Source organism: Granulicatella sp. 572.rep1_STHE (genome assembly GCF_001073445.1).
Classification (GTDB): domain Bacteria; phylum Bacillota; class Bacilli; order Lactobacillales; family Aerococcaceae; genus Granulicatella; species Granulicatella adiacens.
In genome coordinates this window covers 113,563-170,915 of sequence record NZ_JVBO01000019.1, presented here as the reverse complement: position 1 = coordinate 170,915, position 57,353 = coordinate 113,563, and the positions used below count along the sequence as shown (strand labels likewise).

General features: G+C 37.9%; 64 protein-coding genes (2 of these 64 only partly in view). 53 read left to right on the top strand and 11 right to left on the bottom strand.

The genetic code is table 11. From position 1 onward, the window contains the following. The 13 genes from ADH99_RS04830 to ADH99_RS04770 form a co-directional block, all read left to right on the top strand. Window positions 1-1,158, top strand: partial view of a peptidoglycan D,D-transpeptidase FtsI family protein gene (locus tag ADH99_RS04830; RefSeq protein ID WP_244266380.1) — the 3' portion only. 966 nt of this gene lie to the left of the window's left edge; 1,158 of the gene's 2,124 nt are visible here — the last part of the coding sequence; its start codon lies beyond the left edge, outside the window; the stop codon is at window positions 1,156-1,158. A gap of 111 nt (window positions 1,159-1,269) precedes the next feature. Further along, window positions 1,270-1,812, top strand: coding sequence for an NUDIX domain-containing protein (locus ADH99_RS04825; protein WP_049555273.1), 543 nt, complete (start codon window positions 1,270-1,272; stop codon window positions 1,810-1,812). 3 nt (window positions 1,813-1,815) lie between these two features. Beyond that, a complete protein-coding gene (locus tag ADH99_RS04820) occupies window positions 1,816-2,097 on the top strand; it encodes a hypothetical protein (protein ID WP_049555272.1) in 282 nt (93 codons plus the stop codon). A 66-nt stretch (window positions 2,098-2,163) separates the two neighbouring features. Continuing rightward, window positions 2,164-3,753: a hypothetical protein gene (locus ADH99_RS04815; RefSeq protein WP_049555271.1), complete on the top strand. Its 1,590-nt coding sequence runs from the start codon at window positions 2,164-2,166 to the stop codon at window positions 3,751-3,753. Window positions 3,754-3,763: 10 nt separating this feature from the next. After that, a complete protein-coding gene (locus tag ADH99_RS04810) occupies window positions 3,764-4,792 on the top strand; it encodes an acyltransferase family protein (protein WP_049555270.1) in 1,029 nt (342 codons plus the stop codon). Further along, entirely contained in the window at window positions 4,785-5,750 is a 966-nt protein-coding gene (locus ADH99_RS04805) for a glycosyltransferase family 2 protein (protein WP_049555269.1), read from the top strand. The genes ADH99_RS04810 and ADH99_RS04805 overlap by 8 nt, the downstream gene beginning before the upstream one ends. A 309-nt stretch (window positions 5,751-6,059) precedes the next feature. Beyond that, the gene (pheS, locus tag ADH99_RS04800; protein WP_049555268.1) at window positions 6,060-7,115 is read left to right on the top strand and encodes a phenylalanine--tRNA ligase subunit alpha; all 1,056 of its coding nucleotides are present in this window, start codon (window positions 6,060-6,062) and stop codon (window positions 7,113-7,115) included. A gap of 13 nt (window positions 7,116-7,128) precedes the next feature. Next, complete coding sequence (pheT, locus tag ADH99_RS04795; protein WP_049555267.1) at window positions 7,129-9,549, top strand: phenylalanine--tRNA ligase subunit beta; 2,421 nt, start codon at window positions 7,129-7,131, stop codon at window positions 9,547-9,549. Window positions 9,550-10,397: 848 nt separating this feature from the next. Beyond that, window positions 10,398-11,234 (top strand): ABC transporter permease, encoded by an 837-nt coding sequence (locus ADH99_RS04790; RefSeq protein ID WP_049555266.1) that lies wholly within the window; start codon window positions 10,398-10,400, stop codon window positions 11,232-11,234. Beyond that, complete coding sequence (locus ADH99_RS04785) at window positions 11,227-12,006, top strand: ABC transporter permease (RefSeq protein WP_049555265.1); 780 nt, start codon at window positions 11,227-11,229, stop codon at window positions 12,004-12,006. The genes ADH99_RS04790 and ADH99_RS04785 overlap by 8 nt, the downstream gene beginning before the upstream one ends. A 10-nt stretch (window positions 12,007-12,016) precedes the next feature. Beyond that, complete coding sequence (locus ADH99_RS04780; RefSeq protein ID WP_049555264.1) at window positions 12,017-13,039, top strand: ABC transporter ATP-binding protein; 1,023 nt, start codon at window positions 12,017-12,019, stop codon at window positions 13,037-13,039. A 26-nt stretch (window positions 13,040-13,065) separates the two neighbouring features. Further along, window positions 13,066-14,151 carry an ABC transporter substrate-binding protein gene (locus ADH99_RS04775; RefSeq protein WP_049555263.1) on the top strand — a complete coding sequence of 362 codons (1,086 nt, stop codon included), beginning with the start codon at window positions 13,066-13,068 and terminating at the stop codon, window positions 14,149-14,151. Window positions 14,152-14,305: 154 nt separating this feature from the next. Next, the gene (locus tag ADH99_RS04770) at window positions 14,306-15,640 is read left to right on the top strand and encodes an amidohydrolase (RefSeq protein ID WP_148129410.1); all 1,335 of its coding nucleotides are present in this window, start codon (window positions 14,306-14,308) and stop codon (window positions 15,638-15,640) included. 488 nt (window positions 15,641-16,128) lie between these two features. On the opposite strand, the gene ADH99_RS04765 is transcribed toward ADH99_RS04770, so the two are convergent. From ADH99_RS04765 to ADH99_RS04750, 4 genes are all read right to left on the bottom strand, one after another. Further along, window positions 16,129-16,689 (bottom strand): DUF1307 domain-containing protein, encoded by a 561-nt coding sequence (locus ADH99_RS04765; RefSeq protein WP_049555262.1) that lies wholly within the window; start codon window positions 16,687-16,689, stop codon window positions 16,129-16,131. A 26-nt stretch (window positions 16,690-16,715) separates the two neighbouring features. After that, window positions 16,716-17,342: a DUF1307 domain-containing protein gene (locus ADH99_RS04760; protein ID WP_049555261.1), complete on the bottom strand. Its 627-nt coding sequence runs from the start codon at window positions 17,340-17,342 to the stop codon at window positions 16,716-16,718. A gap of 43 nt (window positions 17,343-17,385) precedes the next feature. After that, window positions 17,386-17,952 carry a DUF1307 domain-containing protein gene (locus tag ADH99_RS04755; protein WP_049555260.1) on the bottom strand — a complete coding sequence of 189 codons (567 nt, stop codon included), beginning with the start codon at window positions 17,950-17,952 and terminating at the stop codon, window positions 17,386-17,388. 83 nt (window positions 17,953-18,035) lie between these two features. Continuing rightward, entirely contained in the window at window positions 18,036-18,479 is a 444-nt protein-coding gene (locus ADH99_RS04750) for a DUF1307 domain-containing protein (RefSeq protein ID WP_049555259.1), read from the bottom strand. A gap of 167 nt (window positions 18,480-18,646) precedes the next feature. Here ADH99_RS04750 and ADH99_RS04745 point away from each other — a divergent pair, with 167 nt between their 5' ends. The 3 genes from ADH99_RS04745 (at window position 18,647) to ADH99_RS04735 (ending at window position 23,016) form a co-directional block, all read left to right on the top strand. Further along, entirely contained in the window at window positions 18,647-19,687 is a 1,041-nt protein-coding gene (locus ADH99_RS04745; protein ID WP_049555258.1) for a M42 family metallopeptidase, read from the top strand. A 132-nt stretch (window positions 19,688-19,819) separates the two neighbouring features. Continuing rightward, the gene (locus tag ADH99_RS04740) at window positions 19,820-21,946 is read left to right on the top strand and encodes a pneumococcal-type histidine triad protein (protein WP_049555257.1); all 2,127 of its coding nucleotides are present in this window, start codon (window positions 19,820-19,822) and stop codon (window positions 21,944-21,946) included. Between the two features lie 170 nt (window positions 21,947-22,116). Further along, entirely contained in the window at window positions 22,117-23,016 is a 900-nt protein-coding gene (locus tag ADH99_RS04735; protein WP_049555256.1) for a magnesium transporter CorA family protein, read from the top strand. A gap of 40 nt (window positions 23,017-23,056) precedes the next feature. On the opposite strand, the gene rnhC is transcribed toward ADH99_RS04735, so the two are convergent. Further along, window positions 23,057-23,971 (bottom strand): ribonuclease HIII, encoded by a 915-nt coding sequence (rnhC, locus tag ADH99_RS04730; protein ID WP_049555255.1) that lies wholly within the window; start codon window positions 23,969-23,971, stop codon window positions 23,057-23,059. Window positions 23,972-24,109: 138 nt separating this feature from the next. On the opposite strand from rnhC, the gene ADH99_RS04725 reads away from it, so the two are divergent. The 10 genes from ADH99_RS04725 (at window position 24,110) to cbpB (ending at window position 32,763) form a co-directional block, all read left to right on the top strand. Continuing rightward, the gene (locus tag ADH99_RS04725) at window positions 24,110-24,466 is read left to right on the top strand and encodes a cell division protein ZapA (RefSeq protein ID WP_049555254.1); all 357 of its coding nucleotides are present in this window, start codon (window positions 24,110-24,112) and stop codon (window positions 24,464-24,466) included. A 5-nt stretch (window positions 24,467-24,471) separates the two neighbouring features. Beyond that, window positions 24,472-25,008: a CvpA family protein gene (locus ADH99_RS04720; RefSeq protein ID WP_049555253.1), complete on the top strand. Its 537-nt coding sequence runs from the start codon at window positions 24,472-24,474 to the stop codon at window positions 25,006-25,008. Between the two features lie 54 nt (window positions 25,009-25,062). Then, the gene (locus ADH99_RS04715) at window positions 25,063-27,420 is read left to right on the top strand and encodes an endonuclease MutS2 (RefSeq protein WP_049555252.1); all 2,358 of its coding nucleotides are present in this window, start codon (window positions 25,063-25,065) and stop codon (window positions 27,418-27,420) included. Between the two features lie 76 nt (window positions 27,421-27,496). Further along, window positions 27,497-27,808 carry a thioredoxin gene (gene trxA / locus ADH99_RS04710; RefSeq protein WP_039849092.1) on the top strand — a complete coding sequence of 104 codons (312 nt, stop codon included), beginning with the start codon at window positions 27,497-27,499 and terminating at the stop codon, window positions 27,806-27,808. A 166-nt stretch (window positions 27,809-27,974) separates the two neighbouring features. Continuing rightward, window positions 27,975-28,343: a GntR family transcriptional regulator gene (locus tag ADH99_RS04705; protein ID WP_049555251.1), complete on the top strand. Its 369-nt coding sequence runs from the start codon at window positions 27,975-27,977 to the stop codon at window positions 28,341-28,343. Then, a complete protein-coding gene (locus tag ADH99_RS04700) occupies window positions 28,340-29,191 on the top strand; it encodes an ABC transporter ATP-binding protein (RefSeq protein ID WP_049555250.1) in 852 nt (283 codons plus the stop codon). Before ADH99_RS04705 ends, ADH99_RS04700 begins: the two co-directional genes overlap by 4 nt. A 1-nt stretch (window position 29,192) precedes the next feature. Further along, window positions 29,193-29,921, top strand: a complete 729-nt coding sequence (locus ADH99_RS04695) for a hypothetical protein (protein WP_049555249.1) — start codon at window positions 29,193-29,195, stop codon at window positions 29,919-29,921. 394 nt (window positions 29,922-30,315) lie between these two features. Next, the gene (gene racE / locus ADH99_RS04690; RefSeq protein WP_049555248.1) at window positions 30,316-31,764 is read left to right on the top strand and encodes a glutamate racemase; all 1,449 of its coding nucleotides are present in this window, start codon (window positions 30,316-30,318) and stop codon (window positions 31,762-31,764) included. Then, window positions 31,761-32,309 (top strand): metallophosphoesterase, encoded by a 549-nt coding sequence (locus ADH99_RS04685; RefSeq protein WP_049555247.1) that lies wholly within the window; start codon window positions 31,761-31,763, stop codon window positions 32,307-32,309. Before racE ends, ADH99_RS04685 begins: the two co-directional genes overlap by 4 nt. Further along, window positions 32,299-32,763: a cyclic-di-AMP-binding protein CbpB gene (gene cbpB / locus ADH99_RS04680; protein ID WP_049555246.1), complete on the top strand. Its 465-nt coding sequence runs from the start codon at window positions 32,299-32,301 to the stop codon at window positions 32,761-32,763. The genes ADH99_RS04685 and cbpB overlap by 11 nt, the downstream gene beginning before the upstream one ends. A 30-nt stretch (window positions 32,764-32,793) precedes the next feature. Here cbpB and ADH99_RS04675 read toward each other — a convergent pair whose 3' ends face one another. Beyond that, on the bottom strand, window positions 32,794-33,663 hold the full coding sequence (locus ADH99_RS04675; protein WP_244266379.1) for a mechanosensitive ion channel family protein: 870 nt from the start codon (window positions 33,661-33,663) through the stop codon (window positions 32,794-32,796). A gap of 147 nt (window positions 33,664-33,810) precedes the next feature. Here ADH99_RS04675 and ADH99_RS04670 point away from each other — a divergent pair, with 147 nt between their 5' ends. Continuing rightward, window positions 33,811-34,212 (top strand): DUF948 domain-containing protein, encoded by a 402-nt coding sequence (locus ADH99_RS04670; RefSeq protein WP_049555245.1) that lies wholly within the window; start codon window positions 33,811-33,813, stop codon window positions 34,210-34,212. 22 nt (window positions 34,213-34,234) lie between these two features. Next, a complete protein-coding gene (locus ADH99_RS04665) occupies window positions 34,235-34,666 on the top strand; it encodes a YtxH domain-containing protein (RefSeq protein ID WP_049555244.1) in 432 nt (143 codons plus the stop codon). 49 nt (window positions 34,667-34,715) lie between these two features. Here the strand turns inward: ADH99_RS04665 and ADH99_RS04660 are convergent, their stop codons facing one another. Continuing rightward, window positions 34,716-35,819, bottom strand: coding sequence for an aminopeptidase P family protein (locus tag ADH99_RS04660; RefSeq protein WP_049555243.1), 1,104 nt, complete (start codon window positions 35,817-35,819; stop codon window positions 34,716-34,718). Window positions 35,820-35,976: 157 nt separating this feature from the next. Here ADH99_RS04660 and ccpA point away from each other — a divergent pair, with 157 nt between their 5' ends. Continuing rightward, window positions 35,977-36,978 carry a catabolite control protein A gene (gene ccpA, locus ADH99_RS04655; protein WP_049555242.1) on the top strand — a complete coding sequence of 334 codons (1,002 nt, stop codon included), beginning with the start codon at window positions 35,977-35,979 and terminating at the stop codon, window positions 36,976-36,978. Window positions 36,979-37,036: 58 nt separating this feature from the next. Here ccpA and ADH99_RS04650 read toward each other — a convergent pair whose 3' ends face one another. Continuing rightward, window positions 37,037-39,580: a transglycosylase domain-containing protein gene (locus ADH99_RS04650; protein WP_049555241.1), complete on the bottom strand. Its 2,544-nt coding sequence runs from the start codon at window positions 39,578-39,580 to the stop codon at window positions 37,037-37,039. Between the two features lie 200 nt (window positions 39,581-39,780). Here ADH99_RS04650 and rpsP point away from each other — a divergent pair, with 200 nt between their 5' ends. From rpsP to rplS, 8 genes are all read left to right on the top strand, one after another. Beyond that, window positions 39,781-40,053 (top strand): 30S ribosomal protein S16, encoded by a 273-nt coding sequence (gene rpsP, locus ADH99_RS04645; RefSeq protein ID WP_005606737.1) that lies wholly within the window; start codon window positions 39,781-39,783, stop codon window positions 40,051-40,053. Between the two features lie 39 nt (window positions 40,054-40,092). Beyond that, entirely contained in the window at window positions 40,093-40,332 is a 240-nt protein-coding gene (locus tag ADH99_RS04640) for a KH domain-containing protein (protein ID WP_005606736.1), read from the top strand. A gap of 460 nt (window positions 40,333-40,792) precedes the next feature. Then, complete coding sequence (locus ADH99_RS04635; protein WP_049555240.1) at window positions 40,793-42,085, top strand: DUF1576 domain-containing protein; 1,293 nt, start codon at window positions 40,793-40,795, stop codon at window positions 42,083-42,085. Next, window positions 42,085-42,426 (top strand): hypothetical protein, encoded by a 342-nt coding sequence (locus tag ADH99_RS04630; protein ID WP_005606734.1) that lies wholly within the window; start codon window positions 42,085-42,087, stop codon window positions 42,424-42,426. The genes ADH99_RS04635 and ADH99_RS04630 overlap by 1 nt, the downstream gene beginning before the upstream one ends. A gap of 12 nt (window positions 42,427-42,438) precedes the next feature. Beyond that, window positions 42,439-42,954 (top strand): ribosome maturation factor RimM, encoded by a 516-nt coding sequence (gene rimM / locus ADH99_RS04625; protein ID WP_049555239.1) that lies wholly within the window; start codon window positions 42,439-42,441, stop codon window positions 42,952-42,954. A gap of 1 nt (window position 42,955) precedes the next feature. After that, complete coding sequence (trmD, locus tag ADH99_RS04620; protein WP_049555238.1) at window positions 42,956-43,696, top strand: tRNA (guanosine(37)-N1)-methyltransferase TrmD; 741 nt, start codon at window positions 42,956-42,958, stop codon at window positions 43,694-43,696. Then, entirely contained in the window at window positions 43,697-44,041 is a 345-nt protein-coding gene (locus tag ADH99_RS04615) for an ArsR/SmtB family transcription factor (protein ID WP_053091358.1), read from the top strand. It begins immediately after the preceding gene. A 158-nt stretch (window positions 44,042-44,199) separates the two neighbouring features. Continuing rightward, window positions 44,200-44,547, top strand: a complete 348-nt coding sequence (rplS, locus tag ADH99_RS04610; RefSeq protein ID WP_005606730.1) for a 50S ribosomal protein L19 — start codon at window positions 44,200-44,202, stop codon at window positions 44,545-44,547. 113 nt (window positions 44,548-44,660) lie between these two features. Here rplS and ADH99_RS04605 read toward each other — a convergent pair whose 3' ends face one another. From ADH99_RS04605 to ADH99_RS04595, 3 genes are read right to left on the bottom strand one after another with little or no spacing between them, the layout of a single operon-like run. Further along, entirely contained in the window at window positions 44,661-45,791 is a 1,131-nt protein-coding gene (locus ADH99_RS04605) for a tyrosine-type recombinase/integrase (RefSeq protein WP_049555237.1), read from the bottom strand. A 6-nt stretch (window positions 45,792-45,797) separates the two neighbouring features. Next, the gene (locus ADH99_RS04600; RefSeq protein ID WP_053091357.1) at window positions 45,798-46,331 is read right to left on the bottom strand and encodes a hypothetical protein; all 534 of its coding nucleotides are present in this window, start codon (window positions 46,329-46,331) and stop codon (window positions 45,798-45,800) included. A gap of 10 nt (window positions 46,332-46,341) precedes the next feature. Next, window positions 46,342-47,028: a helix-turn-helix domain-containing protein gene (locus tag ADH99_RS04595; RefSeq protein ID WP_049555236.1), complete on the bottom strand. Its 687-nt coding sequence runs from the start codon at window positions 47,026-47,028 to the stop codon at window positions 46,342-46,344. Window positions 47,029-47,200: 172 nt separating this feature from the next. Between ADH99_RS04595 and ADH99_RS04590 the strand changes: the two genes are divergently transcribed. From ADH99_RS04590 to ADH99_RS04515, 16 genes are all read left to right on the top strand, one after another. After that, the gene (locus ADH99_RS04590; RefSeq protein WP_049555235.1) at window positions 47,201-47,428 is read left to right on the top strand and encodes a helix-turn-helix transcriptional regulator; all 228 of its coding nucleotides are present in this window, start codon (window positions 47,201-47,203) and stop codon (window positions 47,426-47,428) included. Between the two features lie 30 nt (window positions 47,429-47,458). Then, entirely contained in the window at window positions 47,459-47,713 is a 255-nt protein-coding gene (locus ADH99_RS04585; RefSeq protein ID WP_049555234.1) for a hypothetical protein, read from the top strand. Further along, on the top strand, window positions 47,714-47,935 hold the full coding sequence (locus ADH99_RS04580; RefSeq protein WP_049555233.1) for a hypothetical protein: 222 nt from the start codon (window positions 47,714-47,716) through the stop codon (window positions 47,933-47,935). A gap of 108 nt (window positions 47,936-48,043) precedes the next feature. After that, on the top strand, window positions 48,044-48,244 hold the full coding sequence (locus tag ADH99_RS04575) for a hypothetical protein (RefSeq protein ID WP_049555232.1): 201 nt from the start codon (window positions 48,044-48,046) through the stop codon (window positions 48,242-48,244). After that, window positions 48,245-49,537, top strand: coding sequence for an AAA family ATPase (locus tag ADH99_RS04570; protein WP_049555231.1), 1,293 nt, complete (start codon window positions 48,245-48,247; stop codon window positions 49,535-49,537). It begins immediately after the preceding gene. A 21-nt stretch (window positions 49,538-49,558) separates the two neighbouring features. Next, the gene (locus ADH99_RS04565) at window positions 49,559-50,626 is read left to right on the top strand and encodes an ATP-binding protein (RefSeq protein ID WP_049555230.1); all 1,068 of its coding nucleotides are present in this window, start codon (window positions 49,559-49,561) and stop codon (window positions 50,624-50,626) included. Between the two features lie 26 nt (window positions 50,627-50,652). Next, window positions 50,653-51,177: a hypothetical protein gene (locus tag ADH99_RS04560; protein WP_049555229.1), complete on the top strand. Its 525-nt coding sequence runs from the start codon at window positions 50,653-50,655 to the stop codon at window positions 51,175-51,177. A 15-nt stretch (window positions 51,178-51,192) separates the two neighbouring features. Beyond that, window positions 51,193-52,776, top strand: a complete 1,584-nt coding sequence (locus tag ADH99_RS04555; RefSeq protein WP_049555228.1) for a DEAD/DEAH box helicase — start codon at window positions 51,193-51,195, stop codon at window positions 52,774-52,776. A 4-nt stretch (window positions 52,777-52,780) separates the two neighbouring features. Further along, complete coding sequence (locus tag ADH99_RS04550) at window positions 52,781-55,024, top strand: AAA family ATPase (protein ID WP_049555227.1); 2,244 nt, start codon at window positions 52,781-52,783, stop codon at window positions 55,022-55,024. Between the two features lie 354 nt (window positions 55,025-55,378). Further along, window positions 55,379-55,603 carry a hypothetical protein gene (locus tag ADH99_RS04545; protein ID WP_049555226.1) on the top strand — a complete coding sequence of 75 codons (225 nt, stop codon included), beginning with the start codon at window positions 55,379-55,381 and terminating at the stop codon, window positions 55,601-55,603. Further along, the gene (locus ADH99_RS04540; protein WP_049555225.1) at window positions 55,596-55,991 is read left to right on the top strand and encodes a RusA family crossover junction endodeoxyribonuclease; all 396 of its coding nucleotides are present in this window, start codon (window positions 55,596-55,598) and stop codon (window positions 55,989-55,991) included. Before ADH99_RS04545 ends, ADH99_RS04540 begins: the two co-directional genes overlap by 8 nt. Continuing rightward, window positions 55,988-56,248: a hypothetical protein gene (locus ADH99_RS04535; protein ID WP_049555224.1), complete on the top strand. Its 261-nt coding sequence runs from the start codon at window positions 55,988-55,990 to the stop codon at window positions 56,246-56,248. The genes ADH99_RS04540 and ADH99_RS04535 overlap by 4 nt, the downstream gene beginning before the upstream one ends. After that, complete coding sequence (locus ADH99_RS04530; protein WP_049555223.1) at window positions 56,220-56,696, top strand: hypothetical protein; 477 nt, start codon at window positions 56,220-56,222, stop codon at window positions 56,694-56,696. The genes ADH99_RS04535 and ADH99_RS04530 overlap by 29 nt, the downstream gene beginning before the upstream one ends. Beyond that, window positions 56,689-56,985, top strand: coding sequence for a hypothetical protein (locus ADH99_RS04525; protein ID WP_049555222.1), 297 nt, complete (start codon window positions 56,689-56,691; stop codon window positions 56,983-56,985). The genes ADH99_RS04530 and ADH99_RS04525 overlap by 8 nt, the downstream gene beginning before the upstream one ends. Further along, window positions 56,969-57,193, top strand: coding sequence for a hypothetical protein (locus ADH99_RS04520; RefSeq protein ID WP_049555221.1), 225 nt, complete (start codon window positions 56,969-56,971; stop codon window positions 57,191-57,193). The genes ADH99_RS04525 and ADH99_RS04520 overlap by 17 nt, the downstream gene beginning before the upstream one ends. After that, window positions 57,169-57,353, top strand: the 5' portion of a protein-coding gene (locus tag ADH99_RS04515; protein WP_049555220.1) for a hypothetical protein. 136 nt of this gene lie beyond the right edge of the window; 185 of the gene's 321 nt are visible here — the first part of the coding sequence; its start codon is at window positions 57,169-57,171; its stop codon lies beyond the right edge, outside the window. Before ADH99_RS04520 ends, ADH99_RS04515 begins: the two co-directional genes overlap by 25 nt.

Sequence of the window (57,353 nt, the reverse complement as noted above, 5' to 3'; positions counted from 1 at the left end):
CAGAAAAAAATAGAAGAAATTGCCAAAACTTCTGTTGAAGAAATGACGGACCCAGCTGCTGATCGCGTGTATATCGTAGTAATGAATCCTAAAAATGGAGACGTTCTAGGAATTACGGGTAAGAAAAAGAAATTTGATGGGAATTTCCAATCCAATGGAGTGGAAGACGATGCTTTAGGAGCGATTAACAACTCATTTGGAATGGGGTCGGTTGTTAAACCAGCAACGGTCTTATCTGGTTATATGGATGGAGCGTTGACTCTTGAAGACAATAAAATAGTCGATGAACCGATTGAATTTGAAGCTTCTAAACCGAAGAGTTCATGGTTTAACCGCAATGGACAAATTGAATTGACAGATTTAGATGCATTGGAACGCTCTTCAAACGTCTATATGATTAAATTAGCGATGAAAATGGGCGGACAAGCAGAATATGTTAAAGGCGGAAAATTGAATATCAATTTAAGCCTATTTGATAAATTACGTGAGTATTATGCTCAATTTGGTTTGGGTGTAAGAACCGGAATTGATCTTCCAAATGAAGGAAAAGGATATAATGGTGGAACAGCCGATGCCTTTTCTGCACTTGACTTTGCGTTCGGTCAGTTTGACTTATATACACCGCTTCAATTAGCTCAATATATGTCGACCATTGCAAATGGAGGAACACGTATTGCTCCTCGTTTAGTGAAAGAAATTCATGAAACGAGCCCTAAAGGTGGAATTGGAAACTTAGAAGATGTCATTCCAACCAAAATTATGAATACTCTTCAAGTAGAGAAGAAAATTCTGGATCATATTAAAGAAGGACTATACCGTGTTACTCATGGGGAGAATGGAACTTCTTCTTCTACTTTCAAAAATTACTCACCAGAAGTAGCTGGTAAAACAGGGACTGTAGAAGCATTCTATTCTGGGCCAAATCCTGCTTATAAGAATGAGGCTGTAGAAAACTCAACATTCATTTCATACGCTCCGTATGATAATCCTGAAATTGTTGTGTCTGTAGTAGCACCATACTTTAAAGATGGATACCCATCAGATTATGCTGCTAAAATTGCTAAAAAAGTGTATGAAGCTTATTTTGGTAAAAGAAGTAATTCTGAAACCAATGCTGCAACAGTAAATACACAAGTACAACAAAATAACAGACAATAATTCGAAAATGAGTGATAGTTTTATCACTCATTTTTTGTCTTTAAAGTTTAGTAAAATCGATTGTTGAAATGCTTAAAACCAATTATAATAAAGCAAAATGGAGGCGAAATTATGGATTTTACAGAAAAAACAATTCAAAGAGATATTAAATATTCAGGACGTATTTTTACAGTAACACAAGATATCGTAGAGCTACCGAATGGGAAAACTTCTACGCGAGACCTCGTATTTCATACGGGAGCAGTAGCAGTACTCGTGATTCGTGACGGAAAGATGCTACTCGTTCGTCAATATAGAAAACCATTAGAAATGCACTTCTTGGAAATTCCAGCAGGGAAATTAGACTCGAAGGAAGAAGTGCCTCTAGAAGCCGCAAAACGTGAATTAGAAGAAGAAACAAACCTAGTTGCCGAAGAATGGGTGAAGATGATGGAAATGGTCTCTACCCCTGGATTCTGCGATGAGAAAATTACATTATTCCAAGCAAAAAATGTGACGGTCAAAGAAAATGCGAAACCAGCAGACGAAGATGAATTTGTTGAAATCTTATGGATGCCACTCGAAGAAGTGATGCAAAAAATCCAAACGGGTGAAATTGCGGACGCGAAGACGATTATTGCAGCACAATATGCTTGGATGCATAAAGGAGAATAATCAATGCCAAATGAACCTTTATTAACGAGAAAATCGTATAAAGAACAATTAGAAAAACAGAATCGAGAGTTAGAAGAACTAGAAACTAGGCAAGAGCGAAGAGAGAGTCGTGAGTCTTCTTCTGGAATCGAAGAAGACTTTTATTCTGAACGAGAGGCAGATCGCTTACAACCTCACCGCACGCCAAAATCAGGACTTAGAAGATACAATCATTTTCTAAATGTATGGCTGGTTTCTGTTATTGTGATTTTAATCATTGTGATTGCGATTCAAATGTTCTTTTAAACGTGGTGTATAGCTAAAAAAAATGGTATAGTAATGATTGATATTTAAAACAAAGAGGATTCATAAATGAAACTAAATAAAGGAATTAGAATAGCATTGTGGTCTATTCCATTTTTACTATTTTATGCGTATATTTGGCATAAGGGATTTGAGTATCCAGTTGTAGATGACATTATGATTAACCAAACCATTTTGTCTCATGAAAGTATGCTGTTGCCATACATGGGAATAGGACTATCCTCTATTCTCGTAGCTCTTCAAAAGATTTTCCAGAATTGGAATATTTATTTTATTTTTCTGGTTGCGACATACTGTGGAAGCATCAGTGTTTTTAACGACTTTTTCTATAAGAAAAAATTATATGTATTGATTCCGTTAACACTTCTTATGCAATGTGTGCTGATTAAGTATTTTTCGTTTTCTGTAATCTCATACTTAGTTGCAGCAGCAGGAATTTTATTATTATTTAATCAGTCTCTAGTAATGGGAATATTGACTGTAGTAGTAGGAATTTCAATCAGACCTCAAATTGCGTCTAGTTTGATCGTGTTGGTTTTACCCTTCCTTATTTATGAGATTCTAAAGAATAAGAAATGGAAGGAAATGCTTATTCTTATAGGGATTGTATTATCCATTAATATATCCAATAAAGTTTATTCGATGACTCGACCAGATGTTCAGGAGTATCTTAAATGGAATGAACTAAGTACTAATCTTAGAGATTTCCCAGAAATTAGTTATGATAAGCACCGTGAAGAATTTGAAAAAATGGGTATTAGTGAAAATGACTTAAAAGTTTCGACTTATTGGTTGTTCGCCGAAAAAAGAGCTTTGAATAATGAAATGTTGGAAAAAATTCAGTCAGTCCGTTCAATTACAGAGAAATATTCCTTTGATATCCCTCAGTTTATCATTGATTATTTTCAAAATATTATCCTAGTAGCCTATCTCATATTATTTTCTGTTTGGCTACTTCTTTTTAGACCAAAAAATATATGGGCGTGGTTATTACCCATTACTCCGTTTATTTTAATCGGAGCACTCTTTGTTCGGCAGAGGGTGGTAGAAAGGGTTTATTTACCATTGATGGTATCATTTTTAATGTTCTTTTTGATTTATTCACCTGTTTTCTATGAGAAAAGAAAATGGTTTAAAAAGAAAGTTTTATTTTTATGTGTACAAGGGCTTTTACTGGTCACAGGATATAAATGGTTAGAATTTATGAATCAGGAATGGTATTGGTTCCCAACAATTACTGATTCAATGAATACTACATATTATCAAGTGGTGAAAGACCATCCAAATCAACTGATTGTATTTGGAGGATATGGGACACTTGTAAATTCCCAACCTTCACTATCTACCTTCAGAATTCGATCCGGGCAAGTTGTTAATCATACAACGACACTAGGAAATTGGCAGACTTTTTCACCTCATTATCGTCAATTATTAAATAGCTATAAGATTGATGATTCTGAAAATTTATTATCTTCTTCAATTGATAACGATAATGTTATTTTCTTTTGGGCAAAAGATTCTGGGAATATGGATAGTGTCATTAGAATTATGAAGGAACATTACAACAAAAATGTCTACTTTGAAGAGGTTGAGAAAGTAACAGCTGAGATGAGTATTTTTAAACTAAAAGAAAAATAAGGAGAAAAAAATGCAAAAGAGAATTGGTTATATTGATATGGCAAAAGGATTAGCCATTATTTTAGTAATTATTGGACATATAACCTTTACACCGAAAACGGGTAGAACAATCGTTTATCTATTCCACATTCCTTTATTTTTCTTTTTATCGGGCTTTACATTTTCGATAGATAAATATAAAAATTTCTGTACTTTTTTCTGGAATAAGTTTAAAGGGATCGTTGTACCTTTTATTTTAATGAATGTATTTGTATTTTTGGTGCAACTTTTTATTTTATATCCTGACCAAGTGTTAAGTTTTAATGTAATCCGATTTGCTAAACAATTACTTTTCTCGGATAGATTGCATATTTATTTCCAATTATGGTTTTTAAATGTATTATTTTTATCTGAAATAGTTTGTTATTTTATTTTAAAATATGCGCAAGAAGTGAAGTTTCAAATAGCCGTTGCTATTGGTTTAATACTCCTAGTTTTCATAGGTCAGAAAGTTTATGAAGCAAACTGGTATTTAATTTGGAACTGGGATTTAGTTCCAGTGTCTACTATCTTTATTTTATTAGGCGTGATTACCAGAAAACATTTATCATTGATTGAAAAGTACTTAACACTTAAGTTTTTACCGATTGCTTCCATAATCAGTATAACAATAGGCTTATTAAACTATAGACTAAGTGGCTATAAAGTAGATTTATACTACCAACAAATAGGCAATCATTTTTTATTTTACATAGCCGCTATTTCAGCAATTTGGGCTACGATTACTTTTTTTAAAGTTATTCCTGAAGTTGAGTGGTGTAAAGCAATTGGGCGGAAGACGTTGATTTATTATGGGGTCCATTCACCAATTGTTCTTGTGCTTGTTGAAAAACTAGTGGGACAATTGGCTTCAAAATATACAGGTATATTTATAAATGGATATGTTTCAACAGCACTTACAACACTTTTAGCTATTATCGGTTGTGAAATTATTGTGAGAATATTTAGAGGGACCAATTTCCCCTTTGGAATACAAGTTTTAGGAGAAAAAAATGAATAGAAATAACCCAATTTTATATATCGTTATTCCTTGCTATAACGAAGAGAAGGTTCTGCCGTATACGAATCCCATGTTTATTGAAAAAATTGAATCTTTAATCAATACGGGACAAGTACATTCGAGCAGTAAAGTCATGTATGTCAATGATGGGAGTAAAGATCAAACGTGGGAATTAATTCAACAATATGCAAAAGAAAATAGTCATGTTGTCGGAATTGCACAAAGCAGAAATCGAGGGCATCAAAGTAGTGTTTTAGCAGGGATGGAAGAAGCTGCTAAATTTGCAGATATCGTTATTACGATTGACGCAGATGGTCAAGATGATATTAACTGTATGGACAAAATGGTTGAAGAATTTAAAGATGGTTCAGAGATCGTTTACGGTGTTCGTGATAATCGTGATACGGATTCTGCTTTTAAACGTATTACTGCTGAAGGTTTCTATAAAGTAATGCATCTGTTTGGTGCGGACGTCGTCTTCAATCATGCGGACTATCGTCTCGTCTCTAAACGTTTTATTCAAGAATTAAAGAAATTCAAAGAGGTAAACTTATTCCTTCGAGGAATTATGCCACTTGTAGGCTTTAAGTATTCCTATGTGACTTACAAACGTCATGAACGTATTGCTGGAGAAAGTCACTATCCACTATCAAAAATGCTTGGATTAGCAATTGACGGAATTACAAGTTTATCCATTAAACCAATTCGAATCATTACTGCAATCGGCGTTCTAACTTCATTCTTCAGCTTTGCGTTAATTATTTGGGTGCTTTGGGCTAAATTCTCAAATAACTCCGTTGCTGGATGGGCGAGTACTTATGCCATTGTCAGTCTACTTGGCGGGGTACAGTTAATCAGTCTTGGTGTTATCGGTGAATACATCGGTAAGATTTATTTAGAAGCCAAAGAGCGTCCTCGATATATTATTGGGGAACGGACCTATGATGAAAAAGATTAGTTTTTCTTTTCATTTTCACGTCATTATGATAGGATAAAGCATATATAGAAAACACATTGATGGAAAAGGGTTTTTAACAAAGCTTTTCAGGGAGGAAGATCCTGACTGCAAGTCTTCCAAGTCACGTTTCAAACTTTTCACTTCCGGAGTGACCATTGGGATTCACTGATGAATAATGGTTCGGGTCGCCCCCGTTAACAGCGTCCAAGTGTCTTGAGCCTGTCTCAAGGAACAAGGGTGGTACCGCGAAATTTCGTCCCTTATAGTCTATTGGCTATAAGGGATTTTTATTTTATAAGGAGGAATACAATGAATTTAGAAGAAATGAAAGTGCAGTTTGATGCGATTCGTAAAGATGTGCTTGCTTCGTTAGAAGAAGTAACAAACTTAAAAGAGCTCGATCAAATTCGTGTACAACAATTAGGGAAAAAAGGACCAATCACTGAAGTTCTTAAAAACATTAAAAACTTAGCCAACGAAGAGAAACCAAAAGTAGGGGCTCTTGCTAATGAATTACGTTCTGTATTAGAAGAAAAAATCGCTTCTGTTAAAGAAGTGCTTGAAGCAAAAGCGTTAGAAGAAGCGTTACAATCTGAAACGATCGACGTCACAATGCCAGGACGTCCAGTCGAACGTGGAACTGCTCATGTATTAGCGCATGTTCAAGACCAAGTAGAAGATTTCTTCATCGGCCTTGGATACCAAGTCGTAGAAGGCCCAGAAGTGGAATCAGACCACTATAACTTTGAGATGATGAACTTGCCAAAAGATCACCCAGCGCGTGATATGCAAGATACATTCTACATCACTCCTGAGTACTTACTTCGTACACAAACTTCTCCAGTACAAGCTCGTACAATGGAGAAACATGACTTTACAAAAGGCCCATTGAAGATGTTAAGTCCGGGTCGTGTATTCCGTCGTGATAACGATGATGCGACTCACTCACATCAGTTCTATCAAATCGAAGGTCTTGTGATCGATAAACACATTACGATGTCAGACTTAAAAGGGACTCTTGAGGCATTTGCTAAAGAAATGTTCGGGGAAGACCGTGAAGTGCGTCTTCGCCCAAGTTACTTCCCATTCACGGAGCCATCTCTAGAAGTGGATATTAGCTGCTTCAAATGCGGTGGAGAAGGCTGTTCTGTATGTAAAGGAACAGGTTGGATTGAAGTATTAGGTAGTGGTATGGTGCATCCAAACGTCCTTGAAGCTGCTGGTGTGGATTCAAGTGTTTACGGTGGATTTGCCTTCGGATTAGGCCAAGACCGTATCGCAATGTTGAAATATGGGATTGAAGATATTCGTTCATTATATACAAACGATGTACGTTTCTTAAGCCAATTTACGAAAGAATCATAAGAGGAGGAAGAACATGAAATTATCATACGAATGGTTAAATGAATATATTGATTTATCACAAGTCACTCCTCAAGAATTAGGAGAAAAAATGTCTCGTACAGGAATCGAAGTCGATAGCGTAACGGTTCCAGGCGAAGGCTTAAAAGGACTAGTGGTTGGTTTAGCAACAGAAGTGGTTGACCATCCAGATTCAGATCACTTACACGTTGTTACAGTTGAAGTAGGAGCTGACGAGCCTCTTCAAATCGTGTGTGGTGCTCCAAATATCGCGGCAGGTCAAAAGGTGATCGTGGCGACTCACGGTGCACGCATTGCCGGCGGTCATAAAATTAAACGTGGGAAACTACGTGGCGTAGAATCTCAAGGAATGATATGTTCATTGCAAGAAATTGGTGTGCCAAGTAACTTAGTACCAAAAGAATACGAGGATGGAATTTACGTCTTCACAGATGACAGCATCGAAGTGGGAAGCGACGCAGTTTGTGCATTAGCGCTTGACTCAGCAATCGTGGAACTAGACATCACTGCAAACCGTTCTGATGCGTTAAGCATGCGCGGTTCTGTTCACGAAATTGGTGCGATTTACAACTTGAAGAACAATTTAGAACCAGATGCATTCGAAAAAGGAACTTCTTCTGAAATTCCAGGCGTTGTTACAGTTTCTGTAGAAAACGAAGCAGACGCTCCTGCATACCACGCATTCTTAATCGAAGGTGTTAAAGTGGCTCCAAGTCCACAATGGATGCAAAACCGTTTAATCGCAGCAGGTGTTCGTCCAATCAATAATCTAGTGGACGTAACAAACTACATCTTAATGGAATACGGTCAACCGCTCCATGCATTTGACTACGATAAATTACCTGAAAAAGCCATCCATGTCCGTCGCGCAACTGAAGGCGAAACAGTAGTGACTTTAGATGGGGAAGAACGTACATTAGAAAACGAAATCGTGATTACTTCAGGTGGCCGACCAGTCGCATTAGCTGGTGTAATGGGTGGATTAGATACTGAAATCTCAGACGAGACAACAACAGTGTTATTAGAAGCAGCCTTGTTCGATCCTAAAGCAGTTCGCCTAGCTTCACAAAAACATAACTTACGTAGCGAATCAAGTGCTCGTTTTGAAAAAGGCATTAACAAAGCAACCATCGTTCAAGCCGGAAAACGCGCTGCAGCATTGATTGCCGAGCTTGGTGGTGGAACAGTGAAAGAAGAATTTGCTTCTGTACAAAGCTACGATTTAGAATTACCAGTTGTAAGCATCACTCTAGAACGCTTAAACCACGTTTTAGGAACAAGCTTAACACTTGATGAAGTGAAACAAGTATTTGCACAATTAGAATATCCAACAACTGTAGAAGGAACACGTTTCGACGTGAAAATCCCTGCATGGAGATTTGATATTTCAATCGAAGCAGACTTAGTGGAAGAAGTGGGACGTATTTACGGATACGACAAGATTCCTGCAACATTACCAACAACTGAAAGTACAGTGGGGGGCTTAACGGACAAACAACGCTTCATCCGTTACACTCGTCAATTCATGCAAGGAGCTGGACTTTCACAGGCATACACTTATGCGTTAACCACTCCAGAAAAATCAAAATGGTTTACGAAGAAAGACGCAACAAGTGTGCGTTTAAGCTGGCCAATGAGTGAAGACCGTAGCGAATTACGTCAATCACTATTACCAAGTTTATTAGAAGCCGTTCAATACAACGTGGCTCGTTCACAAAACAACGTGAAATTATTTGAAGCAGGCCGTGTGTTCAAACTAGGAGCTGCTGGAAGTGAAGATTTCATCGAAAACGAGGTCATCGCGGGTATTTTAACAGGAGACGTGACAAGTGCAAACTGGAACCATAAAGCAGAGAAAGTGGATTTCTATGTGGTAAAAGGAATTCTAGAAGCGTACTTCGCACAATTAGACTGCTTAGACCGTGTACGTTTCGAGCCTTTAACAGATATTGAAGAATTACACCCAGGACAATCAGCACGTATTCTTTTAGACGGAGAAGTGATTGGTTTAATCGGTAAAGTTCATCCAACGGTTCAAAAAGCATTAGACTTACAAGACACATTCGTCTTCGAGTTAGATGTGGAACCATTACTTGCAGCTAACTTACAAGAAGCAGTGATTCAATCGGTTGCGAAATATCCAAGTATGACACGCGATATCGCGATCTTAGCACCAACTTCATTAACACATGCTGAGTTAGTGGATGTGATCCGTGCAAATGCTGGTGAGTTCTTATCAAAAGTAACGTTATTCGACGTTTATAAAGGGGAACATGTGCCAGAAGGATTCCAATCATTAGCGTATTCATTATTGTTTGTGAACCGCAATGCGACGTTGGAGGAAGACGTTATTAAGTCCGCCATGACTCGCGTAGAAGAAGCATTAGTGGCTTTAGACAACGTATCTATTCGATAAAATAAAGTAAGTACGAAGATTATTTTATGTAGTACTATAAAAACTTAGATTACCTTCGGTTATCTTCATAATAACGACAATAGCTGTACCGGACTGAGCCTTGCGTCTCAGTTCCTACCGAGCCTCAAACGGATGCTAGGAAATAAATTTCTCACATCCGTAATTCGCATCGGTTACTAGTCGCTATTGTTGTTATTATAGAAACCGAGGTAATCTTTGTTTTTATACATAAGATAGCTAATCTTCGTACTTTTTTATTGTGCGAGTTAGTAAAGTAGGAATACTTCTTCTACGCTCGCTAAAAGGAAGGGCAAGGGGTATTGGCTCGAGCCGGCGTCTCTCGCCTTTGAAGCCTCAAAGCCGGGAGTAAGACCAAAGTCAAAAACGGACTCACAGCGTGAGCCCGTTTTGCTTTGTAGTCTTACCCCCGCAAGGCTGATTAGGATTAAGCGAATCACAAGTGATGAAGCTTAATTCAATCAGCTACTGCGTCTAACTCTATAGAGTATTTTCGGTAAGAATAAATTCCTTACTCCTGCTTATTCGTTTCAATGCTAATCCCACTATTCTTTCAATAAACTGATTCTTTTTTGTAATCCTTGAACTTTGATTAGTTAGCTTGTTAAAAGCACTAATGCTTCTTCTGCGCTCGTTGAGATGGAAGGGGAGAAGACGCCATTACCAAATATGGTAATTACCATATTTGGTAATGGCGGGGTGAAAAGGGGTTTAAACACGAATTTAATAGAGCGTATATAAAATTTTGTTTGGATTTTTTGAAAATCGTGTTGAAAATTCTTAAAATTAGCCGTATAATATAAGTCTAAAAACGAACAAGGAGATGTGTTATGAAAAAGAACGTTCGATATACGTTGCTCTTTCCTGGGATTGTTCTATTATGCTTTTTCTTAGTCCTTCCGTTACTAAGTAGTTTGATTCCTACAGTTTTCCCAGAAAGTAGTTTTTCTTTGCAACTGTATATTGATTTTTTCAAAGATTCCTATTTTATGGCGGTGTTAGGACGTACGCTTAGTATTTCCTTGATCGTTACTATTTTTTGTGCTGTTTTGGGCTTGCCGGCAGCATACGTCATTTCTGGAGTATCGAAGAAATGGAGAGGGATTTTAATTGCATTAACGCTATTCCCACTATTAACAAACTCTGTTATTCGAAGCTTTGCATGGATTACGATTCTTGGTAAAAACGGAGTTATTAATAATCTACTTATGATGTTTGGAGTGATTAACGAGCCATTGTCACTCTTATATACAGACTTCTCGATTATTATCGGTTCGGTTTATTTATTCTTACCGACGATGATTATGACACTGGTGGGAGTTCTAGAAAATATTGATGATGACCTATTAGAAGCGGCGGCAACGCTTGGGTTAAGTCCTTTAAAAGGATTCTTCAAGATTATTTTGCCATTGTCGCTACCAGGGATGATTGTCGGAAGTATTCTCGTGTTTACAGGGACACTTACCGCATATACAACTCCACAATTATTAGGTGGAAATAAAAAGATGATGTTAGCGACATTACTTTACCAACGCGCGACAACGCTTGGTGATTGGACAAGTGCGAGTGTGATTGCACTTGTGATGATTGTGATTACATTTGCCGTGATGAAGGCATTGAATCTCTTAGCGAAATCGATGGATAAGCGAGGTGGAGACATTGCGTAAAAATAAATTACTCACAATGATTGCGACTATTGTCTTCTTATTCCTATTCTTACCACTCGTGATTATCGTGATTACTTCATTTGGGACAGAAGCGATTATTACCTTCCCGATTAAAGGATTTACCATCGACTGGTATATTATGGCGCTCACTTCAAAAGCTTTCATGTCGAGCTTACAACTCAGCTTACTAGTGGGCGTTGTAGCCACACTCCTTGCATTAGTGATTGGTGTGCCTGCAGCGTACGTATTATCCAGAGACCACTTTAAAGGGAAGAAATTAATGAAGGATTTCTTCTTATCGCCAACAATGATTCCAGGGATTGTCGTAGGGTATTCCCTCTATCAAATGATTGTTTTGAGTTTTAAATTCCCAATTCTACCGGGATTACTGATTGGGCACTTCCTCATTAGTATCCCATATGTGATTCGTGTCGTTGGCTCTAGTATGGAACAAGTTGATGTGTCGATGGAAGAGGCCGCTTGGACGCTTGGTTGTACGAAGAAGAGAGCTTTTGCAACGGTGCTCTTACCAAATATCACTTCAGGAATTTTCGCGGCGTTCATGCTTTCGTTCGTGAACTCATTTAACAACGTTCCAGTATCGATGTTCTTATCTGGTCCAGGAGTGACCATGCTTCCAACGACTTTATTAAGTTATATGGAATTTAACTACGATCCATCTGTTTCAGCATTATCGGTGATTTTAATGTTTGTAACGATGGGGATTATGATTGCGATTGAAAAAACGTTGGGCTTAGCTTCCATTTCATAAGGAGAAAGATATGTCATTTGTAAAATTAACAGATGTAAATATGATTTACGATAATAAACATCATATTTTAAAAGATTTGAATTTATCGATTGAAAAGGGGGAATTGGTTTCCTTACTCGGTCCGAGTGGTTGTGGGAAAACGACGACGCTTCGTATTGTAGCGGGACTCCTTAGTCAAAATAGCGGAACCTTTGAATTAGAGGGTGAGGATATGACAAAAGTGCCTGTCCACCATCGACAATTCGGGATGGTATTCCAAAGCTACGCATTATTCCCCCATTTAACAGTGGCTGAAAATGTTGCGTTCGGATTGAAAGTGAGAAAAGAAAGTAAAGCAGTGATTGATGAGAAAGTCGCTAAAATGCTTGAAGTGTGCGGCTTGGCTGAACTTGGAAATCGCTATCCAAAACAACTGTCAGGGGGACAAAGACAACGTGTGGCACTAGCCAGAGCACTGGTCATTGAACCAAAACTCTTATTACTAGACGAACCGTTAAGTAACTTGGATGCAAAACTTAGACTTCAAATACGTCTAGAAATCAAACGCATCCAGCAACAATTCAAGATTACGACTTTATTCGTAACGCACGACCAAGAGGAATGTTTCTCAATCTCGGATAAGGTAGCGGTCATGAATAATGGGATTATCGAACAATACGGTACACCTGAAGAAATCTATCAACATCCAACGACGGAGTTCGTCGCTCGTTTTATTGGATTTGAAAACTTCATCAAAGGAATAGTTCAAGAAAATCACACCGTTCAATTATCGAATGGACTCGTTCTAGAAACGAGGGAACATACCAAGGAAGGAGATGTGAAGATAACGATTCGCCCAGACCATATCGAAGTCTTAAACGAGGGCGATGGAGTTCTTCCAGGTGAAATTTTAGTAAGAACCTTCATCGGAAAAGCGTATCAGTATGAAGTGAAAACAGAAGTGGGAGTTCTTCTTGTGAACAATCCATCCGTTTTAGAAGTCGGAACGAAAGTCTCTCTGGCGTTCCCTAAAGATCATGTTATTGTGTTATAAAATAAAAATTTAAGGAGTGTACACACATGAAAAAATCAATTGCAGGACTTGCGGTAGCATCGTTATTAGTATTAGCAGGGTGTGGAAATAGCCAAGCAAATTTACCAAAGAATGAGGCAACAACAACAGGAGGAGAGGCTTCAAAAGGAGCTTCTACAGAATTAGTTGTTTCAACATTTGGATTAAGCCAAGATATTGTAGAGCGTGACATTATCAAACCTTTTGAAGAAGCGAATGGTGTTAAAGTGACTTTAGAAGTCGGTAATGCTTCCGAACGTTTAACAAAAGTTCAAAGTGGTGGAAGTAACATTGACGTTATCGAGTTATCTCAATCAGGTTCTACAAAAGGAACAACAGAAGGATTATTTGAAACGGTGACTGAAAAAGAAATTCCAAATCTTGCTTTATTAACAGATGGGGCTAAAGAAGTGTTCCAAAACGGTGGAGGAATTCCGTTCTCTATTAACAGTATTGCAATTGTTTACGATAAAGAAAAACTTGGTCGTGAAATTAAAGATTGGAGCGACTTATGGTCAGAAGATTTGAAAGGCAAAGTGGCAATCCCTGATATTACAACAACCGGAGGCCCATTATTCTTATCTGTTGCGGCCGATAAAGGCGGAAAAGCCCTTAAAGATGATAAAGGGGAAGCTGCTTTCAAAGCACTTGAAGAATTGAAACCAAATATTGTTAAAACATATTCTAAATCCAGTGACTTAGCAAATATGTTCCAAGCAGGGGAAGTAACAGTTGCAGTTGTTGTAGACTTTGCCATTCCTACTGTGAAAAAAGCAAACTCGAATGTTGTATCTGTCGTTCCTGAATCTGGAACGTATGCAAACTACAATACAGTGAATATCGTAAAAAATGCGAAAAACAAAGAAAATGCGTATAAATATGTAAATTTCCGTATTAGCACTGAAAACCAAACAGTGAAAGCTAAATCATTGAGTGAAGCTCCTGTTAATAAAGATGTAAAATTAGCAGATAACGAAGTAAAAACAATGACTTATGGTGACGTTGCAAAACGTGCGAAAACAGTTGATTTCAAACTTGTAAATGAAAACCTTAAAGCTTGGATTGACCAATGGAATAAAATCCTAAACCAATAGAATATTGAATTTTATTTAAGGACATATCAGAAACGAAATAGATGAAGCCGCTAGACGAATGTTAGACTAGTGGCTTTCTTCTACATCCTAGTTTTGATTGTTCTTATAATGGGATTCAATTAGAATAAAGAAGACAGGAAAGGGAGTGGCAGTTTTGAGAATCGGTTATAAAAACGCATGGATTTTAACGATGGATGATGCCTTTACAGAATATCGAAGTGGGTACTTAGTGATGGAGGGGCACTTAATTGTTGAAGTAGGTGCGATGGATCAATTTGAGGAGAAGAAGGCAGATGATTGGATAGATGCACAGGGTGGAATCCTGCTTCCGGGGTTCGTGAATGCTCATACACATTGCGGGATGATTCCGTTTCGTTCATTAGGAGACGATTGCCCAGACCGCCTCAGACGCTTCCTATTTCCATTAGAGCAAGAAGTGGTTGACGAACCGTTAATTGCAAAAAGCACGGCCTATGCGATTGCGGAGATGCAGCTAGCAGGCGTAACTGCGATGTGTGATATGTATTATTTTGAAGATGCAGTTGCCAAAGTTGCCAAAGACATGAAGATGCGTTCTCTCGTAGGTGAAACGATTATCAATATGAAGACGCCCGATAGCAGGAATACTGATGATGCCCTAGCGTATACTCAAGCATTTGTTGACAAGTGGAAAGGGGACGAACTCGTTCAGCCATTAATTGCCCCCCATGCTCCGAATACAAATACCGAAGAAGTGATGAGAGCGATTCTCGAGTTTGCCAAAGAAAACCAAGTTCCTATTACGCTTCATGTCTCTGAGATGACGTACGAGATGGATTATTTCCGTAAAACTTATAGCCAAACACCAATTGAATTTTTAGAGTCGCTTGGATTTTTCGAAGTGCCGGTTATCTTAGCTCATGGAATTCTGATGACGGAATCAGATGTCGAAATTCTGGCGAACTATCCAACCGTCAGCGTCGTTCATTGCATCGGCGCCAATACGAAGTCTGCAAAAGGAGTCGCACCAATTCGCAGTTTACTAGACCATGGAGTGACGGTTGGACTAGGAACGGACGGCCCAAGTAGCGGTAATACGCTGGATTTATTCACTCAAATGCGAATGGTAGCTAATTTCCATAAAACGCATCTGAAGGATCGTAGCGCGTTCCCTGCAAAAGAAATCGTGGCTTTGGCGACAAGAGGTGGGGCAAAAGCTCTAGGACTCGATGAGGAAGTGGGCACGCTTGAAGCAGGCAAAAAAGCAGATGTGGTGCTTGTTGAAACGTCCTCAGTGAATATGTTTCCTGTGTATGATGCGTATGCAGCCTTGGTGTATTCTGCCAATGCATCCAATGTCCAAGATGTTTGGATAGACGGAAAAAGAGTCGTTTATAACAAGAAGCTAGTGAACGTAAGTCTAGAAGCACTTAAAAGAGAGTTGAGGGTGGAAATGGCAACGTTTGAAGAGCGTGCTGTCGAACTATCGAACCAATTATCATTCAAATAAAGTAAGTATGAAGAATATCTATCTTATGTATAAAAACAAGGATTACCTTGGTTTCTATAATAACAACAATAGCGAGTGTAATCGATGCGAATTAGCTGGAGTTAGGAATTTATTCCATACTCCTGCTTTGAGGCTCGATAGGATTGAGACCTTGGCCCAATCCGATACAGCTATTGTCGTTATTATGAAGATAACCAAAGGTAATCTAAGTTTTTATTGTACTACATAAAATAATCTTCGTACTTTTTTATTGTGATAGTTTATAAAGAGCTAATACTGCTTCTACGTTCGCTGAGAAGGAAGGGAAGAGGATGACATTACCAAATAGGGTGATTTTGTATCATTTTTGATACGTATCATAAATGATACAAAAGAAGATGTAACAAAAATGTGACGTCACATTTTTGTTACATCGTAAATTTTAGACAAGAACACAGCACCAAGGACATTCAAGGAATGTCTTTGGTGCTGTGTTTATTGGGTTGAGGTTATTTTTTTACATATCCATTTTTTTCTAATTTTTTAACAGCTTCACTATAATATAGTGGATCATTTTTTGGTGGATATTTCTTTGGATTACGTTTGTTTAGTTCTACAAAGTCCATTGTATTATAGTCAAACGTGTTTTTACGGGTATATACCCCGTCCTTAAATTCAAGCGTTCCTTCGATTCCCTTAACACCTTTTGTTTCGTCAAAAGCTTTTTGGATGGTTACTTTAAATTGTTCTGGATCTTGACCCATTTCTTTTGGATTATAAACATAAGTACCTTCTTGTTTATAAACAACGTCATCTTTGTAGTAGTACTTCAATGTAACAGTAACACCAGGCTCTTTGTATTCGTAAGTTGCTTCGCCTGTTTGATTGCTTTTAGCAGATTGAGTGGTCGTCGCTTTTGTAGTTGCAGCTTGAGTAGTAGGTGCTTGTGTAGTTGCTTGAGCAACGGTTGTTTGGGCTGAAGTTTCATCAACTTTCTTTTCTCCACTTTGACATGCTGCAAGAGCAACAGCAGTCGATAACAATGCAATAACTTTATAAGTCTTTTTCATGATTTTCTCCTTAAACATCGATTTTATTATTTTTGTTGGAAACCAGCTTCTAAAAGCACTTTTTTCATGGCTTCGAAGCTCGTAGAATATTCATTCAGTTTAAATTTAGGATCAATTTCTTTTAGTTTAGTAACATCAATTTTTGTATAATCCATATCAAAAGATTGAATTAGTTTTTCACCTTCACTTTCAAGCGAAACGATGAATCCTTCTATGTTTTTGAATTGTTCCTTCGCAATTTTATAAGTTGCTTCAACCGTTTCTTTTTGTGCCTTAGCAATGATTTCTTTTGTTTCCTCTGTTATGCCAGGTAATGATGTAAAGTCAAAGATATTCTTAGAAATCTGTCTAGTCACTTGATCGCCTTTATGATAAATGATCATAGTTGTAATGCTTCCTGGAAGAGAGATTTCGAATACAGCTTGTTCTTCCTTGGCGTTGGGATTGTCTGTTTGTGCAACGGTTGTTGGCGCGGTAGTCGTAGGAGAAGCCGTTGTTGTCTGCGTCGTTGTTTGCGCGACAGTGGTTTGAGCTTGCGTCGTTTGGACTACCGTTGTGGGATCCTTTTCTTCGGAATCTTTATTTTGTCCACAAGCAACCAGAAAGAAACCACATGTGGCAAGAAGAGCCAATTGTTTGGTACGTGTATTCATATTAATTTCCTTTCAAAACGATTCCTTCGAGGATCAAGTAAGACTATTGAACTTCTTTGAATCCTTCTTTAACTAGGAAGTTTTTAGTAACTTCATAGCTTACTGTATTATCATCTTTTGGTTTAAAGCTTGGAACGAGTTCTTTTAATTTAGCAAAGTCTGTTTTTGAATAGTCGACTGTAAAGTTTTGAATGACTTTACCATCTTTGACTTCAACTGATGAAGAGATTCCTTCTACGCCTTTATAAGCTGCAAAAGCTGTCTCGAGTTGTGTTTTGATTTGTTCTTCAGTAGCTTTAGTTTCCATTTCTTTTACGTTGTAAACATTCTCAGTCGTTTGTTTTACAAGAACGTCACCTTTAGAGTACATGATTACACGAGAAGTTACGCCCTTATCAGACTGTTCTAACACTGTTTTCTTTTCACCTTCAGTTGCTGCAGTAGTTGTAGCTACCGTAGTTGTTGTTGGAGCGGTTGTTGTAGCAGTAGTAGTTGTTTCTTTTGTGGTAGATGATGTAGTAGTGGTTGTACTATTATCTTTTTGACCACAACCAGCTAATACTAAACCTGTAGTAAATAAAATGGCTAATACTTTCGTTTTTTTGTTCATGATCTTTTCCTCACTTTTCTTGTTTTAATTATAGGAAAACCGGACGAAGAGTATATTCTTCCCCCGGTTTTATGAATATCCTTTTATTTCTTTTCTTTGTATCCAGCTTGTAATAAAGATTCTTTAGAAGCTTTAAAGCTGATTTTATCGCCGTCTCCAGCGAATTCTTGAGGGAATGCTTTTCTTAACTCAGAAACTTTAGCTTTAGTGTAATCCACTGTTAAAGTTTGAATAAGAGTACCATCTTTAGATTCAATACTAGCAGTAACGCCATCAACAGCTGTATATTTATTATTTACTCCTTCGATTTGTTTTTTAGCGTCTTCTTCAGTTACGCCTAATTTCTTTAAATCATAAGTATTTGTAGCAGTTTGTTTTGTTACTAAATCGTTATTATAGTAATAAGTTAAAACTGAAGTTACTCCGTTTTGATTTAATTCAAATGAAGATGATTCTTCTTTACCGCATCCTAGTAATACGAATAGTGCTGCGAAAAACACAGCGATTAATTTCAAGGTTTTTTTCATGAAATTCATCCTTTCAATTTGTAATATACTTGTATTATAAAACTAAAGATTCTATTATGCAAGAAATTTTGTAAAATTCTTGGGATTATCTAAAGAGAAGCATGTTCATTAGTTAGATTTTATAGGGATATGCTATACTTAATCTATCGTGAAATGGAGGAAAGAAAATGAATCAAACAATCGATTTCTTAAAAGAATTAGTAGCCATTCCATCTCCAACAGGGTACACAAAAGATGTTCAAGATTATTTAATTGAAGTGTTAACGGATATGGGATACCAACCAAAACGTACAGCGAAAGGGCTTGTCATTGTAACCGTAGAAGGAGCAAACGATAAAGAGCAGCGCGCAATTACGGCTCATATCGATACGCTTGGAGCGATTGTAAGAGCAGTGAAACCAGACGGACGTTTGAAGTTGGATCGTATTGGTGGTTTTGCTTGGAATATGATTGAAGGAGAAAATTGTACCGTTCATATTGCCTCAAACGGAAATACGGTTTCAGGAACGATTTTATTGCATCAAACGAGTGTTCATGTATATAAAGAAGCCGGAACGGTCGAACGGAGTCAAGATAATATGGAAGTTCGATTAGATGAGAAAGTCACTAATGAAAAAGAGACGCGAGCTTTAGGAATCGAAGTGGGAGATTTTGTTTCTTTTGATCCACGATTTGTTGTCACACCAACCGGATTTGTTAAAAGTCGATTCTTAGATGATAAGGTTAGTGCAGCAATTTTACTTACCTTATTGAAGAAATATAAAAAAGAGGGAATTACCTTACCGGTAACGACTCACTTTATGTTTAGCTGTATTGAAGAAACGGGGACTGGAGCTAACAGTAGTATTCCTTCTGAAGTGGTTGAGTTTCTTGCAGTGGATATGGGAGCGATGGGGGACGACCAACAAACCGATGAATATACGGTTTCGATTTGTGTCAAAGATGGGTCTGGACCTTATAACTATGATTTCCGTCAACAGTTAGTCAGTCTTTGCAAGGAACAAGAGATTCCGTTTAAACTAGATATTTATCCTTATTATGGAAGTGATGCTTCTGCAGCGATGCGAGCTGGGGCAGAAGTAAAACATGCACTGCTAGGAGCAGGAATTGAATCGAGTCACTCTTATGAAAGAACGCATATCGATTCTATTGAAGCCACAGAGTCCTTAGTGGATGCTTACTTATTAAGTGATTTAATCGAAGAATAACCGTAACCCTTCCCATAGATTTGTGGGAAGGTTTTTTTGCTTAAAAATTTGGAATATCTTTATTGACAGCACTCCCCCTCAAATAGTATACTCTAAAACGTAAAACTTACGATTTAAGAAAGTGGGAGATGAATGAATAAAAAAGAGAAGGTATTTCTAGGTGGAGCAGTTGCCTTAGGGCTTGTCTTCGCTTCAGGAATGATTTTAGCCAATCAACAAAGTCAAGTGAATCAAGTAGCAGAAAGTACGGTTGAACAAACGACGATTTCTCCTGAGCAGATGGCGAAGTATGAACAAGCTGCAAAGGAAATTAAAGAGAATAAACCTAAAACAATTGTGGGAGAAGTTTTTGAAAATGGGTATCTAAAGAAACATGGAGACCATTACCATTTTGTGTTTGGGACTCCACCTTCTGATGCGATTTATGAGCAAAAGAAACAAATTAGCCAAAACAACCATTCAGATGATGATTATGTCTTTAATCCAAAAGATATTGTGAGTGAAAATGAATTAGGGTTTGTGGTGAGACACGGTGATCACTATCACTTTATTTATCGTTCACAACTGGCAAATGCTCAAACCGTTACTAGAGAAGATGAAACGGGGAAAAAGAGGACTTGTAAATTACTCCGAATTCCTCATGGGGATCATTTCCATGATGTACTAGACTGTGGGGATGGAAGTACCAATTATACTTTTGACGATGAACCTACGTCTCATCGTGGAGGAGGAACGAGTGGGACAGTTGCTGCTGCCTCTACTCCTTCAAGACAACATCAAAATAGTACGGCTACAACACCTACCGTTCAAACGTCTACAACAGATATGACGACACCAGGAGATAAAGAATTAACTTTGCAATCTCCTGAAATTCAAAAATATTTGGATTATATTACGTATGCATATGGTGTAGAAAGAGATAGTATCAAATTCGAATCAGTTACCAATGATCAAGGTGAATATATTGGAAAAGTATTTGCCTTTCAAAATATGGAGCAAGGGCAAGATAAAAATCATATCCATCCTTGGGTCATTCCATTGAAACGATTTGAAGTACCAAATTCTGATCCATCGATCCCTGCTGAAGTGAGACTTTCACAGGAAATTGATTTGATTGCAAGACGTATGGGGATTTCTCGTACAGCGATCCGCATTGTCAATGGACGTTTTGATATTCCACACGGTGACCATAGTCATTCAATGAATATCGTGAATAAAGATGGGATTGAAGCTTACGAAAAAAATAAATTGCCTGGAATCGTTCCACCATTTGTGGCAGGGGATTTAAATGAAGAAGAAGTGTTTCAAAAAATTGAGGAGGTGAAAACTCGCACCCAAGAGAAATACAAAGATGATCCAGTTGCTTTAAATCGAATTTTAGTGGCTTTAAGTGAATATAAAGAGCAAGTGCAACAAAAAGGGAATTCAACGGAAGGCTTTGTTAAAGGACTAGAAAACTTTGAAAAGAAAGTCGTGAATAAAGAACAAGATGTTGAAAATTCGGTAACACCGCAAGAGCAAAAGATGAATGCAACTCATGAAGAAACAATTCGTAAGATTAGTGAGTTATCATTGAAAGACTACGGAGTTACTGCGGATGAGCTAAGAGATTTAGCTACAAAAGCAAGAGAAAGTGGAAAAGAAGCGCAAGTGAATGCAATTGCTTCATTAATTCAAGCATTACGGGATGCTAACGATCGCATTAGTATTGAAGGGATGCGCTATTTATACTTCCTTACACAACACGTACTAGACCAAGAATTACCATCTGCTTTAAGAGAAGAAGTGGCTAGCCTCATCAAACGATATATGGGATCTCGCTTGAACTTTGGAACGACAGCCGTTGAAGCGCTCATTATTGAATCTTATCGTACTAAATTAGCGATTAAAGAAGCGCACAAGAATTTTAATGGTAAAGTTGAAGGAACAATTGGTAAGAATCTAAAAGAGATTATGACACCGGCTTCTGCTGATGAGTTAAGTATTTTAGAGGAAGCAAAAGACTTCTCTGAAGGCACTTTAGATGAAGCAGATAAAGATAATAGTATTCCAAAGAGCTCTATTTTAGACAAAAAAGTAGAGGAAAAATCTACTGAAGCTACAACAGTGTCATCAAGCACTTCAGAGACAACATCTACTTCTACGCAGGAGAGTACCGAGGAAAAGAGCACTAGTGCTTCTGAAACACAAGCTACAACCTCTCAAGAAGTTACAACAGAAGCTCCTAGTGAGACGACGAGTGAACCAACGCAAAAATAGTGGGAAAAGAATAAGGAAATTGGGAATCAATCTCTTAATTTAAAAGGAAGAAAATATGAATGAAAAGCATGTCAAATGGTCTATTTTGGAACGTTGACATGCTTTCCTTTTAGTCAAAAAAAGAAATTATGTTATACTAATACAGCATTCTATACGAAGGAGGGGTTTAAATGAGCGTAATGCACTTTGGAGATAATACTTGGATTAACATCAATTCAGATTTGATTAGTGAATACTCATCCATTTATGATACGTATGAAATTGATGATGAAATGATTGAATATGCACTGGATAAAAATGAGCGAGCACATATGGAATACAACCGTCGAACGAAAACGCTGGTTGTTATTTATAATGTATTAAACTTGTCTAAAGAAGAGAACCACTATGAAACGATTCCGTTAACATTCATTGTTCGTCAAAATCAAATTGTTACGATTTCAAATAGTCAAAATGAATACATTATCGATGCGATTGTAGAAGAGTTGGAAGAGAATCTTCATTGGAATGTGTTTAATCTTTTACTGCATAGCCTTTTTGTCATTTCGGAGCATTACTTCCCAGTAATTGAAAAATTAAATAAAGAACAGCAAAATATTAGCAAACTCCTTCGAAAGAAAACGACTAAGAATAATTTATTTGCACTTTCTGATTTGGAAATTGGTGGAATGTATTTAGTATCTGCCACTAAGCAAAATGCTGTTGTATTAGAGCAATTGAAAACGCAACAAGCCTTTAAAGAATTCGATGATTTTGAAAGAGAGCAATTGGAAGACAATATTATCGAGGCAAAACAATTAGTTGAGATGACAGATTTACATCTTCAAATTTTAAGACAAATTTCCGGAACGTATAATAATGTTTTGAATAATAATTTGAATGATACGATGAAATTTTTAACAGTTATTTCTATATTGATGACGATTCCAGATATTGTCACGGGATTTTTTGGAATGAACGTTCAAATTCCTTTGACGGAACTACGATATGGATGGGCCATTATTCTCTTCATCATTGCACTCGGTTGGATGGGCGCACTTAAAGTGATTCAAAAACTATTGAAAGATTAAAAAAGAGCAACTTCCCTGGTTTGAGGAAGTTGCTCTTTCATTATTTCATTCGTTTTGCTTTTTCGGTATTGGCGAAGTGGAGTTTTGCGACTTTACGTAAAGTATCCATTCCGTTGTGCTTTAGAATTTTTGCAGCAATTTGGTCCACATTGCTTCCAGCACCACTTGGTAGTTTATACCCGAATTCTGTACTTAATGAGTCTAAACCATCCAGGAAAGCGCATCTAGCAATCATTGACGCCGCCGCTACAGCGATATGATGGCTTTCGCCTTTTGTAATAAAGTACGTTTTATTTTTATCGACTAAAGGCTGTCCTTTTAAATAACGATAATATAATTCTGGTTTACAAAATTGATCAATTAAATACCCTTCAGGTGATTCTGGCATTATTTTTTCACTTAAGAGACGTAAGGCTTGGTTATGAAGAAGAGTCTTCATTTCATTTAAGTTTTTGACTTGTTGAACCTCATTGTATTTTTCAGGCCAAAGCGTCAATAATTTATACGGAATGACTTCTTTAATTTTAGGAACGAGAGCTCGGATTTGTTCATCCGTTAAATCTTTAGAGTCTTTCACTCCCATTTTTTTAAGAAGAGGGATATTTTCTTTTGAAACGTAAGCACTAGCAACCGTTAAAGGACCAAAGTAAGCTCCGTTTCCAACTTCATCGCTTCCCATTACGCTCCAAGAAGAAAAATCCTTTGGAAGAGAAGGCGTGTCTTTTGATTTCTCTTTAGATGTCTTTATTGACGATTCTAGCTGATTCTTTTGAATAAACGTTTCAATGCCTTTCCCTTGGAATAGCACTTTACCAGATTGATAGGCAGTAATCGTTAACCCGTCAATCTTCAACCTTAAAATGGCGTGTGGAGGAGGGGACTCTACATATGAAGGATATTTTGCTTCTAATGCGGAAACCTGTTCGGGTGATAGTGTTAATGTTAATGAATTCATAGTAATCCTCCTTGTTCTTTTTAAGAATACCATGAGAACATTTATTCGTCTACTCCTTCAAAAAGAGGATTATTCGTGTTTTTTTGCTCAGAAAATGGTAAAATAAGGTGATATTATGAGGAATGGAGATGATCTATTGTGAAACAACCGAAATCAAGAGTTAAAGCAGTCATTGCCGGCAAATCCTATACGATTATTGGGAAAAAGTCTCAACAAGAAATGCAAAGTATTGTGAGAGTCTTACAAGAGCAATTAGATCAAATCACCCGAGTATCAGACAAATTATCGAATGAAGAAGTAGCACTCCTTGCAGCGATTAACGCTATTTCAAATCAATTCGAAAAACAAGAAGAAGTCGTCGCATTGAAGAAGCGAGTAGAGCAGTTAGAAAAAGAAGTGCAAAATGCGCATCATAAGCGACCTTCCATTGACTCAAAAAGAAAACAAGAATTAGAAAAACAATTTGAATTACAACAAGATTTGTTGAGAAGGTAGGGTTTATGATTACATTAATCATTTTATTTTATTTAATCGTTGGAATCTATACGGGTGCCCGTAGAGGATTAACATTACAATTAGTTTATATTGCGGGTTACTTTATTACCTTTTTAGTGGCATTATTTACGCATGAAAAACTAGCTAAATTTTTATCGGTATTTATTCCGTATCCGTCCTATGTTCCCGGAAATCAATTAGCGATTTTCTCTCAAGAACAAGCAATGAATTTAGACCACTCATTTTATAGATTGATTTCATTTTTAGTGATTATGATTTTAGGTTGGTTAGTGGTTCGTTTCTTAGGATATATTGCGAGTGAATTAACATTTTTACCATTATTAAAACAATTTAATACAATCAGTGGTGCTGCATTAGGATTCCTTATGAACTATCTATTTATTTATTTTGTTCTTTACGCGATTGCGATGATCCCACTGGCTCCAGCACAAAAAATGATTGAAGGCGGACTGCCAAACTTTATTATTACCAAAACTCCAATTGTGACACAAATTGTTTCAAGTTGGTTATTACCTAAATAAAAACGAGAGCGTGGAACAGATTTGTTCCACGTTTTTTAAGAAAGAAGGACTGTTATGAATTCGAAAATCGAAAAGGTTTTAGAATTTGATAAAATTAGAGCCCAATTAGCTGAATATGCAACCTCTGAAAAAGGAAAACAAATGATTAAAGAACTTCCAATAGAGGTGGAAGAAAAGGCGATTCAACATAAAATTGAAGAAACAGCAGATGGAGTTGAGCTTCTTCGCTTAAAACAAGGGATTCCGATTCCACGGTTGAAAGATATTAGTTTCGCCTTGAAACGATTGGAATTAGAAGCGGGATTAAATGGGCGCGAATTAAGTGATATTTTACGTGTGTTAACGACAACGCATGAAGTAGAACGTTTCTTTGAAAAAGTTGAAGAAGAAGAGATTGCATTAAAACGTATCCCCCGACTAGTTGAAAAATTAGAAAGTATTCCTGATGTGACTAAGGAGCTAGAAGCATCGATTCGAGAAGATGGATATGTATTAGATAGTGCGTCTCCTACTTTGCATGGAATTCGAGTAGGCATTCAGAAAACGGAACAAGAAATTCGTCGCCAAATGGATCAATACCTTACAGGAAAGAATGCCCAGTATTTAAGTGATACGATTATCACCATTCGTAATGACCGTTATGTACTTCCAGTAAAAGCAGAATATAAATCTGTATTTGGAGGTACTGTACATGACCAAAGTGCAACGGGACAGACTCTGTTTATGGAGCCTCAAGCAGTTGTTAATTTGAATAATAAATTACGAGAATATCAAGTCCAAGAAAAGCGTGAAGTCGAACGCATTTTATGGGAACTTTCTCAAAAACTCATGCCATACACGAATTCATTGCATCAAAATCATTATGTATTAGCACGATTAGACGTAGTGAATGCAAAGGCTCTATATGCTAATGAAATAAAGGCAACAGAACCTATTATTGACCGTCAGAATCATGTGGCACTTTGGAAAGCATGGCACCCATTATTAGACCGTGAGAAGGCTGTCGCAAACGATATTATTCTTGGAGAAGAGTATCAAGCGATTGTCATTACAGGGCCGAATACAGGGGGGAAAACAATCCTCTTGAAGACGGTTGGAGTCATTCAATTAATGGCACAGATGGGACTCTATATTCCTGCGGGTGAAAATAGCCGTGTAGGAATCTTTACCGAGATTTTTGCAGATATCGGGGATGAGCAATCGATTGAACAAAACTTATCAACGTTCTCATCTCATATGTCCAATATTGTTTCTATTTTGAAGCAAATCAATAATAAGAGCTTGCTTTTAATCGACGAAATTGGATCAGGGACAGACCCCCAAGAAGGCTCGTCTCTTGCGATTGCGATTCTTGATTATATTGCAAGTAAGCAAAGTTATGTGATTGCTTCGACTCACTATCCAGAGTTGAAAGCATACGGGTATGACCGCCCTAAAACCATTAATGCGAGTATGGAGTTTGATGGAGATACTCTTCAGCCAACGTACCAACTCCTACTTGGAGTACCAGGGCGTAGTAATGCCTTTGATATTTCAAAACGTCTTGGGTTACCATCTATCATTATCGACCAAGCGCGTGGGCTTCTTTCTGAGGAAGACCAAGACTTGAATGCGATGATTAGTGACCTTGAGCAAAAACGTCGCCGTGCGCAGCGTGATGCCGATAAGATGCGTCATCAATTAGAGTTAAGTACACAGTTATTAGAAGATTTGCAAAAGGAAACTGAACTGTTTAAAGCAAATAAAGCAAGACTTCTGGAAGAAGCTAAAGAGCGTGCAAATTCTTTAATTGAACAAAGTAAGGATGATGCGGATAAAATCTTGTCAGAAATCCGTGAATTACAACTGAGAAGTAAACAAAGTACGGTTAAAGAACATGAAATGATTGAGAAAAAGACAGCTTTAACAGACTTGAAACATGAGCAAGCCTTGAAGAAGAATAAGGTGCTTCGCAAAGAAAAAGCGAAGAAGGCGCTGCAAGTCGGACAAAGTGTCGAAGTTCTTTCATTTGGACAACGCGGAACTCTTGTTGAAAAAGTCAGTGACGAGGAATGGGTTGTTCAAATGGGGATTATCAAGATGAAGATTGCTATAGAAGACTTAGCCCCAATTGCCGAAACGCAAGAAGCTAAACAACAAGTGATTGTGAAAAGTGCTAGAAGTAGTCATGTCTCTTCAGAATTAGACTTACGTGGAAAACGATACGAAGAAGCGATGAAAGATCTTGATTTATATATTGATGCGGCTATTTTAGCTAATTATCCACGTGTAACCATTATTCATGGACGCGGAACAGGCGCGATTCAACAAGGTGTTCATAAAACACTTCGAAGCCACCGCTCTGTTGCTAGTTTTGAATTTGCACCAATGAATACAGGTGGAAATGGGGCAACGATTGTTACTTTCAAATAATCTATGAGCAGAAAAGTTGGTCGAGTGAATCGGGATTGCTATACTGGTCTTATAGAAAAAGGAAAGGATGATTTGAATGGTAAAATCATTAACAGATAAAAACTTTGTAGAAGAAACTAAAGACGGAGTAGTTTTAGTAGACTTTTGGGCTACATGGTGTGGACCATGTCGTATGCAAGGTCCAGTTATTGACCAATTAGACGAGGAAATGGGAGACAAAGTTACATTCACTAAAGTGGATGTGGACGAAAACCCTGAAACCGCTCGTGCTTTTGGAATTATGAGCATCCCAACTTTATTAATCAAAAAAGATGGAGAAGTGGTTAATAAAGTAGTTGGCTACCATGCTAAAGAACAATTAGAAGAATTGTTAGCACAATATTTATAAAATCATATTTTTAATGGAGTGATGAAGCAAGGAGAATCCTTGTTTTATCACTCTTTTTTATTTTCAAAATTTTTTTTAAAAAAGTGTTGACAAAATAGTTTTTTAGTTTTATAGTTAATTACACAAGTAACTAACCAACAAACATAAAACTTAAAGGAGGTGCGTTATGAAATTTGATTTTCAAAGTGATATCCCGTTATTTCAACAAGTAGCCAATCAACTAGAAGAAGAAATCTTCCATGAAATCTACAAAGAAGGAGATCAAGTACCGTCGACAACTGAGATTTCCACAGGGTATCAAATCAATCCAGCAACCGTATTGAAAGGAATGAACTTACTCGTGAGCGAACAAGTATTAGAAAAAAGAAGAGGTCTTGGAACGTTTGTAGCAGAAGGGGCAAGAAAAATTATTGTAAGTAAAAAGCAAAATGAATTTGCGAATCAGATGGTCCCAAATTTTTTAAAAGAAGCGCAAGCACTAGGAATTACAAAAGAAGAATTAGTTAAAATTATCGAAGGAGGGTTCCTAAAATGACAATCCAAGTGAAAGGATTAAGAAAGAAGTATTTCAATAAAGAAGCTGTAAAAGGGGTCGATTTTACGATTGAACCTGAGAGTATTATTGGCCTATTAGGTCGAAATGGAGCTGGAAAGAGTACGGTTTTAAATATGATTGCTCGCCGTATCGAAAAGACAAGCGGAGACATCACTCTTGATGGCGTGGATCTTCATAAAACTCCAAGGGCGATGCATCAAGTGTACTTATCGAGTACAGAAAATTGGTTCCCAAAAGAATATAAATTTAAAGATTTATTATCTATTTATAAAAGAACTTATCCGGAATTCGACAGTGAGTTTGCAGAAGATTTAATTAAAGTCTTTGGAGTCAATGTGAAAGAAAGATTTTCAAAAGCCTCTACTGGATATCAAAGCATTATGAAAATTATCCTAGCGCTTTGTAATCCTAGTGAGTACATCTTTATGGATGAACCAGTACTAGGTTTAGATGCGAATCATCGTCATATTTTTAACAAAAAATTACTGGAAGCTTATGCAAGAAATCCACGGACATTTGTCATTGCAACGCATTTAATCGAAGAAGTTGCTTCAATTCTTGAAAAAGTCATCGTTATTAAAGATGGTGTGGTTACAGAGGAAGTGATGGTGGAAGAGGTCCTTGGAAAAGGATATGTTGTTAGCGGTGCTACAAGCCTAGTTCAAGAATTTGTCGCAGATAAGAATGTACAAGAAACCGAACAAATTGGAAATATCACTCGTGCAGTAGTGATTGGGAAAAAAGGGGAGACTCCTCAAGGATTAGATTTTTCACCATTAACATTGCAAGATTACTTTATTTCAATTACTCGAAAGGAGAATGAATAAGATGGACCGTTTATTATCAGTTGTTAGCATGGGACTAGTGAAAAGATGGAAATCGATTTTAATCTTTTTAGGAATTTGGTGGGTTTTCGCAGGCCTATTCATGAAAATTTTTGCAAATGGAGATTTTACTTCATTTGGAGTTTATTTCCCAATTTATTTTGATAATGAAGTCGGACTCATTATTTTAATCATTGGAATTGCTTATATCATTGAACAATTCCGCCTAGAAAGCCAACTAGGATTAACGAGAAATGAACAAATTCAAAGTCTCTTTATTCAAACAATTGTTGATTCACTCATTTTAACGTTTATCTTTAGCATATTGTTACCATTTAGAGAAGGAATCACGGTATTCAATACGATCAAAATTGAATCAAGGTTAAGCACTTTGTATAATCCTGAAAATCTATTTTTAAGTATTGCAGCTTTTTTTGCACAAGTATTATTGATTCATCTGATTGCAAATGTGATTGGGATTGTCATGAATAAAATGCCATTAAAAACAGGACTATTCGCACTTGGGGGAGTTACTTTATTAATGGGTATTATAATCAGTGGAGTGAGTCATCAAGGGAAGGAATTACCAGATTTTGTTAAATTTATCATTCAACTAGGAAAATCTATCAATGAACACCCTGGCTGGGCCATTTCAATAACTTTCTTAGTAGTGATCGTTCTCTTAATATTAGTGACTAGAAAACATCAAAGTAAAGATCCAAACGTAGCATAAAAAACGAGAACTTCTGCACAGCAGGAGTTCTTTTTGTTTAGTGCGGAGGTTTCTCCCCTTTCTTTTTTAGTCACCTGGTCGTATTGCAAAACGTTATGAGCATCATTGTTTGAATGAAAAGGTCGGAGGAGTCAAACGGAGGGCCTATCGGATTCTATAGTGTGAGTAATAGCTCAGTAGGTGAGAGACCACGGCTCGAACCGCTACAGCTATTACAAACACTATGAAGATATCCGATAAAGGCACGCAGTGTAGACCCTTCAAAGCCTTTTCATTCAAACACCGAAGGGTCTTCTCTTTGATTAACTTTTTCATAATACGAACCACTTTTGAATCAGCCAGGTTTGAACTATGGTATACTATAGAAGACAAAAGATAGAGAGGTTGGCAAAATATGAAAAGACCAATTGGATTTATTGATTCAGGAGTGGGAGGCTTAACGGTTCTCAAAGAGGCGTTAAAACAATTACCAAACGAATCAATGATCTTCTTAGGAGATTCCGCTCGTTGCCCATATGGGACAAGACCGAAAGAGGAGATTCGCCAATATACGTTGGAAATGGTGCAATTTTTACTGCAAAAGAATATAAAAATGCTGGTTATTGCCTGTAACACGGCCACAGCAGTCGTTTTAGAGGAATTACAACAAACTTTAGAGATTCCGGTAGTGGGAGTGATTCAACCAGGAAGTTTGGCAGCCATCAAGCAAACATCTAATGACCGAATCGGAGTATTGGGGACGAATGCTACGATTTCAAGTAAAGTGTATCCAAAAACAATGCATGACAAGAATAAGAACATTCAAGTATTTGATATTGCTTGTCCAAACTTTGTTCCCCTTGTCGAAAATAATCAATCGGACACGCCTGAAGCTTGGGAGATTGTAAATGAAACCCTCAAACCATTAGAAGGCACCAATGTAGATACAGTGATTTTGGGTTGTACACATTATCCTCTTTTAAGAAAAACGATTCAAAAAGTCGTAGGAGATCAAGTTTCCTTAATTGATTCAGGTGCAGAAACTGTATCAAGTGTGAGTGCTCTTTTAGATTATTGCAAACTCAGCGAAACTCCTGAAACGAATCCAAATCCTACTTTAGAAATTTATACAACGGGAGATGCAACTCTTTTTGAAGAGATTGCGGAAAATTGGCTCCACAGAAAGGGTTTAGAGGTGAAGACGGTGACTTTAGAGGAAAAATTAACGCCTATCCAACTTGGAAAAGAAATTGTTATTGCAACGAATAATGTTGGAAAAGCAAAAGAATTTGCCAAAATTTTTGAACCAAAAGGCTATAAGGTTAAAACCTTAAAAGATTTCCCAGAATTAGATGAAGTTGAGGAAACTGGAACGACTTTTGAGGAAAATGCGAGACTGAAAGCAGAGACGATTGCGAATGCTTTACAAACAATTGTTTTGGCTGATGATTCAGGACTTTGTGTAGATGCTCTAGAAGGACTTCCTGGAGTTTATTCAGCAAGATTTGCAGGAGAAGAAAAGAATGATGCGGCTAATAATGCCAAACTGTTATCTGAACTAGGTGGGCTTAAAGGAAAGGAAAGGGCAGCTCATTTCACATGTTGTTTAGTTTTAGCGGCGCCGTTTAAAGAATCCCTTGTGGTACAGGCAGAATGTCACGGAGAAATTGCCACATTACCATCAGGAGACAGTGGATTTGGTTATGATCCATTATTTTTAGTGCCAGAGTATCAACAAACATTTGCGGAACTCGGAATGGATATCAAAAATAAAATTAGCCACCGTGCAAAAGCGATTGAATTACTGGTTGAAAAATGGGAACATTGGACAAACTCTTTAGGAGCTGTGGAGGAAACAGAATGAAAATAGTCATTGTCAGTGATAATCATGGTCAAGAGTTGACGCTTCGGAAAATTTTTGATCATTTTTCTGGAGAAAAAGTAACTTTTGTTCATACAGGGGATTCTGAGTTTCCCTATAAGGATGAATTATTATCTCATTGTGTAAGAGTCACAGGGAATTGTGATTATGATATGGAGTATCCTGAGTTTGAGGTTTTTGAAGTAGAAGGGATTACGTTCTTTGTCACTCATGGGCATCATCAATATGTAAATGCTGGGAGAGAGTATTTAGCAAACATGGCTAAAGAAAAAGGAGCTAGTATTGCTTTGTACGGGCACACTCATAAGCTAAATGCAGAGACTGTTGATGGAGTTTTATGTATTAATTCAGGATCGACAAATTTTCCAAGAGGGACTTATTCAGGAACTGCGAGTTATGCTGTATTAGAGATTTTATCAAAAGAACAAATTCGTTTAACGTATTATACGACGAAGCATGAAGTATTAGATGATTTAGTTTTAAACTATACTTGGAGCCCTGAAGGAGGTTATACACTTGATTCATAAGAGAATACAAGAATTATTATTGGAAAATCGAGAGCAGCTCTTTATTGATGCTGAGAATGTAGCGATTCTACAAGAAGACCATACATTAGAGCATGCCATGTTAGTTCTTACGAATGTACGATATTCTTTAATCCCCGTTTTGAATAAAGAAAATCAAATTGTAGGCTTAGTGTCTTTAGCGATGATTTTGCAAAAGATTACTGGAGTCGAACAAATTCATATGAATCAACTCAGTAAGTATAAAGTTCGTGATGTCATGAAGACGGAGTTTCCAACGATTTTCGTTGATACAGATATGGAAGATGTATTGAGGGATTTGGTGGATCAAAGTTTTATTTGTATTACGAATGAAAACCAAGAATTTTTAGGGATCGTAACCAGAAAAGAAGTGTTGAAACGCATTAATTTCATGGTTCATGAATTAACTAGAGAATTTGATTTAGTTGAAAAATAAAAAGAGAAGGCGAAAATTTTTCGCCTTCTTTTATTTTGTCAGATAGGGAATCGTTGGAGTCGAAAGGTCGATTCCTTTTTTTAATAATGCTTCTTGATATAAGGTTAAGTATTTTTGATAAGTGGCATGTTGCAATCCATTCTTCGTCATGATAGAAATCGTGAAGACAAATTGTCCAGTTGGTTTGGTTTGAGGGCCCACAATATTTGGTGCAGAAGCTAGAGCCTCATCCGATTTAGCATATCGAGTATTCACGGCTTCAATGGTTTCATAGACCGTTTTTAAATCAACATTACTATTGAGTGGAAGTTCGATTAAAGCTCTCATATTTCCTCGAGATTGGTTGCTAACGACGGTAATGTTGCGATTGGGAATGTAATGCAGGGTTCCATCATATCCTCGAACTTGGGTTGTACGAACGCCAACGCTTGCAATCGTCCCAGAAATAGAATTAATTAAAACCGCATCTCCTACTTCAAATTGACGTTCCATTAAGATAAATAATCCATTGATGACATCTGATAAGAAACCTTGTGCTCCTAGACCTAAAGCAATCCCAGCGATTCCGGCACCTGCTAGTAAACTAGAAATTGGGACTCCGATAATCGAAAGAATCCAATAAATCAAAATGAAATATAAGAAATAATCCAACATATTCTCTAATAATTTAAGAATGGTTTTCTTGCGACTTTCCGATTGAGTAGAGACTCTCATAGAAGAGAGAATGGTTTTCTTAAAGAGAAAATGGGCTAGTTTTTTTCCTAAATAAAATAGTAAAAATAAAATGACTAGTGAGAGTAGTTTAGTAAAAAGATTAGATAAAATAGATTCCCATTCAATCCCATTCCAATAATTGATAAAGAAATTAGAGATGGAATCGAACCATAAAAATACACGCATAATAAGTCTTCCTTTAAATTTGAATACAATTAGTGTAGCATACAAAAAAAACGAATGAAAGAGATTCATTTTACAAAGAATTTGATGGTAATTTTAAAGGGATAGTGTTATGATTGAATCATACTAGAAGATTGGAGGAATGGCTCAATGACAGGTATTGAGATTGCTGCATTAATAGCTGCATGTGCTTTATTAGCCTTAGTAGTTTTTGTGATTGTCAAAGTATCACCGATTTTATCAAAATTAAATAAAACCGTTGAGAACATGAATCATTCATTAGAGATTATTACTAAAGATGTAGACAGCCTCTCAATTGAAGTAGAGGGGTTATTAAATAAAGCCAATGTATTGGTGGACGATATCAATGGCAAATTAAAAGCCACTGATCCATTATTTACTGCAGCTGGAGATTTAGGTGTGACAATTTCAGATGTGAATGCATCTTCACGAAATCTAGCAACAAAAGCAGTAAAACTTTCTAAAACGAGTCGTGTAGCTACGGCAGTTAACTTCGGAAGAGCATTTTTTTCCAAAAAGAAAAAAATATAATTAATGAAATGGAGTGTTGAACATGAGTAAAAAATGCGGATTTTTATTAGGAGCATTAATCGGGGGAACAGCAGCAGCAGTAACTGCATTGCTATTTGCACCAAAATCAGGAAAAGAATTACGTGAAGATTTAGCAAAAGAAGCTGATCGTTATAAAGAACAATTGTCAGAATATGGTGAAATTGCCTTAGCAAAAGGAGCAGAATTCACTGAAGTTGCCAAAGCTTCAACTCAAGATATTCGTATTAACTTACAAGAACAAGCTTCTCATCTAAAAGAACAAGTTTCTAAACATACTGAAAACTTAAAAGACCAATTCAACGAAACAGTTGATAAAGTAAAAGAAAACTTCTCTAAACAAAAAGAAGAGTCAGCTGAAGTGGTTGCTGAATTAGCAGAAGATGTAAAAGAAAAAGCTCAAGATGTGAAAGAAGAAGCTAAAAAAGAAGCATAATAATGCATCCTTAAAAAGGCTGGGAAATTCCCCAGCCTTTTTTGTTTGTCTAAAAATCATATTTTACTTTAGTGAAGAGTTTTGAACCATTTTCGGTAACAGCTAAACAGTCTTCGATACGAACACCGAAGTCACCTGAAATATAAACACCCGGTTCTACAGAGAAACACATACCTTCAACGAGTTCCATATCATTTCCTTCCATGATTGAAGGAAATTCATGTACGCTTTGGCCAATCCCGTGTCCAAGGCGATGGATGAAATATTCACCGTATCCTGCTTCTGTAATAATATCGCGAGCAATTTTATCGATTTGGCTTGCTTTCATCCCTGGTTTTATAGCTGCAATGGCTGTGTCATGCGCTTTTTGTACAATATCATAGATTTCTTGATGACGTGGATCCTTGTCCTGGCTATTTCCAAAGAAGACGGTACGTGTAATGTCACTTGCGTACCCATCTACCATTGTACCAAGGTCAAATAGAACCCATTCATTTTCTTTAAGGGTGCGGTCTCCAGGTTCACCGTGAGGATCTGCCGCGTGATCTCCAAAGAGCACCATGGTATCAAAGCTCATCTGAGAGACGCCGAGTTTTTTCATTTCAAATTCGATGATGGCTACCACTTCACGTTCGCTGATGCCTACCTTTAAGGCGTTCTTCCCGATTTCAATCGCTTTGTCAGCAAAGGTTCCAGAGTAGACCAATTTTTCAACGGCTTCTTGATCCTTTACAAGACGAAGGTGTTGAACGATTGGCGTTAAATCTACAGAAAAATGAACATCCTTAAAATGCTTTTGAACTTGTTCTGCGGCATAAAGAGAGAAGTCCACTTTTTCTACAGCGAAATTTGGCTCTGCAGGGAAGTGTTCTTTAATCGCATCTGATAGGAGCTTCCATCCATCTTCATGATCGTGATAGCTTTTCACGATAAAATCTGGTTCCGCTTTTTGAGCCACTTGATGCTCCAATGCGGGGACAAATAATAGTGGGGTAGCGCTTGGTGAGTATACAAGAGCCACAATCCGCTCATGAGGATCTGTTGAAAAATTCGTTAAAAGACGAATGGTTTCAGGATTTTGGATTAGAGCAATCGGATTGTTTTGTTTTGATAATTCAGTTTCTAGTTGTTTGAAAGTAGGGTTTAAATTCATATAAATCATCTCCTTAAAACTATTGTAGCATACTTATTATATCAAGAATGTAAATAGTTTCAAAAAGTTTTTGAAAATTTTCGTTAAACGCTTGCATTAATTTTATGAAAGTGCTACCCTAATGATAGATGAAAAGATGCACAAAGGAGATTTGTAGATGGAAAAGCAAACAATTACGATTTATGATGTTGCGCGTGAAGCGAACGTATCCATGGCTACAGTATCGCGTGTTGTTAATGGAAATCCAAACGTTAAACCAGCAACTCGTAAGAGAGTTTTAGATGTAATTGACGAATTGGATTATCGTCCAAATGCCGTTGCGCGTGGGTTAGCGAGTAAAAAAACAACGACTGTGGGAGTTATTATTCCTGATGTTACAAACCTTTATTTTGCTAGTTTAGCTCGTGGGATTGATGACATTGCTACAATGTATAAATATAACATCATTTTAGCAAACTCAGACCAAAATAATCATAAAGAAATTCAAGTGTTAAATACTTTGTTCTCTAAACAAGTAGATGGAATTTTATACATGGGAAACCATCTAACACCTGAATTACGTGCTGAAATTGTTCGTTCAAAAACACCGATTGTGTTAGCGGGAACAATGGATGCAGAACATGAAATTGCTTCAGTAAATATCGATTTCAATGAAGCGACAAGAGAAGTAGTGGAAACTTTAATTGAAAATGGACATAAGAAAATTGCTTTTGTCACTGCTGCAATGAAAAATGTAGCTTCAGTTGATTTCCGTTTAGAAGGATATAAAGCTGCTTTAGAAAAAGCAGGACTTAAATTTGACGAAAAATTAGTTTACGAAGTTCCTCTAACCTATCATGCAGGGGAGTCTGTAGCTGAACGCATCCACAAAGCAGGTGCGACTGCTGCGGTGGTAACTGATGATGAAACTTCAGTAGGATTATTAAACGGATTAATCGATTTAGGCGTTAAAGTTCCTGAAAAATTTGAATTGGTTTCAAGCAACAATTCTAAATTAACGAAAATGACTCGTCCAATTCTTTCAACGATTGCACCTCCTTTATATGATATTGGTGCCGTTGCAATGCGTCTTTTAACAAAGATTATGAATAAAGAAGAAATCGTAGAGTCTGAAATCACTTTACCATACAAGATTGAATGGAGAAATACTACTAAATAAGTAGTCTAAATTTAAAAATTCCACAATAAAAAGGCTGGACATTGTCCAGCCTTTTTTATTAGTTTGATCGAGTCGTTTGACTTTGAGTAGAAGGAGATTGAGTAGTTTCCTCTTTCTTTTCATTCTTCTTCTCATCTTTTTTCTCGTCTTTTTTCTCGTTTTTCTTTTCGTCCTTCTTGGTATCTTTCTTCTCCTCTTTTTTAGGAGTGGCTTTATTCCAGAAGTTATTCATTTCTTCAGGAGTAGCTCCAATAGCGAAGTTGTAGAAAGGATTCATCGGTGGGAAATCTTTCTTGAACCAGTCGGTCGTCATTCCACCACTGATCGAGTAGGTTCCGCCGTTTTCAGCTTTGAATGTTCCGGCTTTCGTACCTGTTGTGGATACAACAGAATCACGATAAACAGAATCTGGTTGTTTAAAGGTTGTTTCTTTACCGATTAATTCAGGATTTGCTTCATAAGCGGCCTTCATTAAGTAAGTCCATTGACGTTGACTTCTAGTAGTTGGTTCTCCGTATCCATCACCAGCAGTAATAGCATAACGGGCATTATAGAAGTTATCGTATCCAATCCAAGAACCTAACGTTACGGTTGGGGTATATGCGACAAACCAGTTATCAATTTCATTTTCAGAAGTACCAGTCTTACCAGCCAAGTCTGAACTGAAGCCCATATTTCCCTTCATATTGTAGAATTGAGTCGAATTTGCGATGTCTTGAAGCATATTCGTTGTTAAATAAGCCGTTGCGTCAGAGAAAACACGTTCTTTTTTGTCTTCATGTTGGTAGACAACATTTCCTCTGGAATCTTCAATTTTCTCGATTAAGTATGCATCGTGGTGTTCACCACCATTTGCTAAAGTAGAGAAGGCACTTGTTTGTTCTAAAACAGTCGGACCAGTTCTGGTTCCCCCAATGGAGAGGGCGATATTTTGATACTCATCTTCAGTAATCCCTTTGATGCCCATCTTCTTCAAGTATTCACCTGCGTTAATGCCTTTTTGAAGCATTGTTTGGTAAATCTTAATAACAGGATTGTTAAACGAACGGAATAGTGCATAACGGACCGTTAAGAATTGGTTCGTTATTGTGTTTCCGTAGTTTGTCGGTTGCCAGTAAGTTCCGTTTCCTTGAGGAATACTTACTTTAGTATCTGGAACAATACTTGCTGGATAAATCAGATTATTTTCAATAGCAGGAGCATAAACCAAGATTGGTTTAATAGTTGAACCTGGTGAACGGTGCGTAGTAAACGCGTGGTCTACTTGGTTTGATTCGAAATCTCGACCAGCAACAAATCCAAGAATACGACCTGTTTTATTTTCAATCATAACCGCTCCATTTTGAGCAGGTTCTGTTTGTGTTTTTGTTTCTCCAGTATTTTGATCAACATATTGTGTATTATACGTTGGTCCAATTTGGTTTCCATAACTTGCAATAGCTTTTTGCATTGCGTCATAGACTTTTTGATCGATTGTTGATGTAATCTTATATCCTGAAGAACTTAGCTCACGACTTGCTTCATCGTAATATTTGCTGTAAAGCTCTGAGTCATTACGAACTTCATCATAAGTTAGTTTATTCTTTTGAGCTGCTTTAGTGATTAAAACTTTAATCGCTTCACGGTTTACAGCTTGGTATAGATAAGATTGTCTATCTGAAGAAATTTCTTTTGGCGGAAGGAAGTCTTTTGTAATGTCATACGCTAGAGCTTCTTCGTATTGTTCTTTAGTAATTTTGTTTTCACGATACATACTAAAGAGAACAAATTTCATCCGTTCAATACCCGCAGAAGTATCTTCTTTTAAGGTAGCTTGGTTTGTGTATGGGGTGTACACAATTGGATTTTGTGGCATCCCAACAAGATAAGCAGCTTGTGGTAAGGTTAAATCTTTTGCAGCCACACCGAAAACACCTTGAGCGGCTTCTTCGATTCCGGCGATATTTAATCCATTATGATTTCGACCAAATGAAGAAACATTTAAGTAGGCTTCTAAAATTTGATCTTTTGTAAAGTGTTTTTCAAGACGTAATGCGTATAGAATTTCGTTGGCTTTCCGCTTGAAAGTAACTTCACTCGTCAAGATTTGTTGCTTAATTAATTGTTGCGTAAGAGTGGAACCACCCGTTGCGCCTGATCCAGAAGAAACAGCTTCTTGGAGAATAGCACGAAGTAAAGCTTTTGGTACGATTCCATTGTGTTCGTAGAATGAACTATCTTCGGTTGAGATAATTCCATCAATCACGTATTGAGAGATTTCTGATAGAGGTTTTACAATTCGTAGTTCATCAGAATTCACATCTGAAATTTTTGTACCGTCACTATAATGGAAACTAGAGATTAAATTAAGATTTCCAATTGCGTCACTCATTTGTTCTTGGGTAAGGGGCTCTTCATTGGAAGTTAAACTTGCAAAATATCCTAATCCAATTCCACCACCAAATATTCCTAATAGCATTAAGAATAAAATCGCAATTACAAAAATATTTTTTAGAACTGAATAAGCGATGTTAAAAATAAATCGAATATTTTTCAATATAGGTTTATTCCAAAAAGTTAGTAGAGCCTCGCGCCAATCTGGAGTTTGGTTCTGAACTGACATAATTTCAACTCTTTTCGTTTATACATATTTTTATCCAGTATATCAAAAATATGCATAAAATTCTATTTATTACTTGTTTTAATAGGGTTTAGAGCATTTTTAGAACAATTTTTCAATGGTGTAAAGATAAAATACTTTACAAGCATTCTTCTTTCTGATACACTATGTAACTGTGAGATTAATACATGGAGGTGTAAATAATGGCAGTTAAAATTCGTTTAAAACGTATGGGTTCTAAGAAAAATCCTTTCTACCGTGTAGTTGTAGCTGATTCACGTTCACCACGTGATGGTCGTTTCATCGAAACAGTTGGAACATACAACCCAGTAGCAAACCCAGCAGAAGTTTCAATCAATGAAGAATTAGCATTAAAATGGTTAGCTAACGGTGCTCAACCTTCTGATACAGTTCGCAACTTGTTATCACAACAAGGTATCATGAAGAAATTCCACGAATCAAAGTTTTCTAAGTAATTTCCATAAAGTCGACAATTCGATGGAGAGGTGAAAAGAATGCCTGATATTAGTGAATTAGTATTATCAATGGTTAAACCATTAGTAGAATTCCCTGAAGATGTTCGTATTGACATCTCTGAATCAGATGAATTCATGGAATATACTTTACACGTAAATCCTGAAGATATCGGTCGCGTGATCGGTAAACAAGGACGAGTGGCTCGTGCGATTCGTACGATTACATATAGTGTTCGTACTCGTGGACCAAAACGTGTTCGTTTAAGTATTGAAGCCTAAATAAAACGATGAAGCCTTGGAGAAATCCAGGGCTTTTTTGTGCTATAAGTGAATAAGAATGGTGATGACGGAGAATGCTTACGGATTTCTTTATACTAGCTGTACTGGGGCACCGGCTTGAGCCTGTAGTCTCAAGCACTTTCAAGATTCAAATGGACTCTAAAAAATGAATTTTTAAGAGTCCATAATTCACTTTGAATGCTATCCCCCAGTACTGCTAGTATAAAATCCGTAGCATTCTCCGTCATCGTTTAGTAATTATAAAAAAGTATGGATTTCTGCAAAACTTCAACGAGAGGGAGAAACGGAAACAACAAGTGATACATTATAAGGTATCACTCATTATAATGTATACATTATAATGAGTGTTCTTTTGTTGTTGTTGGCACTTGGTTTTTTGATTGTTTTCCGTGAGTTTGTTATGATAAATAAGTAATATTATAGTTGAAGGGAAGACCGTATGAAGAAAAAGCCGATATTAAAAAAACAGATGAATCGACAATATTATTATTTATTCGGCCTGTCCGTAATGCTAATGATACTAGCATTTGTCATCGAATCACCACAGTCGTTAGTGAGTGGGATGATGACGATATTAGTATCGCCAAGTCAGTTGTTTACCGATTATATGGAAATTGCGTCTGTTGGAAGTACCTTGTTAAATGTCGCGATTATGCTCGGTATCAGTATTTATAGTTATAAAAAACTGGAAATTCCTCTAAACGGAACAGTGATTGGAAGTTTGGGCATGCTTGCTGGATTCTCATTTTTCGGGAAGAATCTCTTCAATAGTATCCCATTTATGATAGGGGTATGGATTTATACGAAGGTAACGAAGCAAAATTATCGAAATTATGTCATTGTTGGATTGTTTGGATCTGCTTTGGGCCCATTGATCTCTTTCTTAGCATTTAGCGGAGTTCTACCACAAGGATGGAGCGTTCTAATCGCCTATGCTTTAGGAATATTTATTGGCTTCATCTTACCTCAACTATCAACACAGTTTCTAGGGTTCCATCAAGGGTTCAGCTTGTATAATGTCGGGTTTACAGCTGGAATTATTGGAATGGTTGTTCTAGGATTTATGAATGCATTTGGAATTGAAGTAGAGACTAGAACACTAACAAGTACACAAAGTCCATTGATTTTGTATCAACTGCTCATCGGATTTTGTGTGATTTTGATAGTGCCAAGTTTCTATTTACATTTCAAAAAGAAAGAAAAATATCATTTTAAGTTACTCTTAAAGCTTTCAGGACGTTTGCCAAGTGATTTTGTTGAAATGACGAATCTGGCAACAGTGACACTGAACATGAGTATTATAGGATTTATATTATTAGGATATGTCCTTATGAATGGTGGCCAATTAAATGGTCCGATTGTCGGAAGTATAATTGGTGTAATGAGCTTTGGAGCTTTTGGGAACCAAGTGAAAAATACGGTTCCAGTATTAGTGGGGATTATGATTGGTTCTTACTTGACGGGAGTAGAACCTACAAGTACGAGCGCACTTATTGCAGCGATTTTTGGAACGACACTTGCTCCGGTTAGTGGTTATTATGGGCCGCTTGCGGGGATGATAGCAGGATTTGTTCATATTACACTAGTAAGCCATGTGGTTGTAATGCATGGTGGGCTAAATCTGTATAATAATGGGTTTGCAGGAGGATTCGTCGCAGCGGTTCTCGTACCAATTTTTGAAATTTTTGAAGGCATTCGTCAAGAGATGAAAGAAAGAAAGGCAGAGGGATAATGGCAACAGAAAAGGATTTTGTAAAACGTATCGTAAAGGAAATGGTGGATTATTTCCTGTATCATGAATTGTATGATGTGACTGCACATGTATCTTATGTGCCGCATGAGAAAGCAACGATTACGTGTACTGCTCCGTATACAAAATTACCTAAAGATTTAGATTTATTAGAAGCAGGGCTGTCAGTAGAAAAGCACTTAGAATTAGATTCGATGTATAGTTCATTGATGGGAACGCATAATCGTGATAAAAATTATTGCATGCTTGGACAATGTATTGACGATTATGATGTGGAAGTCTCAGATACCACATTAAAAATAATTGTTGAGCGACTCTTTTAAGGAGGAAATAGAATGACAACTTTTTATAAAGTAGGGAAAATTGTAAATACTCAAGGTCTTCGCGGAGAAGTACGAGTGATTTCGACGACCGATTTTGCTGAAGAACGTTATAAAAAAGGAACAGAATTAGCGATTTTTAAAGATGGGGAATTTCTTACATTTGTGACAGTGGCTAGTCATCGTCGTCATAAAAACTTTGATTTATTAACATTCGAAGGAATGAACCGTATCGAAGATGTTGAAAAATACAAAGAATGTCTCCTTAAGGTAGCCCAGGAGCAATTAACGGAGCTGGAAGAGGACGAGTTTTATTATCATGAAATTATCGGACTCGAAATCGTAACGGATGAAGGGGAAGTGCTTGGAAAAGTGACTGAAATTCTTTCTCCAGGGTCAAATGATGTCTGGGTTGTAAAACAAAAAGGAAAGAAAGAACTCTTAATTCCATTTATTGAACCAGTCGTTTATAAAGTTGATAAAGAAGAAAAGAAAGCTTATATCCATTTATTGGAAGGGTTGATCGATTAAGATGAAGATTGATGTATTAACATTATTCCCTGAAATGGTACAAGGACCGATGACGCAATCGATTATCGGGAAGGCCATTGAAGCCGGGAAAATCGAGTTTGAAACAACGAATTTCCGTCAGTTTTCAAATAATAAACATAATCATGTCGATGATTATCCATTCGGTGGAGGAGCTGGGATGCTTCTGAAAGTGGAGCCGATTGATTTAGCGCTCGCTTCCATTCGTGAGCGTTCTCCTGAGACGACTCCACGTGTGATTTTAATGGATCCATCTGGAAAGACATTTACGCAAAAGGATGCCGAAGAGTTGTCGAAGGAAGAGCATTTGGTATTTATTTGTGGCCACTATGAAGGATATGATGAACGGATTCGTACGCTAGTGACGGATGAATATTCAATAGGAGACTTCGTGTTAACAGGTGGGGAATTAGCCGCAACCGTGATGATTGATGCAACGGTGCGACTTTTGCCAGATGTATTAGGAAATGATGCTTCCGCAGTAGGAGATTCTCATTCCACAGGATTGTTGGAACATCCGCAATATACGCGCCCAAGAGTTTATAAAGAGATGGAAGTTCCTGAAGTATTGTTTAGTGGGAATCATGCAAAAATTGCGGAGTGGCAAATGAAAGAATCCCTTCGTAAAACTTATTTAAGAAGACCGGATTTACTGGAAAAATATGAACTTTCAAAAGAAGAAGAAAAGTTACTGGAGCAAATTAAGGAAGAAGAGGGATGTTAAATGAGAGAACATTTAAGTCCAGAAGAAATAAAAGTTTTTCAAAAGGTGATCGAAAACGATTCGGGTAGAGCAGAAATGGTGCAACTCTTTAAACTTCTAGGAGATAATACTCGGTTGAATATCATTACGCTTTTAACTCGAAAAGAACCTTTATGTGTGGAAGACTTGATGAAATGTACGGGGATGGAGCAATCTGCCATTTCTCATCAGTTAAAAAAACTAAGAGCCCACCATATCGTGAAGGCAGAAAAAGTTGGAAAACATGTTTGGTACTCCTTAGAAGATCATCATGTATTACAACTTTATAATTTAGCGGATGAACACTGCTGCGAAGAGCATTCGTAAGTCTTATTTTTACTAAGAAATTCTCTGTAATTTGCTTGCAATTGAAATGCAAGTATGCTAATATATTTCGAGTGAGTGAGACTTCACTCAGAGATAACGATATTCCGCTGATTGGACAAGCGGCCAAGTCATGAATGTTTGTTGGAAGGAGAAAAAACATGAGCAAATTAATCGAAGAATTAACTCAAGAACAATTACGTTCTGATATTCCTGCATTCCGCCCTGGTGACACTGTACGTGTTCACGCTAAGGTTGTTGAAGGAACTCGCGAACGTATCCAAATCTTCGAAGGCGTTGTTATCAAACGTCGTGGTGCTGGCATCAGCGAAACTTACACAGTCCGTAAAGTTTCTAACGGTGTTGGTGTGGAACGTACATTCCCATTACACACTCCACGTGTAGCACAAATCGAAGTAGTTCGTTACGGTAAAGTTCGTCGTGCTAAATTATACTACCTACGTAACCTACGTGGTAAAGCAGCACGTATCCAAGAACGTCGTCGTTAATAGAAACACGAAAAGCCTTGATTTATCAAGGCTTTTTCTTTTTGTCTATTTTTTCTGTGGTTTGATATTTTTGGGGGAAAATTGCTTTTGGGGGCAAAATGGGGGCAAGCTTTTCACATGAATTGAATTGCATTATATACTTCGTCTTTCATCTTCTTGGTGATATGCAAGTAGATGGATTCAGTCACTTGACTGTTCTCATGCCCAACTCGAGCTTGAATTGAATATAGTGGCAATCCCATCTCCGCAAGCTTCGAGATGTGTGTATGCCTGAATATATGTGTAGATATATTCTTATTGATTCCCATTCGTTCTCTATGTGTCCGTAAGAACGCATTTAAAGCTGTAATTGATAGTGGGGTGTGTTTGGATGTAGTGAAGATGAATCCTTGATTCGAGCCCTCTAATTCTTCAATTTGAGCAAGAATCTCGATGCATCTATTTGGGAGCGAGACCGAACGGATCGATGCGGTCGTTTTTGGGGAAGTACTCGCATATACATCCTTGATTTTCAATTTGTGGTATTCTAGCGTTGAAGATACGTGTGCGACTGGAGGCTCTGATTTTAAATCTATTTTATCCCAAGTGAGGGCAAGAGCTTCACCAGCTCGCATCCCTGTCATGTACATCCATTCGAAAAACATCGAATATCTTAGATTGAGCTTTCGAGTATATTCAATCAAACGATTGTATTCGTCATCCTCCAAGAACTTGTTGGGATTCTTCTTAGATTCTGTTCGAACTTTATATTCGATGATGCAAGATTCGATTGGGTTCGTCTCGATGTATCCATTTTTGACAGCATATTGGAACAACTTATTCAAACGTGACTTATAAGTCGATGTTGTTTGATTTGCTAGATTCTTTTGATATAGAAGAAAATCAAAGAATCGATTCAAGTCTTGAGTTGTGATTGTAGTGATAATTCTCTTTGAATCAATGAATTCTTCAAATTCTTCGTATTGTGTCTCTACGGACAAGAACGTGGTTCGCTTCACGTTTTTCTTATATATTTTCTTGTATTCCTCTATGACCGAATGAATCGTTCGACTATCCATCACCACATTCCCAAGTTCTTTTTGAATGGCATTCGCAAGTATCTCTTGAGCTCTCTTCCTAGTCTCACGAGTTTTATTACTGAACGTGACTGATTTGCGACGCCATTTATCGAATCTTGGGTCATAGAATTTCTCACAATAGCGATACTTGATGCCATCCTTCCCATGTCGTTCTTCTATATACATATTCAATCACCCTTTATGATGCGTAATTAAATCTAATGTACTTAAAATTAGTTGAGCGTTCTCTATAACTTTCTTATATTCTTTCGAATTACTTTTCGTTGGTTTTTCAATTAAGTAAATAAAGCAGCAAGGGAAATCAAAGCTATTTAACGTTATTCTAATAGCTAGATAATTCACTTTTTTTGATTGTTTTTTCTTTCCAGTAACACCACCAACAACAGCTCCAGTCATTCCCCATAATCCACCTGCCAATGCGGTCATGACAGCACCACCAACAACAGCTTTACCAACACCTCCAGTTACCACGACATCATCGTTTTGAATCAATTCATAACTAACCAAGTCATCGAATGAAAACCAATCAGTATTTTTCTTTTCTCCCTTTTTGAAAAATGGATAAAAAATATTAGTAATTGAAATTAAAAGAAGCTTAGATAAACAACCTCTTTTCTCTGAGTTAGGTACTACAACTTTGTCCATTTTAAATTTCTTGTTTTCTTCATCGATTGTAATGTTTTCAATTTTTCTGAATTTTTGCATAATATCCCTCCTATAATAAGACCTTACCAATTACTGAAACTTTTTCAGCATCCACAACTATATCCTCATACTCTTGATTTTCAGATTTGAGAATAATATTCTTTCCATCACGATAGAGATACTTACATGTAACTCCATCATCTTCGATTCTAACAATAGCAATCTCTCCATCTTCAACAATTGGTTGATATCTTAAATATACTTCAGAGCCTTTCTTTATGATAGGTTCCATCGAATCACCAGTGATTTGAACTAGCTCATTCGCACCATTTGGAACGATAGAAGAGGGAAGCACACCCATCTCAGCATCCACATCATCCACATGAATCATGGATCCGGCAGCAGATTGACGACCACGAACGAGGTAAACCACTTTATCCTCTTGGATTCCATTTTGTTCATCTAATTGGCGTGAAGCGAAGTCGTATACTTTATTTTGTCTCTTGGATTCTAGTTTGTTGTATATTATCGATAACTCTTTGGAAGTTCGTTTATTGCTACTCATATCAAATAAATCTTGTGGGCTTATTCCAAGAGCACGACAATATTTCAATATATCTCCTTCATCAATATCTCTTTTTCCTTTTTCGTGTTGAGAAATTGTATTTTGTTTAAAACCAGTTAACTTCCCGAGTTCAGATTGTGTCATTTTTTGATTTAATCTCAATTTTTTAATTGATTCACCTAAAATGTTCATGAGTAAAAACCTCCAGATTCATTGATTTGATAACATTATATAAGTATGAGATAAAAAAAGCAAAAAAAATATCTCAAAAAGAGATAAAAAGTATTGACAAATATCTCAATGTGAGATATATTAGTGTCACGAGGTTTACAAAAGACCTGAAAATAAGAGAGGAGGTGAGTGGATGACCGACAAAAAGAGATTGCAAAAAAAACACTTAAAACCAAAATCTGAGTTAAGACGAGAACGATTAGGTCGAGAGCTTACAACTGGTTATATGGCAAATCTAATCGGTTTAGACCGACGACAATACGAAAAGAAGGAGGCTGGAGAATACCCATTCAAAGATTATGAAATGGATATTATAGCTCGAGAATTGGATAAAAGTGTTGAAGATATTTTTTTTAAATAGAAATATCTCAGTCTGAGATAAGGAGGTAACATGAGCAAAAAGATTATTTCAAAAAAAGAATTCCAAGAAATGTATCCAAGATACAACACGGAATCGAAGTGGAAGACAATCGTGAACCGAATCAAGAAGAGCGAATATGCTGATGCTTATGTGCGGATCTCACGAAACGATGTAAACATCAACATCGAATTGTTCGAACGATTCCTCGAACTTGAAGGAATCAATTGGGCGAATCGATACGGAACCAAGATGACAAGAACAGAATTTGAAAGGAGATTGGCATAGATGAGACGAAAAAGAAAAACAAGAGTGCGATTCATTCCATTAATGAGATGGATGCTTCAATGGTACATCCTATCGTTTGGACTCATTATCGCAATGATGAGCATCGTTCTCTTAGTTGGAAAGGCGGTTGAGCAGCACGAATCAAAAGTGAATCTAATTAGAAGTGGACAATATGTGGAGCCCGATTTTCAAGACACATGGAAAACAAAGGAGGAAAAATAATACTAATTCATGCCAAAACGAAAAGCGAAAACAAAAAAAGCCGATGAAACAATCACCGACTTCCTAAACTAACTAACTACATTATAAAAATAAAATAAGGAGAAATCAATGAGTAAAGCGACTAAAAAAGAAAAAGAATTTGTCATCTTATTACTAGAGTTGATTAAACAATACAAAGATTTAGATTTTGACATCATCGCTTCATTGCAAACTATTTCTAAAATGGTAGAACTGTTTGGATTGGATGATTTGAATTTGAAACTAATGTCAGAATCATTCAAATTTTATTTGGAGATGGAGGATGAATAAATGACAGTAAAAATTAACAAGCTAGAAATCGAGAATGTGAAGCGTGTCAAGGCGGTCACAATCGAGCCTACATCAAACGGACTCACAATTCTCGGTGGTAATAATAATCAAGGAAAAACAAGTGTCCTCGATGCCATTGCTTGGGCATTGGGTGGCAATAAGTACAAACCAAGCAAGCCAGCTCGTGACGGGTCCATGAATCCACCAACACTTCGATTGGAATTATCAAACGGACTCATCGTGGAACGTAAGGGCAAGAACTCTGATTTGAAAGTTACGGATCCAAGCGGACAGAAAGCAGGTCAACAATTGCTTGATTCATTCGTGGAAGAGCTCGCTTTGAACCTTCCTAAATTCATCGAATCAAGTGCTAAGGACAAAGCGAACACGCTTCTTCAAATCATCGGAGTTGGGGAGAAATTGTGGGAGCTAGACCGTAAAGAAGAACGACTATACAACGAGCGAAGAGCAATTGGACAGATTGCGGATCAGAAAAAGAAATACGCAGCCGAACAACCTCAATATCCCGAAGCTCCGAATGAATTAGTAAGCATTGCGGACTTGATTCATGAGCAACAAGAGATTCTTGCTCGAAATGGTGAGAACGCCAAAAAACGCCAAAATCGAGAAAATATCGTGAACTCGTTGCATCTCTCAGAAGCTCGATTGAAACAATTAAAAGAACAACTTGCACAAGAAGAAGCGACTCACGAGAGTCTAATGAGCGACTACATCGCAGCAAACAAGTCCATTGAAGATTTGGTGGATGAATCAACCGATGAGATTGAAAGCTCAATCTCAAATATCGAAGAAATCAATCGCAAAGTTCGAGCAAACCTCGACAAAGAGAAAGCTGAAGAAGATGCAAAACAATACAGTTCTCAATACAACAACTTATCAAAACAAATCCAAGATGTTCGAGACGAACGCACAAGCTTACTCGATAGTGCGGACTTACCGTTGCCGGGACTTTCTGTTGAAGATGGTGAACTCGTCTTTGAAGGGCAAAAATGGGACAACATGAGTGGCTCTCAACAATTAAGAGTGGCAACCGCCATCGTTCGAAAGCTAAAACCCGAATGTGGATTTGTGCTCTTGGACAAGCTTGAACAAATGGACATTCCAACATTGAACGAATTCGGCAAGTGGTTAGAGTCTGAGGGACTTCAAGCCATTGCGACTCGAGTGTCAAGTGGAGAGGAATGCCAAATCATCATCGAGGATGGTTATGTCGTATCAGACACCGTCACACCATTCCAAGATACAGAACCAACGAACTCTTGGAAGTTTTAAGGATAAGAAAGGAGAAATCACATGAACATAACATCTGGTAAACAAGCAAGAGCCCAACGTGTAGTGATTTACGGGACCGAAGGAATTGGGAAGTCAACACTCGCAGCACAATTCCCGGATCCATTATTTATCGACACAGAAGGTTCAACATCGAACATGGATGTCAAACGTATGGACAAACCAACATCATGGACGATGCTCATGAATCAAATCGCATTCGTGAAAGCAAACCCAACAGTTTGCAAAACATTAGTCATCGACACAATCGATTGGGCTGAATCACTAGCAATCGAGAGTGTGTGCTCGATGCATGGCAAGAGAGGAATCGAAGACTTCGGCTATGGGAATGGATACACGTATGTCCGAGAAGAGATGGGTCGCTTATTAGATAAGCTTCAAGAATTAGTGGACATTGGCATCAACGTGGTCTTGACCGCACATTCGCAACTCCGAAAATTCGAACAACCCGATGAAGATGGAGCTTACGACCGCTACGAGTTGAAACTAGGAAAGAAGACGAGCTCACAAACCGCTCCCGTAGTCAAAGAATGGTGCGACTTACTTCTATTCTGTAATTACAAGACGATGGTAATGACCTCAGAAACTAAGAAGAAGAAAGCGACAGGTGGAAAACGTGTCATGTACACAACACATCATCCAGCGTGGGATGCGAAGAATCGACACGGACTTCCAGATGAGCTTCCAATGGAATATGCTGCTATCGCTCACATCTTCACTTCCTCATCTCAAGAGGTTCAAAAAGTTGAACAAGCACCAACTTCAATCGAAGATGTTGCAGCGAGCATCACAGTAGACCAAGCGATTCCATTAAATGCAAATCCAGTAGAAGTCACATCGGATCCTTTCGAAGAATTATCGACAATCAAAATTCCAAACGAAATTCCACAAGCATTGAAGGACTTGATGCTTCAAGCTTCGGTCACACCGAAGATGCTTCAAGATGTAGCGTTTAAGAAGGGACACTTCCCACAAGACACACCAATCGAGAACTTCCCACAAGAGTATTGGGCGTTCATGGTAACGAATTGGGCTGATGTCTTGAAATCAATTGAAAATACAAACAAATAACAAACAACAGAAAGAGGTAAATAATTATGACAGAATACAACAACAACTTCGAACGTGAATTTGGATGGGACGACACTATCCAACAAGACTCAACATTCATCTTGCTTCCTGTGGGGCTCTATGAGTTCACAGTAAAAGGCTTTGAACGACAAAGACATACACCAAATCCTAACAATCCCGGTAAACTCCCAGCGTGTCCAAAAGCGGTCGTAAGTATCGAGATTGAAACACCTCAAGGAAAAGCAGAATTGAAACACAATCTATTCTTACACTCAAGCACAGAAGGAATGCTTTCATCATTCTTCGGATCTATTGGACAAAAACGCAAAGGCGAACCATTGAAGATGAATTGGAACACAATCATTGGGGCTCGTGGAGTGTGCAAGGTTGGAATTCGTAAATACAAAGACAATGAATACAACGAAGTCAAAGCGATGTTATATCCCGAAGATGTGAATCCAAGTCAAGTCTTAAATCGTTCACAACAACCACAACAACAATATCAACAACAAGCAACTCAAACACAACAACCATCTTGGGGTGCATTCTAAAAGGAGGGACATTGAATGGAATTGCGAAAATATCAAGAAGAGGCTCGTGAGTCCATTCAACAGGAATGGGCAGAAGGTCGCAAGAAGACTCTTCTCGTCCTTCCCACAGGATGCGGAAAGACAATTGTGTTCGCAAAAGTAATCGAAGACAGAGTGAGAATGGGCGAGCGAGTGCTCGTCCTGGCTCATCGTTCTGAATTATTAGACCAAGCGAGTGATAAGCTCCTTAAATCAACAGGACTTCAAACCTCTCTCGAGAAAGCAAGTTCAACGAGTATCGGCTCATGGAATCGTGTTGTCGTTGGATCCGTTCAAACCTTGCAACAACCCAAAAGGCTCGCAAAATTTGAGAAAGACCATTTCGATTCGATTGTGGTGGATGAAGCTCATCATTGTATCTCAGATGGCTATCAACGAGTTCTATCGCATTTCGATAGTGCGAACGTACTCGGAGTGACAGCCACTCCAGACCGTGGTGATATGCGTAATCTAGGGACATATTTTGACTCGCTAGCCTACGAATATACACTACCGCAAGCCATCAAAGAAGGTTATTTGAGCCCAATCAAAGCACTCACAATCCCATTGAATCTTGACCTCTCGAGCGTTTCGATGTCACAAGGTGACTTCAAAGCGAGTGATGTTGGGAATGCGTTGGACCCGTACTTGGAACAAATTGCAAACGAGATGATGGAGCATTGCAAGGATAAGAAGACGGTCGTATTCCTTCCATTAGTGAATACATCCAAGAAGTTCAGAGACATCTTGAACTCGAAGGGATTCAAAGCTGCGGAAGTGAATGGAGAATCCAAAGACCGTGCGGAAGTCCTCGAGGATTTTGAAAACGGAAAATACAACGTTTTGTGTAATTCGATGCTACTGACAGAAGGATGGGATTGTCCATCCGTTGATTGTGTGGTCGTGTTAAGACCGACAAAAGTTCGTTCTCTTTATTCTCAAATGGTAGGGCGTGGAACAAGGTTACATCCCGGGAAGACACATCTTTTGCTCCTCGACTTCTTATGGCATACAGAGAAGCATGAATTGTGTCGACCAGCACACCTCATCGCTGAGAATGAAGAAGTTGCAAAAGCGATGGTGGAACGTACTGAAGAGAACACAGGAGCAGAATTTGAGCTTCTTGAATTAGAAGAAGTGGCAAAAGAAGATGTGACCGCACAACGAGAAGAAGCACTTGCGAAACAGCTCGCTGAGATGCGAAAGAGAAAACGCAAGCTTGTGGATCCGCTCCAATTCGAGATGTCGATTCATGCCGAAGACCTCACGAGCTATGTTCCATCATTTGGATGGGAGATGAGCCCACCTTCAGACAAACAACTTCAAACATTAGAAAGACTCGGAATCATGCCCGATGAGATTGGCAATGCTGGGAAGGCTCAGAAGATTCTTGACCGCCTATCAAAACGCCAAAACGAGGGTTTGACAACGCCAAAACAAATCAGATTATTAGAACGCTATGGATTCAGAAATGTGGGAATGTGGCAATTCGAAGCAGCATCTAAGCTCATCAATCGCATTGCTGCGAATGGGTGGAGAGTCCCTCACACCATCGATGTCCATACGTATCAAGGAGAGTGATTGAGTGGAAGACAACAACTTACTTGAATTATTAGAATACATCGACCCCTCAATGCTCAATTATCAAGAATGGGTCAATGTCGGAATGGCTCTCAAACATGAAGGCTATTCGGCATCAGATTGGGAATCATGGTCGGCTCGAGATTCGGGACGATATCATCCCGGGGAATGCTACAAAAAATGGGACACGTTCCAAGGGACAGGCTCACCAGTCACAGGAGGGACAATCTTCCATATGGCTGTCGAGCAAGGATTCAATCCTTCTCAAGCTCATGATGATGGACGAGGTGCTCTCGAATGGGATTCATCTATTCAATATGATAATGACTACAAATTTGTGGACAAAGCATGGATTGATGGGAAGGAATTCCATGAGCCTAAAAATTGGAATCCAGTTCAAGAAATCATTCGATACTTGGACACGCTATTCCAATCGGATGACATCGTTGCATATTCGACAAAATCTTACGCTAAGACGAATCCTGAGACTGGCGAGATTAAGAAATATCTTCCACAGCTTGGAGATTATGACAGAACCGCAGGGAAGCTCATAGACGAGCTTGAGAGATGTGGTGGAGACATCGGAAAAGTCTTAGGAGATTACAACGAAAAAGCAGGAGCATGGGTTCGATTTAATCCAATGGACGGTCAAGGAGTGAAAAATGATAACGTTGTGAGTTATCGCTACGCTCTTGTTGAATCGGACAACATGGATTTGGAGAAGCAAAACGCAATCATGCGAGAGCTTGAACTTCCAATTGCAACACTTGTATATAGTGGTGGCAAGTCCATCCATGCAATTGTTCGAATCGAAGCAGCAAACAAAGAGGAATACAAGAAGCGTGTTGATTATCTATACAAAATTTGTAAGAAAAACGGTCTAAACGTAGACGAACAAAACAAGAACCCAAGTCGATTGAGTCGTCTCCCGGGATTCATTAGAGATGGCAAGAAACAATTCATCATTGACACAAACATCGGACACAAGTCTTGGGACGATTGGTATCAATACATCGAAGATTTGAACGATGATTTGCCGGATCCTGAAGGATTGAGCGAGACTTGGGACAATATGCCCGAGCTTGCACCCGAACTCATCAAAGGCGTACTCAGACAAGGTCACAAGATGTTGATTGCGGGACCTTCGAAAGCTGGGAAGTCATTCGGTCTCATCAATATGTCGATTGCAATCGCTGAGGGCTCGAAATGGTTCGGTTGGGAATGTACGCAAGGGAAGATTCTATATGTCAATCTCGAGCTTGATAGAGCCTCATGCTTGCATCGTTTCAAGGATGTATATGCAGCAATGGGCATCGAGCCTCGAAACGTATCAAACATCGATATTTGGAACTTACGTGGAAAGACCGTCCCAATGGACAAGCTTGCACCTAAGCTGATTCGACGAGCCCACAAGAAAGGCTATATTGCTGTAATTATCGACCCAATCTATAAAGTTTTAACAGGGGACGAAAATAGTGCGGATCAGATGGCTCACTTTACGAATCAGTTTGACAAGGTAGCGACAGAGCTAGGATGTTCAGTCATCTACTGTCACCACCACTCAAAAGGTGCTCAAGGTGGCAAGAAGTCCATGGATAGAGCAAGTGGTTCGGGCGTATTCGCTCGGGACCCAGATGCCCTTGTCGATTTAGTGGAATTAGAGCTCACGGATGAAATCATCCAACAACGATGCGACCAATTAGCTTGCGACATCTACAAGGATGCCATCAATCGCATGAATCGTCCGTACATGGAACAGTACATCGGTTTAGACGACTTGAGAAGTCCATACGCAATGCGTAATCACTTCGAGAAAGCGGTCGTAAACATTCAAGATAGATGGCAAACGAACGAGCTCATCAATCGAGAAACAAGCAAGATTCAAACGATGTCAGCGTGGCGTGTGGATGGAACTCTTCGAGAGTTCGCTAAGTTCAAACCAAGAAATGTGTGGTTCAGTTATCCACTTCATATTGTGGACGATACAGGAATCCTCGATGACATCGAGTTGGATGATTCAAAAACACCGCCTTGGAAAAAGAACTTTGATAAAAAGAAACAAGACAGAAAAGAAGAAAGAAAAATCGCATTCGACACAGCGTACTCAGCTCTAAATGATGGACTCGCTCCAGTCACCTCAGAGGCACTTTGTGAATATTTGGGCATATCTGAGAAGACTCTCAAGAGACGAATCAAGGAAATAAACGGGTATGAATTAGATGGAGAGCATGTCGTTATCAAAAAGTAAATTCGGAAAAAATCCTATTTTTGGACAGGACAAACTCGAGGACAGACATCGGGACAGACAGGACAAAACACCGACTTTGTCCGTGTCCAAGAAGTAAAACGAATTCACCTAAAAGGTGTACTTGGACAGGACAAACTCGGGACAAACTTCGACTTTGTCCACGGACAGACAAACCTTAACACTAAGAGTGTGTAATTGGGAAGTGTCCGAAGAATCGTCCATCGTCCATGATAGGAACAGAACAGGTGGGCTTTAGACTCCGCCCACCATGTCTGTCCTTTCTACCATGGACAAAAGCGAAAATAAAAAAAGAAAAGTCTGTGTGGTATTTCACAAACTTAAAAGGAGAAAAATATGGCACGTAAAAAATCAAAATTGTTGGAAGTTGGGAAAGAGATGCCAATGCTCTATCATTTGTTTCCAGATGAACCATACGACCCAACTCAGTCACAAGTGCTTGAATGGATTTCAAAACAGCCCGAACTCATGGAATGGATTTTCAAACAATTAAAGTCTACAGGATACATCGTATATGACCCTCAATGGCAAGCATGGAGAGGTGTTGGGAAACATGATTGAATTTTTCGTTCCTATGGAGCTGCCTACAACTACGCATCAGCAGAAAAAGGTATCGATCAAAAATGGCCAGCCCCAATTCTATGAACCGGACGATGTGGTCGCTGCCCGTGCTAAGTTCATGGCATATTTCTCTCATTTCGTTCCGCCTAATAAATTGAAGGCTCCGCTGCGCTTAACCACTAAGTGGATTTATCCTATGAAAAAAGGCACCTATAATGGCCAGTGGAAAATCACAAAGCCCGACACTGATAATATCATCAAGCTGCCGCAGGATTGTCTGGCGGAGTTGGGGTTCTTTGAAAATGATGCGGGTATCGCTTCGAATATTATTGAAAAATTTTGGGGTAACCCCTGTGGCGTTTATGTAAAATTGGAGGAGCTTGAATGAAATTAGATTATAGAAAATTCATGAATGAAGTGGTCGATTGGATTGAAGCTCAAGAAGTAGCTGCTCAACGTTTGGGATTTGGGTCTGAACAATATTTTGATTGGGTATTCAAAACCAGCGGACAATTGTGTGATAAATACGAGAATCATCCATTCGCACTTAGACAAATGAGAATGGTCTATGAACACATCGATGAAGCTGCTAAACAAATGAAAAGGAGCGATGCTCATGAACGAAATAAAAATGTACGTCATTAGAGACGCTAAATATCCACAATGGTACTTCCAACATATCGAAGACTACTCAAGCATGATGGGATATCTTGCAAAGAACCATCCACGATATACGCATAAATTTACAACTGACATTAAACAAGCAATGCACTTTGGAACGACGAACGAAGTGCTGGAATTTATTAAAGAGCATGCTATTGAAGGGATTATCGTTAAGGACCCGTACCAAGAACGAATTAGTAAGACTGGATTTAAATACATGGGTGAGAATTACGGTGAAGCGATCACTTACATCCATGGGATGATTGAAGATTCGAGTGAAAAGATGCTTGCTGCTTCAAGAGCACTAAAAGTAAATGCGAACACGCTAGTCAAATTTATGAAAGACCCGTACGCAATTGCACCAGGAACAAGAGACAAGATTGTAGAGAATCTACCGAAAGTAGAACAGGCGGTGAAGTCTATTGGTTAAGAGTGAATTCGAACGGTTAAAAGAGGATGTGCATTACTTGATTGTGGCACATTGCAAGTACAAGGATGTCTCGATGTACTTGGGAGCTATGAAACAATTTCAAAAGGATATCAATTACGGTCAACTTGAAGAGATGAGTTACGATGAACGATTTGCTTTCTTAGTTGGGTTTGAAACGTTATTGAAGGCAATAGACAATGCAATGAACCTATACGGGGGAATAGAGAAACATACTGAAATAATCGAATGGATGACGATGGGGATGGGATCTAATGTCTTTAAAAATTAATAACTTAATTGAAAGTTTAAAAGAGAAATATGGAGAACTTGAAGTCGATGGAGAATACGGCGAACAATGTAAACCAGGTGATTTTTTGGAGAAGTTACTTGAAACGTTATATTCTTTCACGTTCCCTAGTCGAGAGTGGGAAAGTAGCAAACGAGTGCTGGATGCAAAGGAGGAGGAAGAAATATGGACAAAATGGAAATGTCGATGACTGAAATGTCGATGACAATTAAAGTCAACTTCAGAATCATTTTTTTTGATGATTATTTGCGGAATACAATTGTTGAATCGCTGAAAGAACAATTTTTCGAAGAGCAAATCAATATCGTGGAATCTAAATTATTTGGTGAAGCATTGAAATATCACTACGA

Excerpts from the sequence above, each read along its gene's own strand:
- ADH99_RS04825 (WP_049555273.1), top strand. The coding sequence starts at position 1,270 with ATGGATTTTACAGAAAAAACAATTCAAAGAGATATTAAATATTCAGGA.
- ADH99_RS04820 (WP_049555272.1), top strand. The coding sequence starts at position 1,816 with ATGCCAAATGAACCTTTATTAACGAGAAAATCGTATAAAGAACAATTA.
- ADH99_RS04815 (WP_049555271.1), top strand. The coding sequence starts at position 2,164 with ATGAAACTAAATAAAGGAATTAGAATAGCATTGTGGTCTATTCCATTT.
- ADH99_RS04810 (WP_049555270.1), top strand. The coding sequence starts at position 3,764 with ATGCAAAAGAGAATTGGTTATATTGATATGGCAAAAGGATTAGCCATT.
- ADH99_RS04805 (WP_049555269.1), top strand. The coding sequence starts at position 4,785 with ATGAATAGAAATAACCCAATTTTATATATCGTTATTCCTTGCTATAAC.
- pheS (WP_049555268.1), top strand. The coding sequence starts at position 6,060 with ATGAATTTAGAAGAAATGAAAGTGCAGTTTGATGCGATTCGTAAAGAT.
- pheT (WP_049555267.1), top strand. The coding sequence starts at position 7,129 with ATGAAATTATCATACGAATGGTTAAATGAATATATTGATTTATCACAA.
- ADH99_RS04790 (WP_049555266.1), top strand. The coding sequence starts at position 10,398 with ATGAAAAAGAACGTTCGATATACGTTGCTCTTTCCTGGGATTGTTCTA.
- ADH99_RS04780 (WP_049555264.1), top strand. The coding sequence starts at position 12,017 with ATGTCATTTGTAAAATTAACAGATGTAAATATGATTTACGATAATAAA.
- ADH99_RS04775 (WP_049555263.1), top strand. The coding sequence starts at position 13,066 with ATGAAAAAATCAATTGCAGGACTTGCGGTAGCATCGTTATTAGTATTA.
- ADH99_RS04765 (WP_049555262.1), bottom strand. The coding sequence starts at position 16,689 with ATGAAAAAGACTTATAAAGTTATTGCATTGTTATCGACTGCTGTTGCT.
- ADH99_RS04760 (WP_049555261.1), bottom strand. The coding sequence starts at position 17,342 with ATGAATACACGTACCAAACAATTGGCTCTTCTTGCCACATGTGGTTTC.
- ADH99_RS04755 (WP_049555260.1), bottom strand. The coding sequence starts at position 17,952 with ATGAACAAAAAAACGAAAGTATTAGCCATTTTATTTACTACAGGTTTA.
- ADH99_RS04750 (WP_049555259.1), bottom strand. The coding sequence starts at position 18,479 with ATGAAAAAAACCTTGAAATTAATCGCTGTGTTTTTCGCAGCACTATTC.
- ADH99_RS04745 (WP_049555258.1), top strand. The coding sequence starts at position 18,647 with ATGAATCAAACAATCGATTTCTTAAAAGAATTAGTAGCCATTCCATCT.
- ADH99_RS04740 (WP_049555257.1), top strand. The coding sequence starts at position 19,820 with ATGAATAAAAAAGAGAAGGTATTTCTAGGTGGAGCAGTTGCCTTAGGG.
- ADH99_RS04735 (WP_049555256.1), top strand. The coding sequence starts at position 22,117 with ATGAGCGTAATGCACTTTGGAGATAATACTTGGATTAACATCAATTCA.
- rnhC (WP_049555255.1), bottom strand. The coding sequence starts at position 23,971 with ATGAATTCATTAACATTAACACTATCACCCGAACAGGTTTCCGCATTA.
- ADH99_RS04720 (WP_049555253.1), top strand. The coding sequence starts at position 24,472 with ATGATTACATTAATCATTTTATTTTATTTAATCGTTGGAATCTATACG.
- ADH99_RS04715 (WP_049555252.1), top strand. The coding sequence starts at position 25,063 with ATGAATTCGAAAATCGAAAAGGTTTTAGAATTTGATAAAATTAGAGCC.
- trxA (WP_039849092.1), top strand. The coding sequence starts at position 27,497 with ATGGTAAAATCATTAACAGATAAAAACTTTGTAGAAGAAACTAAAGAC.
- ADH99_RS04705 (WP_049555251.1), top strand. The coding sequence starts at position 27,975 with ATGAAATTTGATTTTCAAAGTGATATCCCGTTATTTCAACAAGTAGCC.
- ADH99_RS04700 (WP_049555250.1), top strand. The coding sequence starts at position 28,340 with ATGACAATCCAAGTGAAAGGATTAAGAAAGAAGTATTTCAATAAAGAA.
- ADH99_RS04695 (WP_049555249.1), top strand. The coding sequence starts at position 29,193 with ATGGACCGTTTATTATCAGTTGTTAGCATGGGACTAGTGAAAAGATGG.
- racE (WP_049555248.1), top strand. The coding sequence starts at position 30,316 with ATGAAAAGACCAATTGGATTTATTGATTCAGGAGTGGGAGGCTTAACG.
- ADH99_RS04685 (WP_049555247.1), top strand. The coding sequence starts at position 31,761 with ATGAAAATAGTCATTGTCAGTGATAATCATGGTCAAGAGTTGACGCTT.
- ADH99_RS04675 (WP_244266379.1), bottom strand. The coding sequence starts at position 33,663 with ATGCGTGTATTTTTATGGTTCGATTCCATCTCTAATTTCTTTATCAAT.
- ADH99_RS04670 (WP_049555245.1), top strand. The coding sequence starts at position 33,811 with ATGACAGGTATTGAGATTGCTGCATTAATAGCTGCATGTGCTTTATTA.
- ADH99_RS04665 (WP_049555244.1), top strand. The coding sequence starts at position 34,235 with ATGAGTAAAAAATGCGGATTTTTATTAGGAGCATTAATCGGGGGAACA.
- ADH99_RS04660 (WP_049555243.1), bottom strand. The coding sequence starts at position 35,819 with ATGAATTTAAACCCTACTTTCAAACAACTAGAAACTGAATTATCAAAA.
- ccpA (WP_049555242.1), top strand. The coding sequence starts at position 35,977 with ATGGAAAAGCAAACAATTACGATTTATGATGTTGCGCGTGAAGCGAAC.
- ADH99_RS04650 (WP_049555241.1), bottom strand. The coding sequence starts at position 39,580 with ATGTCAGTTCAGAACCAAACTCCAGATTGGCGCGAGGCTCTACTAACT.
- rpsP (WP_005606737.1), top strand. The coding sequence starts at position 39,781 with ATGGCAGTTAAAATTCGTTTAAAACGTATGGGTTCTAAGAAAAATCCT.
- ADH99_RS04640 (WP_005606736.1), top strand. The coding sequence starts at position 40,093 with ATGCCTGATATTAGTGAATTAGTATTATCAATGGTTAAACCATTAGTA.
- ADH99_RS04635 (WP_049555240.1), top strand. The coding sequence starts at position 40,793 with ATGAAGAAAAAGCCGATATTAAAAAAACAGATGAATCGACAATATTAT.
- ADH99_RS04630 (WP_005606734.1), top strand. The coding sequence starts at position 42,085 with ATGGCAACAGAAAAGGATTTTGTAAAACGTATCGTAAAGGAAATGGTG.
- rimM (WP_049555239.1), top strand. The coding sequence starts at position 42,439 with ATGACAACTTTTTATAAAGTAGGGAAAATTGTAAATACTCAAGGTCTT.
- trmD (WP_049555238.1), top strand. The coding sequence starts at position 42,956 with ATGAAGATTGATGTATTAACATTATTCCCTGAAATGGTACAAGGACCG.
- ADH99_RS04615 (WP_053091358.1), top strand. The coding sequence starts at position 43,697 with ATGAGAGAACATTTAAGTCCAGAAGAAATAAAAGTTTTTCAAAAGGTG.
- rplS (WP_005606730.1), top strand. The coding sequence starts at position 44,200 with ATGAGCAAATTAATCGAAGAATTAACTCAAGAACAATTACGTTCTGAT.
- ADH99_RS04605 (WP_049555237.1), bottom strand. The coding sequence starts at position 45,791 with ATGTATATAGAAGAACGACATGGGAAGGATGGCATCAAGTATCGCTAT.
- ADH99_RS04600 (WP_053091357.1), bottom strand. The coding sequence starts at position 46,331 with ATGCAAAAATTCAGAAAAATTGAAAACATTACAATCGATGAAGAAAAC.
- ADH99_RS04595 (WP_049555236.1), bottom strand. The coding sequence starts at position 47,028 with ATGAACATTTTAGGTGAATCAATTAAAAAATTGAGATTAAATCAAAAA.
- ADH99_RS04590 (WP_049555235.1), top strand. The coding sequence starts at position 47,201 with ATGACCGACAAAAAGAGATTGCAAAAAAAACACTTAAAACCAAAATCT.
- ADH99_RS04585 (WP_049555234.1), top strand. The coding sequence starts at position 47,459 with ATGAGCAAAAAGATTATTTCAAAAAAAGAATTCCAAGAAATGTATCCA.
- ADH99_RS04580 (WP_049555233.1), top strand. The coding sequence starts at position 47,714 with ATGAGACGAAAAAGAAAAACAAGAGTGCGATTCATTCCATTAATGAGA.
- ADH99_RS04575 (WP_049555232.1), top strand. The coding sequence starts at position 48,044 with ATGAGTAAAGCGACTAAAAAAGAAAAAGAATTTGTCATCTTATTACTA.
- ADH99_RS04570 (WP_049555231.1), top strand. The coding sequence starts at position 48,245 with ATGACAGTAAAAATTAACAAGCTAGAAATCGAGAATGTGAAGCGTGTC.
- ADH99_RS04565 (WP_049555230.1), top strand. The coding sequence starts at position 49,559 with ATGAACATAACATCTGGTAAACAAGCAAGAGCCCAACGTGTAGTGATT.
- ADH99_RS04560 (WP_049555229.1), top strand. The coding sequence starts at position 50,653 with ATGACAGAATACAACAACAACTTCGAACGTGAATTTGGATGGGACGAC.
- ADH99_RS04555 (WP_049555228.1), top strand. The coding sequence starts at position 51,193 with ATGGAATTGCGAAAATATCAAGAAGAGGCTCGTGAGTCCATTCAACAG.
- ADH99_RS04545 (WP_049555226.1), top strand. The coding sequence starts at position 55,379 with ATGGCACGTAAAAAATCAAAATTGTTGGAAGTTGGGAAAGAGATGCCA.
- ADH99_RS04540 (WP_049555225.1), top strand. The coding sequence starts at position 55,596 with ATGATTGAATTTTTCGTTCCTATGGAGCTGCCTACAACTACGCATCAG.
- ADH99_RS04535 (WP_049555224.1), top strand. The coding sequence starts at position 55,988 with ATGAAATTAGATTATAGAAAATTCATGAATGAAGTGGTCGATTGGATT.
- ADH99_RS04530 (WP_049555223.1), top strand. The coding sequence starts at position 56,220 with ATGAACGAAATAAAAATGTACGTCATTAGAGACGCTAAATATCCACAA.
- ADH99_RS04520 (WP_049555221.1), top strand. The coding sequence starts at position 56,969 with ATGTCTTTAAAAATTAATAACTTAATTGAAAGTTTAAAAGAGAAATAT.